This window comes from Haloferax sp. Q22 (genome assembly GCF_001482285.1).
Taxonomy (GTDB): domain Archaea; phylum Halobacteriota; class Halobacteria; order Halobacteriales; family Haloferacaceae; genus Haloferax.
Genome location: NZ_LOEP01000015.1, coordinates 1 through 50,754 on the forward strand (window position 1 = coordinate 1; position 50,754 = coordinate 50,754).

Annotated in this window: 45 protein-coding genes and 2 pseudogenes; 28 read left to right on the forward strand and 19 right to left on the reverse strand. The window is 60.0% G+C overall.

The annotated features are described in order from the left end of the window. Positions 1 to 1,051 precede the first annotated feature (1,051 nt). Entirely contained in the window at positions 1,052 to 2,431 is a 1,380-nt protein-coding gene (locus AM590_RS05115) for a Cdc6/Cdc18 family protein (RefSeq protein WP_058826536.1), read from the forward strand. 241 nt (positions 2,432 to 2,672) lie between these two features. On the opposite strand, the gene AM590_RS05120 is transcribed toward AM590_RS05115, so the two are convergent. The 3 genes from AM590_RS05120 to AM590_RS05130 all read right to left on the reverse strand — a co-directional run bounded on the left by AM590_RS05120 (position 2,673) and on the right by AM590_RS05130 (position 5,884). After that, positions 2,673 to 4,031 carry a DUF790 family protein gene (locus tag AM590_RS05120; protein WP_058826537.1) on the reverse strand — a complete coding sequence of 453 codons (1,359 nt, stop codon included), beginning with the start codon at positions 4,029 to 4,031 and terminating at the stop codon, positions 2,673 to 2,675. Then, the gene (locus tag AM590_RS05125) at positions 4,031 to 5,431 is read right to left on the reverse strand and encodes a DEAD/DEAH box helicase family protein (RefSeq protein WP_058826538.1); all 1,401 of its coding nucleotides are present in this window, start codon (positions 5,429 to 5,431) and stop codon (positions 4,031 to 4,033) included. The genes AM590_RS05120 and AM590_RS05125 overlap by 1 nt, the downstream gene beginning before the upstream one ends. Positions 5,432 to 5,587: 156 nt before the next feature. Next, complete coding sequence (locus tag AM590_RS05130; protein WP_049985488.1) at positions 5,588 to 5,884, reverse strand: hypothetical protein; 297 nt, start codon at positions 5,882 to 5,884, stop codon at positions 5,588 to 5,590. 173 nt (positions 5,885 to 6,057) lie between these two features. Between AM590_RS05130 and AM590_RS05135 the strand changes: the two genes are divergently transcribed. Next, positions 6,058 to 6,654 carry a hypothetical protein gene (locus AM590_RS05135; protein WP_058826539.1) on the forward strand — a complete coding sequence of 199 codons (597 nt, stop codon included), beginning with the start codon at positions 6,058 to 6,060 and terminating at the stop codon, positions 6,652 to 6,654. Between the two features lie 135 nt (positions 6,655 to 6,789). On the opposite strand, the gene AM590_RS05140 is transcribed toward AM590_RS05135, so the two are convergent. Both AM590_RS05140 and AM590_RS05145 read right to left on the reverse strand, forming a co-directional pair. After that, entirely contained in the window at positions 6,790 to 7,629 is an 840-nt protein-coding gene (locus AM590_RS05140) for a CPBP family intramembrane glutamic endopeptidase (protein WP_058826540.1), read from the reverse strand. Positions 7,630 to 8,004: 375 nt separating this feature from the next. Further along, positions 8,005 to 9,312, reverse strand: a complete 1,308-nt coding sequence (locus AM590_RS05145; protein ID WP_253805877.1) for a PQQ-binding-like beta-propeller repeat protein — start codon at positions 9,310 to 9,312, stop codon at positions 8,005 to 8,007. Between the two features lie 289 nt (positions 9,313 to 9,601). On the opposite strand from AM590_RS05145, the gene AM590_RS05150 reads away from it, so the two are divergent. Together AM590_RS05150 and AM590_RS05155 are read left to right on the forward strand one after the other, a co-directional pair. Then, positions 9,602 to 9,802, forward strand: coding sequence for a HalOD1 output domain-containing protein (locus tag AM590_RS05150; RefSeq protein ID WP_253805878.1), 201 nt, complete (start codon positions 9,602 to 9,604; stop codon positions 9,800 to 9,802). 294 nt (positions 9,803 to 10,096) lie between these two features. Continuing rightward, on the forward strand, positions 10,097 to 11,143 hold the full coding sequence (locus tag AM590_RS05155; protein WP_058826542.1) for an ATP-binding protein: 1,047 nt from the start codon (positions 10,097 to 10,099) through the stop codon (positions 11,141 to 11,143). Positions 11,144 to 11,899: 756 nt separating this feature from the next. Here the strand turns inward: AM590_RS05155 and AM590_RS05165 are convergent. Beyond that, positions 11,900 to 12,658: a hypothetical protein gene (locus AM590_RS05165; RefSeq protein ID WP_157575436.1), complete on the reverse strand. Its 759-nt coding sequence runs from the start codon at positions 12,656 to 12,658 to the stop codon at positions 11,900 to 11,902. Between the two features lie 645 nt (positions 12,659 to 13,303). Here AM590_RS05165 and AM590_RS05170 point away from each other — a divergent pair. The 4 genes from AM590_RS05170 (at position 13,304) to AM590_RS05180 (ending at position 16,734) form a co-directional block, all read left to right on the forward strand. Then, on the forward strand, positions 13,304 to 14,386 hold the full coding sequence (locus AM590_RS05170) for a transcription initiation factor IIB family protein (RefSeq protein ID WP_058826545.1): 1,083 nt from the start codon (positions 13,304 to 13,306) through the stop codon (positions 14,384 to 14,386). Between the two features lie 188 nt (positions 14,387 to 14,574). Then, positions 14,575 to 15,201, forward strand: a complete 627-nt coding sequence (locus AM590_RS19800; RefSeq protein WP_082677675.1) for a hypothetical protein — start codon at positions 14,575 to 14,577, stop codon at positions 15,199 to 15,201. Between the two features lie 154 nt (positions 15,202 to 15,355). Beyond that, complete coding sequence (locus AM590_RS20990) at positions 15,356 to 16,174, forward strand: hypothetical protein (protein WP_216635672.1); 819 nt, start codon at positions 15,356 to 15,358, stop codon at positions 16,172 to 16,174. 317 nt (positions 16,175 to 16,491) lie between these two features. Next, the gene (locus AM590_RS05180; RefSeq protein WP_049987403.1) at positions 16,492 to 16,734 is read left to right on the forward strand and encodes a hypothetical protein; all 243 of its coding nucleotides are present in this window, start codon (positions 16,492 to 16,494) and stop codon (positions 16,732 to 16,734) included. Positions 16,735 to 17,051: 317 nt separating this feature from the next. Here AM590_RS05180 and AM590_RS05185 read toward each other — a convergent pair whose 3' ends face one another. From AM590_RS05185 to AM590_RS05195, 3 genes are read right to left on the reverse strand one after another with little or no spacing between them, the layout of a single operon-like run. Then, positions 17,052 to 18,776, reverse strand: coding sequence for a type IV secretory system conjugative DNA transfer family protein (locus AM590_RS05185; protein WP_058826546.1), 1,725 nt, complete (start codon positions 18,774 to 18,776; stop codon positions 17,052 to 17,054). Further along, positions 18,773 to 19,339 carry a relaxase/mobilization nuclease domain-containing protein gene (locus tag AM590_RS05190; protein WP_058826547.1) on the reverse strand — a complete coding sequence of 189 codons (567 nt, stop codon included), beginning with the start codon at positions 19,337 to 19,339 and terminating at the stop codon, positions 18,773 to 18,775. Before AM590_RS05190 ends, AM590_RS05185 begins: the two co-directional genes overlap by 4 nt. Further along, positions 19,336 to 19,938, reverse strand: a complete 603-nt coding sequence (locus AM590_RS05195; RefSeq protein WP_058826548.1) for a hypothetical protein — start codon at positions 19,936 to 19,938, stop codon at positions 19,336 to 19,338. Before AM590_RS05195 ends, AM590_RS05190 begins: the two co-directional genes overlap by 4 nt. A gap of 428 nt (positions 19,939 to 20,366) precedes the next feature. On the opposite strand from AM590_RS05195, the gene AM590_RS05200 reads away from it, so the two are divergent. Beyond that, a complete protein-coding gene (locus AM590_RS05200) occupies positions 20,367 to 20,675 on the forward strand; it encodes an AbrB/MazE/SpoVT family DNA-binding domain-containing protein (RefSeq protein ID WP_058826575.1) in 309 nt (102 codons plus the stop codon). After that, on the forward strand, positions 20,672 to 21,100 hold the full coding sequence (locus AM590_RS05205; protein ID WP_049934622.1) for a PIN domain-containing protein: 429 nt from the start codon (positions 20,672 to 20,674) through the stop codon (positions 21,098 to 21,100). The genes AM590_RS05200 and AM590_RS05205 overlap by 4 nt, the downstream gene beginning before the upstream one ends. A gap of 27 nt (positions 21,101 to 21,127) precedes the next feature. Here the strand turns inward: AM590_RS05205 and AM590_RS05210 are convergent, their stop codons facing one another. Beyond that, positions 21,128 to 22,057, reverse strand: coding sequence for a metallophosphoesterase family protein (locus AM590_RS05210; protein ID WP_058826549.1), 930 nt, complete (start codon positions 22,055 to 22,057; stop codon positions 21,128 to 21,130). 154 nt (positions 22,058 to 22,211) lie between these two features. Here AM590_RS05210 and AM590_RS05215 point away from each other — a divergent pair, with 154 nt between their 5' ends. Then, a complete protein-coding gene (locus AM590_RS05215) occupies positions 22,212 to 23,657 on the forward strand; it encodes an amidase (RefSeq protein WP_058826550.1) in 1,446 nt (481 codons plus the stop codon). 77 nt (positions 23,658 to 23,734) lie between these two features. On the opposite strand, the gene AM590_RS05220 is transcribed toward AM590_RS05215, so the two are convergent. Then, positions 23,735 to 24,073, reverse strand: coding sequence for a helix-turn-helix domain-containing protein (locus AM590_RS05220; RefSeq protein ID WP_058826551.1), 339 nt, complete (start codon positions 24,071 to 24,073; stop codon positions 23,735 to 23,737). Between the two features lie 138 nt (positions 24,074 to 24,211). Between AM590_RS05220 and AM590_RS05225 the strand changes: the two genes are divergently transcribed. Next, a complete protein-coding gene (locus AM590_RS05225) occupies positions 24,212 to 24,850 on the forward strand; it encodes an NAD(P)-dependent oxidoreductase (RefSeq protein WP_058826552.1) in 639 nt (212 codons plus the stop codon). Between the two features lie 87 nt (positions 24,851 to 24,937). Here AM590_RS05225 and AM590_RS05230 read toward each other — a convergent pair whose 3' ends face one another. Both AM590_RS05230 and AM590_RS05235 read right to left on the reverse strand, forming a co-directional pair. Next, positions 24,938 to 27,280, reverse strand: a complete 2,343-nt coding sequence (locus tag AM590_RS05230; protein WP_058826553.1) for a copper-translocating P-type ATPase — start codon at positions 27,278 to 27,280, stop codon at positions 24,938 to 24,940. Between the two features lie 116 nt (positions 27,281 to 27,396). After that, entirely contained in the window at positions 27,397 to 27,594 is a 198-nt protein-coding gene (locus AM590_RS05235; protein WP_058826554.1) for a heavy-metal-associated domain-containing protein, read from the reverse strand. 56 nt (positions 27,595 to 27,650) lie between these two features. On the opposite strand from AM590_RS05235, the gene AM590_RS05240 reads away from it, so the two are divergent. Together AM590_RS05240 and AM590_RS05245 are read left to right on the forward strand one after the other, a co-directional pair. Then, the gene (locus tag AM590_RS05240; RefSeq protein WP_058826555.1) at positions 27,651 to 27,833 is read left to right on the forward strand and encodes a hypothetical protein; all 183 of its coding nucleotides are present in this window, start codon (positions 27,651 to 27,653) and stop codon (positions 27,831 to 27,833) included. A gap of 156 nt (positions 27,834 to 27,989) precedes the next feature. After that, positions 27,990 to 30,635 carry an HAD-IC family P-type ATPase gene (locus AM590_RS05245; RefSeq protein WP_058826556.1) on the forward strand — a complete coding sequence of 882 codons (2,646 nt, stop codon included), beginning with the start codon at positions 27,990 to 27,992 and terminating at the stop codon, positions 30,633 to 30,635. Positions 30,636 to 30,748: 113 nt separating this feature from the next. Here the strand turns inward: AM590_RS05245 and AM590_RS05250 are convergent, their stop codons facing one another. The 4 genes from AM590_RS05250 to AM590_RS05265 form a co-directional block, all read right to left on the reverse strand. Continuing rightward, positions 30,749 to 31,318 (reverse strand): hypothetical protein, encoded by a 570-nt coding sequence (locus AM590_RS05250; RefSeq protein ID WP_058826557.1) that lies wholly within the window; start codon positions 31,316 to 31,318, stop codon positions 30,749 to 30,751. After that, a complete protein-coding gene (locus AM590_RS05255) occupies positions 31,315 to 31,683 on the reverse strand; it encodes a hypothetical protein (protein WP_058826558.1) in 369 nt (122 codons plus the stop codon). The genes AM590_RS05250 and AM590_RS05255 overlap by 4 nt, the downstream gene beginning before the upstream one ends. Positions 31,684 to 32,422: 739 nt before the next feature. After that, entirely contained in the window at positions 32,423 to 32,842 is a 420-nt protein-coding gene (locus tag AM590_RS05260; RefSeq protein WP_058826559.1) for a hypothetical protein, read from the reverse strand. Further along, positions 32,839 to 33,444 carry a site-specific integrase gene (locus AM590_RS05265; RefSeq protein ID WP_058826560.1) on the reverse strand — a complete coding sequence of 202 codons (606 nt, stop codon included), beginning with the start codon at positions 33,442 to 33,444 and terminating at the stop codon, positions 32,839 to 32,841. Before AM590_RS05265 ends, AM590_RS05260 begins: the two co-directional genes overlap by 4 nt. Positions 33,445 to 33,692: 248 nt before the next feature. Between AM590_RS05265 and AM590_RS05270 the strand changes: the two genes are divergently transcribed. The 10 genes and pseudogenes from AM590_RS05270 to AM590_RS05310 form a co-directional block, all read left to right on the forward strand. Continuing rightward, positions 33,693 to 33,884: a hypothetical protein gene (locus tag AM590_RS05270; protein WP_058826561.1), complete on the forward strand. Its 192-nt coding sequence runs from the start codon at positions 33,693 to 33,695 to the stop codon at positions 33,882 to 33,884. A gap of 6 nt (positions 33,885 to 33,890) precedes the next feature. Then, positions 33,891 to 38,162 (forward strand): Eco57I restriction-modification methylase domain-containing protein, encoded by a 4,272-nt coding sequence (locus tag AM590_RS05275; protein ID WP_058826562.1) that lies wholly within the window; start codon positions 33,891 to 33,893, stop codon positions 38,160 to 38,162. Positions 38,163 to 38,168: 6 nt separating this feature from the next. Beyond that, positions 38,169 to 41,135, forward strand: coding sequence for a DEAD/DEAH box helicase (locus tag AM590_RS05280; RefSeq protein ID WP_058826563.1), 2,967 nt, complete (start codon positions 38,169 to 38,171; stop codon positions 41,133 to 41,135). Continuing rightward, on the forward strand, positions 41,135 to 41,683 hold the full coding sequence (locus AM590_RS05285; protein ID WP_058826564.1) for a TATA-box-binding protein: 549 nt from the start codon (positions 41,135 to 41,137) through the stop codon (positions 41,681 to 41,683). Before AM590_RS05280 ends, AM590_RS05285 begins: the two co-directional genes overlap by 1 nt. A 150-nt stretch (positions 41,684 to 41,833) precedes the next feature. Continuing rightward, positions 41,834 to 42,817 carry a hypothetical protein gene (locus AM590_RS05290; protein WP_058826565.1) on the forward strand — a complete coding sequence of 328 codons (984 nt, stop codon included), beginning with the start codon at positions 41,834 to 41,836 and terminating at the stop codon, positions 42,815 to 42,817. 188 nt (positions 42,818 to 43,005) lie between these two features. Then, on the forward strand, positions 43,006 to 43,776 hold the full coding sequence (locus AM590_RS05295; protein ID WP_058826566.1) for a ParA family protein: 771 nt from the start codon (positions 43,006 to 43,008) through the stop codon (positions 43,774 to 43,776). Beyond that, entirely contained in the window at positions 43,773 to 44,261 is a 489-nt protein-coding gene (locus AM590_RS20410; protein WP_157575437.1) for a hypothetical protein, read from the forward strand. Before AM590_RS05295 ends, AM590_RS20410 begins: the two co-directional genes overlap by 4 nt. A 290-nt stretch (positions 44,262 to 44,551) precedes the next feature. Then, positions 44,552 to 45,718: a hypothetical protein gene (locus AM590_RS05300; protein WP_058826567.1), complete on the forward strand. Its 1,167-nt coding sequence runs from the start codon at positions 44,552 to 44,554 to the stop codon at positions 45,716 to 45,718. A 183-nt stretch (positions 45,719 to 45,901) separates the two neighbouring features. Next, entirely contained in the window at positions 45,902 to 46,507 is a 606-nt protein-coding gene (locus AM590_RS05305) for a hypothetical protein (RefSeq protein WP_253805884.1), read from the forward strand. 94 nt (positions 46,508 to 46,601) lie between these two features. Continuing rightward, positions 46,602 to 46,784, forward strand: a pseudogene (locus tag AM590_RS05310) (hypothetical protein); the annotation flags it as partial. Positions 46,785 to 46,818: 34 nt separating this feature from the next. Here the strand turns inward: AM590_RS05310 and AM590_RS05315 are convergent. Further along, positions 46,819 to 47,640: an IS5 family transposase gene (locus tag AM590_RS05315; RefSeq protein ID WP_082677676.1), complete on the reverse strand. Its 822-nt coding sequence runs from the start codon at positions 47,638 to 47,640 to the stop codon at positions 46,819 to 46,821. A 93-nt stretch (positions 47,641 to 47,733) separates the two neighbouring features. On the opposite strand from AM590_RS05315, the pseudogene AM590_RS21095 reads away from it, so the two are divergent. Beyond that, positions 47,734 to 48,033, forward strand: a pseudogene (locus AM590_RS21095) (hypothetical protein); the annotation flags it as partial. Between the two features lie 165 nt (positions 48,034 to 48,198). Here AM590_RS21095 and AM590_RS05320 read toward each other — a convergent pair. Then, the gene (locus tag AM590_RS05320; RefSeq protein ID WP_058826570.1) at positions 48,199 to 49,833 is read right to left on the reverse strand and encodes a transposase; all 1,635 of its coding nucleotides are present in this window, start codon (positions 49,831 to 49,833) and stop codon (positions 48,199 to 48,201) included. An 86-nt stretch (positions 49,834 to 49,919) separates the two neighbouring features. On the opposite strand from AM590_RS05320, the gene AM590_RS05325 reads away from it, so the two are divergent. The 3 genes from AM590_RS05325 to AM590_RS05335 are packed head-to-tail and all read left to right on the forward strand — an operon-like array spanning position 49,920 to position 50,721. After that, the gene (locus AM590_RS05325; protein ID WP_058826571.1) at positions 49,920 to 50,174 is read left to right on the forward strand and encodes a hypothetical protein; all 255 of its coding nucleotides are present in this window, start codon (positions 49,920 to 49,922) and stop codon (positions 50,172 to 50,174) included. Then, complete coding sequence (locus AM590_RS05330; RefSeq protein WP_058826572.1) at positions 50,174 to 50,491, forward strand: hypothetical protein; 318 nt, start codon at positions 50,174 to 50,176, stop codon at positions 50,489 to 50,491. Before AM590_RS05325 ends, AM590_RS05330 begins: the two co-directional genes overlap by 1 nt. Further along, complete coding sequence (locus AM590_RS05335; RefSeq protein WP_058826573.1) at positions 50,488 to 50,721, forward strand: hypothetical protein; 234 nt, start codon at positions 50,488 to 50,490, stop codon at positions 50,719 to 50,721. The genes AM590_RS05330 and AM590_RS05335 overlap by 4 nt, the downstream gene beginning before the upstream one ends. Positions 50,722 to 50,754 lie beyond the last annotated feature (33 nt).

Here is a 50,754-nt window from a genome sequence, read left to right on the forward strand (position 1 = left end):
GAGTGCCTGGAGGCGTTCGTCTCGATGGACTATTCGCTGAAGTCGGAGGATGGATAATGAATTCGGACGACGACGTTCGTCAAAAAACCGGTTCAACGCACGGAATAGTACAGCAGACCAGTATTTTAGTGAATGAGTCGGTGTCGACGAAGAAGTAAGAGCACTCGACGATAGAGGTCGGATCAGCTGGCGGGCGGTGAGAATAGGCGCGGTTCAGGACCAACATCACGAACCTCGAGCAACATAGCGAGATGAGACTGCAACAATAACGACCTCGCCTGCCGGACAACACCCCCACCCCGGATTTCAAATGAAATCAGTTCCAGAGGAAGGGGTGGGTTAGTTCGGAGGGGAACTCGGTTGACTGCCAGAGAAGGACAATTGTGCGGTAGCGAGTTTGTATTGCACGATATTCAGGTTCTAGGTTTCGTGTGGAAACCAGCTTACTTATCACGTTATTATATATTTTACTATAACGGTAAAGTAGTAGTAGTAGTGAAGCTGTGAAAGACGCAGCTTCGAGAGTTAGAACAGCTATCGGTCACAGCTCGATGAATCCTAGAAGCGCGTTTATATACTCTCTACTAGAACAGCTACTCTGTTCCTCCTCGACGACTTACTTACAATACTTCTCGAATGCTTACGAGAGCAGCACCATATTTCGAATGACTTCCCATTTACAGAGCCTCTATCCCGTTATTATCCGACTTTCGCGGCACCGCTCTCTCTAACGCACTGGCTATACGGGGCTTCTACTCTTTGGGGAATTCATTTGAAATCCGGGGTGGGGGTGTACGTACTACTCTAACCGAACCAGACGATACCAAGATTTCATCTGAAATTCGGTGTGGGGGTCGGGTAGTTTCTCCAGTTGATCTGTCCACACGAGAAAATCATCTGAAATGCGGTGTTACGCAAACGTGTTCTCAGTGCTGATCGCCGAACTTGGTTCGAGAACGAACGAGAGGAACGAGGCCGGTATTCGGCCAAATCCGAGCGAACAATGGGACCGAGGGAAAGAACTAAGTCGAATTCATTTGAAATTCGGTGTATGGCTTCAAGCGAGGAGCAGACGAATACACTCGGCGATTATGCTGCCGAACACGGGGCTGTTGCCTACTCTCGCTCCAAGTCTCGCGATGATCCGCTTTCTGTCCTCGACGAGGAAGATCCGATTTTTGCCAATGAAGATCTGCTCCGTATCGACCACATCCCGGACCACGACAAAATCGTTGGTCGAAACGACCAGATCGAAACCGTTGCTCGGCGACTCAAACCGACGATCGACGGTGGCTCCGGAAAAGGCACACTTCTCTTGGGCAAGTCCGGCTCCGGCAAGACACTCGTCACTCGGTATGTCAGTCGTGAAGTCGAAGAACGAGGCGCGAGCAATGACGTTCGCATTGGACGTGCAATCATCGACTGTGCGCAACGCCGTTCGGAGGTCCAGACGATCATTCATCTCTCGAAGAGCTTGAACGACTCCGACAAAACGGGTGTGGAGATTCCACAGTCGGGCATCGCGACGGGGGCCTACTACGACCGTTTGTGGACGGTTATCGACGAACTCTACGACGCCGTTATTGTCGTTCTTGACGAAATCGACCGTCTTGCACCCCCTGACGACGCCCAAAATGTCCCTCCAGAGGAGGCGGATGATAGCAAACTCCTGATGCAGTTGTCCCGGGCCGGTGAGGAGAACGATGTTGAGGCCAGCATTACAGTCGTCGGCATCAGTAACGACCTCAAATACGGCGATCGGCTGGACACTCGCGTTGAGAGCTCGTTTGCTCCGGACGAGATCGTGTTCCCAGCGTACGATGCAAACCAGCTCGGCGACATTCTGGATCGACGTCGCGACGCCTATCATGACGGTGTCCTCTCGGACGACGTCATCCCGCTATGTTCGGCGTTTTCTGCACAGGAACACGGTGATGCACGACGTGCGATCGACCTCTTTCGACTCGCCGGCGAGATCGCTCGCGACGACGATGCCGACCACGTCCGTGAAGAACACGTTCGTGCTGCCAACGATGATGCCGAAGTGACACGGATTCAGGATCTTATCCGCGGGTGTCCGACGCAGGCGAAGGTTGCAATTGCCGCGCTCGCTGCGATGGACGAATACACGAACCAGTCTCATTTCAAAGCAACCGAAATGTATCAAGTCTATCGCGAATTCGCCGAAGCGATCGATACGAATGTCCTTGGGCAGAAGCGAATCACCGACCAGCTTCGGGAGTATGAGACGCTGAAAATCATCGATATGACCCGAACGAGTGACGGATATCGAGAGGGAACGTACCTTCAGCTCTCACTGTTGGACGAGGCGAGTCTCTTGCTTCAATCGATCGGCCTCGATGATCGGTGCTCAAAGATTCCTATTGATTCCCGAATGCGTCAACGGCTCATCGATATTGTCGGCCGCTAGATCGGGAAGGCTGGTGTCCCTCTCGATTGTTCCGTTCGATCACTGGCGCTACCTTCCGGACTATCTTGAGTCGCTAGCCGTTCCGTTCAGAGCCTGCTTAACCAACATAACCGCCTATTTCTTCCCAGCTGTTGGTTAACAACATACCACATTTCCAGTGAACACCCCTCGTTACGAGTGAGTTCGCAACCAAAGACAGCGACACGGTGCAGGGCATCGGTCGCCCAGTCACTGAACCGGCCTACTTGGAACCAGACGGTGTCTCGGACGGGACAGTAACTGTCTCGGCCAGGTCGACGACGTCATAGACGTGAATCCCGGTTTTGAACCAGAGAACGCGGTCGGCTGTCCGTCCGAACTCTTCACTCGCACAATCCAGGCGCTCCGACACAGCTAACACGAAATTGTCGGCCTCTACCTGTCGAATCTTCGTGAGCTTCGACTCCAGATACTCGGGCGTCCAGAACCCGACGATCTCGAGGATCGCCCGCCGACCGTCAGGATGCTCAATCGCAAAGTCAGGGATCATCACTTCGGCACCTAGGTCGAAGATGTCATCCTCACGGACGAGCTCCCATTCCGTATTCGAGCGCTCCCATTTCTGCGCAAGCGTTCGTTCGACGTCGCTATCGAACTGATCCCCGGTACTGTAGTGCGAATCGAGATTCTCAGTGTGGTCGAGTGTGAACACTCGCGTCTCGCCGGTCGTTTCGTCGGCGAGAACCTCGGCGGCCATCTCCCAGCGGTTACAGAGCGGCAATGCCGGTAGGAAGTTCGCCATGCGAATTCCGTACTTCTGTGATTTCGAGAACAGCGACGCCGGCCCATCCAGCACGGCTTCGTAGCCAGCGGCCTGATCCGTGCTCGCGACGCGCTCGCCCTCGGCGTCGATTGGATAAATCCGGTGCATCAACCCGAACAACTTCACGTAGCTGAAGACGGTCCCGAAGTGATCCCAGACGCGAATCCGCATCTCTGTGGCGTCGTACAGCACTGCCTGAGCAAGCGCCAGATTATACCGGGTCAACAGCCAGTCCACGGTAAGGTCGGTGTGTTCGTAGTCCGCGTCGCTACTGCCGGTCAACGCGGTCGTCGACGTCGACGAGACGCCATCAGTCGTGTACTGGTCGGCCGTTCGCGTTCCAATCCGAACGAGCCGCTTGTTGTCCTCCAGATCGGCGTACATTCCGCGATAGCACTCCTCGAGGGAGATCCCCAACTCGTCGGCCACCGCGCTGTACACCTCTAGTTTCTGTGTATCCTCACCGAGCGTGGGCTGGCGGACGATCGGATACCGCGTATTGGCTTTCTCGAACAGTCGTTGGCGGATCTCGTGGGGATCAACTGAGGCGACGACCTCGAACTCGCACTCGTCTTTCAGGAGCTTTGCGAGTCCCTGGACGATTTTGTAGTCGGTATCCGCGACAGTCAACTCGTCAATTGCGTCTTCGAGGTCGCCTTTCGGCTCATTGAGGTGGGTCTCGAACAGCTGGATGAGTTCTCGCGCCGTCTCACGATAGCGGCCATCAGTCGGATCGATGAACAACGGTCTGATTTCCTGGTCGGTCGTGCGTGACCGTGCGAGATTCGTGGTCAGCACTATGTGCTCACCCCTTCCCGGCGGCGCTGGGAGACGTACGTCTCCATCGTGTCATCCGTGATAATCTCGTAGAGGCGTGCCGGTTGGCGGCCGTCCGTGGGCCGCAGGATGCGGCCGAGTCGCTGCGCGTACTGGCGTTTCGAGGCGCTCCCCGAGAGAATGATCCCCACGTTTGCCGCCGGGACATCGATCCCCTCGTCGAGGACTTGTGAGGTCACCAGCATCGAGTAGTCGCCACTCCGAAACTGTTCGAGAATCTCGGTCCGTTCGTCGGTCTTCGTCTGATGGGTGATGCAGGGAACGATGAATTCCTGGGAGATGTCGTAGGCGAAGTCGTTGTTCGCGGTGAAGATGATCGAACGGTCGTCGTGATGGCGTTTGATGAGATTGTCGAGCGTGTCGAGCTTCTTCTCGGCGGTGCGGGCGATCCGCTCGGCGCGTTGCTTGGCGATGAGCGCCCGTCGGCCCTGTGGATCGTAGGACGTGCGCTTGAGAAACTCCGCATAGCCGTCCTCTTTCCAGAGGTCGAACTCGTGGCTGTCGACGTAGTCGCGATAGAGCTGGTACTCCTCGTCGTATGTCTCGCGCTCGTCGGCTGTGAGATCAACCGACATATGGATCGTTTCGTACTCGCTGAGGTACTCGCCGGTGAGCTCGTCGACGTCCTCGCGGTAGACGACCGGGCCGATGAGGTCCTCGAGGAGTTCGTGCTTGCCGTCGGGGCGTTCGTAGGTGGCGGTCAGCCCGAGGCGGTACGGCGCAATCGTCATCTCGGGAATCTGCCGGTAGGTCGGGGCTGGCAGGTGGTGTTCCTCGTCGACGACGAGTAGGCCGAACTGGTCGCCGTACTCGTTGATGTAGCGGTAGGCGCTGTCGTAGGTCGTAACCGTGATCGCGGTGACCTCGTGGCTGCCGCCGCCGAGGACACCAACTGGCTCCGTGAGCTGGTCGCCGAAGGCGTTGGTGAGCGTAGCGTGCCACTGGTTCATCAGATCGATCGTCGGCGTGACGATGAGCGCACTGACGCCGGCGTCAGCAATCGCCTGCAGCCCGAGGAACGTCTTCCCGCTGCCCGTCGGGAGGACGACGCTGCCCCGTCGCCCGTGGTCGATCCAGGCGTCGAGGGCGGCCTGCTGGTAGTCACGCGGTTCGATGTGGAGCGCCGGCGTGAGATCGAGGTCAGGGTAGGCCCGAGCGGTGTCTTCGAGCGCTTGCCCGAAGCCGTCTCGAAGCGTTGCCTGCTCATTGCCGTCCGACCATATACCAGCCCATTCGAGGAGCGCCTGATACCGGTAGGCTTGGGACCGGTACTCGTCGACGCGGTCATCCCACTCTGCGTACGGAACCGACTCAGGAGCGTCGCGAAGCAGAAGGGTGCCGTCGTCGAACTTGAGCTCCATCGTAGCTGTGCTATCCTTGTCGAGTGAGAGGGGAATACCTTACTGGATATTTCTCAGCGCCACACTGCTCGCGGCGTCGGTCCGATGACATCTCACCCGCCGCTTCTTGCACTCGTATTTGTCACTGTTTGGGGCGCTCATTCGGACATCGGCCACTCAACGACGAGTCGTCTCAGTAGCCGTAACCAGCTCATCGATGAATGTAGCGAACAGCGAGTCAGGCTCACGATCAGGGCCGGTCGGCGGCTCCTTCCAGAATTCGACGTCGAATGCATGCGCTGTCGTTGCCGATCCCTCTGTGGCGATCACCATGAGAATCGCCTGCTGATAGATCACGATCGTTCGCTGCTCGTCCACGTCGAGATATTCGATCCCAGCTGTCGCAAGCGCCGTGCGGAGATCCGCCGGGTCGGCCAATCTATAGTGCTCTACCGGCGTATCGTCGCCCGTCATAACGGTCACTACTGGCCGTCGGTACAAGTATGCCCGTTCCTCGTGTTCGCTTGCAGTTCTAGAGTGCGGATCGTTCTCGATAGCGATCGCGACTACAATCTCTCCACCCTCCGCGATCTTCTTGTTCTCCTCGTCCCCCGAGGAGTTACACGAGTGGCGATGGAACAACAACCATGGACCAGACACCCGAAGCGTTCCGCACTGCGCTGTCGTCGGGTGACACCGAGCGCGTGAATCAGGCTATTGATGAGGTCGAGGACATGGACCTCGAGGAGCGAGCCGCGCTGTTCAACGACTGCTTCGAGCTGTGTCGTGGGCTGTACGAGAGCGATGACGGCTATCAACGGCAGTCCGTGATTCGCTTTGCGGCCGCGCTGTACCCACGACTTGGGATTCGGACGGTTGGAGCCGATATCACCGACGAAGCGTTGCCGGGCGAGTGGACGCTCGACGACATCGCGACGCATCGTAACTGGCTTCGAGACTTCTATTTGGAGGCACTCGTCGACGACGACGGGCGCGTCCGACGAGCCGCCGCCAAGGCGCTCAAGGATCTGGCGCTGTCAGCCGAGATGATCGAGGCCGACGATGAACTTCAGACGATGGTCGAGGAGTTAGAGGCGCTTGCAGCGAAGCACGACGACGCCACACAGAAACATATCGAAGCGGCCTACGAGAACGTCGCTTTTCACGCAGAAAAGCCCGGGTCGTTGCTTCCTGACGGACTTCAAGAGGCACTTGCACAGGATCTGTCTCGCGGTGATCGGTGATTTACTCCTGGATTATGCTCTGTGGACTCGGCCTGCGCTCTCTATCGACGCTTCGGAATCGGTGGCGTGTTTGACGCAGTAGCCAATCCGCCGATGTATTAACCAACACTGGCTGCCATTCGCTGCTGTTGTTGGTTAAGGCTCCGCGCAATCGGTTTCTTGCTCCGATTCGGTGATGGGATACGCGTACCCATGGAATCCAACCGTCGTCGCGACTCGCACACGCGTCGTCTCACCCGGTTCGACGTCGGCGACGTGGAGTGTCTCGTCGGCCGGCGTAGACGCCCGATACAGGCCATCACGGTCCGGTTGCGGACATTGGTCGTCGACTGTCACGGTGTATTCTTCGCCTGGTGAGAACGAATGCTGCCAGCGCCGCCACCACTCCTCGCCGATGTCCACCGCTGTCGCCAGCAGATTGTTGCCTGCATGTACCAGGATCGCCAACCACCAGAGCCCCACCAGCCACAGATACAGGCTCAGCAACCCGCTGACGAACACCGGCAGGGTTCCCCGGCGGTAGCGGCGTGGATTCCGGGTATGGAGGAACGCCCACAGGACGGACCCAGCGACCAACAGCGGAAGTTGAGCGACACCCAAGGTTACCGCCAGCAGATATGGGCCGCCGCGAAACGTGAGTTCCTCAACCACCGGCGCGATCACGACGGCGCGGACGCCTCGTCGTGTTGTTCGACGCCACCACTTGCGTTCCCAGTCGAGTCGGTCCTTGAGATCCGCAATCGTGTACGTCTCTGTCTCTCTCAAGTCGCCTTGGTGATCGCTGTCGAGCGACGCGAACCAGCCGAACGGATGCGTGCCTGTGAGTTTGACAGTCCAGTATTTGCACCGGTGGATGGCGCGTTCGAGAACAAGGCTGGCGATAGTGAGTACGGCCCACGCTACAACGAGCCGTGCTGGGTAGACGACCTGTGTTCCCGTTATGGTCGGAGCCGAAATGCTCGGTCCGAATCCCATATCCAACATAGTGCTACCGGATCTGATAAATACAGTGACTGAACCCCTCGAAAGCCCTCGGTCGCTCGGCATCCCGCGACCACGGGAAGTCGGTCCTGCTCACTTCGTTGCGCGGGCTGCGACTTCCCTGCCTTCGTTCGCTGCGCTCACGAAGACCACGCTGCGCGCCTCGCTCCTTCGTCGCTCGGTGCTTGCGGGGTCGGGGGACGACCGAGCCGGCCTCGCCCTTTCTGAGCCCCCCAGGATAGCGGTTGGTTCCTCGAGTTTCGGAACCGGATAGACGGGTGTTTCTCGACGGCTCGCCCCGCTCGCCGCGTGCCGCCCTCCGCGTCGCTCGCGGCCGACCAGTGTCGGTGATGCTACCCAACGGTCGAATTACGGTTCACAAACCGCCAGTAGCTGGCTATCGTCATTGTGGCCGGGGTTTGTCTGGATGTACGCCGTCTCCCCGACAACGACCGGCGGGCCAATACGCGCCCCGAGTTCCAGTTGCCAGCGGCGTGTTCCATCCGCCCGTGCGACGGCTGCAAGCTCCGTTCCTTGGCTGAGATACACCGTATCCCCCGCGACAGTCGGCGACAAGACAGCCCCGACATCGGACTCGTAGGTCCAGGTGCGACTGCCGTCACTCACGTCGAGTGCGTGCAACCGGCCAGTGTCGGCATCGGGGTCCCACTCGCCAACGTAGAGCGCCCCATCCGCGTATGCCGGCGGACTGAGCGTCTTCTTTGGGAGCGTCCAGTCCCACGTAACCTCACCCGAGGCGGCGTCAAGGGCGAACAGCCGCTCCGATCCCGACCACGGTGAATCGTCCATCCCTGCCGACACGTGCGGCTTCAGCGCCGCGACGAAGACGAGGTCGGCGCCAACGACGACGTGCGCCTTGAGATACCACCCGTCGCCGACGTTCAACTCGGCGGTCCAGTCCCGATCGCCGGTCCGGCGGTTCACCGCATACACTTTTCGTGTCGCCCGATAGCTGTCGTTCATATCGAACGTGAACACCCGATCGGCGGTGACCGCCGGCTTTGCCCAGTCGGTACGCCAGGTCGGTCCATTCTCTGTCTCGACGACGTGTGGGCCGAGCGTCGCCGTCCAGTTGAGGTCTCCTGTCGTCACATCGCACACGATAATCCCTCGATTTGACCCAATATAGACGGAGTCACCGTGGACAGTCGGACTGATCGGCGGATGCTCGCCGCTGGAGGCCGTAATCCCTTCCTCCTGTACCCACACCTGGTCGCCGCTGGCGGTGTCCAACGCGTGCAGACGGACGACGTTCCCTTCTGCACGCGTAATGACGAGCAATCGGTCGTCGTGGAGGGCTGGCGCCCACCGCGTCGGCGGCAACTCCGAGGTGGACCACTGCTGTGTCCCGTCCTCAGATGCGAGTGCAAACGCGGTGCCGTCTGTCCACCCCTCGGTGCAGTAGAGCGCGTCGTCGACGACGGGTGGATAGACGGGCCGGTCACCGAGGCTCTGCCACGCGATCGTCGCGTCGTCTCGTGGACCACGGGCGTCCGGTATGTGGCGCGTGTGCTGGCTATCGTAGCCGATCTGTGGCCAGGTGCCTGCCGGAATCGTATCGTTCGTGGCGGTCTCTCCTTCGGTCGTGTTACTGGATCCACGACGTGGGGCGGACAGACAGCCGGCGAGTGCTAGGACACCGCCACCAGTTACCATTTGTTGGAGGAGTTGTCGACGCGTCAGCGGGGCCATATGCCTAGCGTCGGTATCACGTCAGCAACCTTGCCCGCTGGAGTCGTCAATGAGGGACTCGCAGTCGCGATGTCTCCGAGTGCCTTCTCATAGTCCACGTGTCCGCGGCTCGTCTCGGTGGGGGTCCTTCGCAGGGTTCCGACATCGCCAGTCACCTAGCCCCATTTTTACGGGTCGCTACCCTACTGCTCGGCCAAGGTCCAGTATGTCCCACTCCGGTTCACACAGCCCAGATAGCTCGGCGACGCTTCTCGTGGAGATTGTCGAGACGCTAGAGGCGTGCGGGCTGCCCTGGGATTCGTATCAGCTCCACGACGTCGTCGACGTAGAGGCACTCGAACAGGTACTGGCTCATTCTGACGGGGATATCGAGGTCCACGTGACGATCGAGGGGATTCGTCTTGCCGTGACCCCATCAGACGTCACCGTGCTTCTCGATGATTCCACCGAGTAATTGTGAATACCAGTCCGTGCTGGAGAGTGGAGTGACGAAAGCCCACGGCCGCTCGGCATCCCGCGACCCACTCTGCGCTCCTCGTGCCTGTGGTGCTGGCGGGGTCGGGGGACGACCGAGACGGCCGCGCCCTTTCTGAGTCCACCAGGGCAGTAGCTGATTCGTCGAGCGACGCGTCAGCTAGATACCTGTTACGTCACGGGCCGTCTCGCTCGTTGCAGCTATCTGACGAGAGTTCGGGAGAGTCGAGAGTTTCAAACCAAAATTTATCCGATGTGGGCTACAGGAAGCGGTATGAGCACTGAATCGCTGGGGAAGCGTCGTGATTTTCGGTCGCTATTTGATGAACTCGACGGCGTGGCACTCTGGACCACGTCCGAGCCCGGGGAATTCGAGTACATCAGTGCTGGCTTCGAAGAAATCTGGGGGATTCCACCCGAGGAAATCAAAGACGACATCAATAATCTAATCGAGACGATCCATCCCGACGACCGAGAGCGTGTTCGCGCAAACATCGAGGAATCAACCCGCGAACTCCGTGATACGGAGTATGAGGGACGCATCGTTCGCCCGGATGGTTCGGTCCGATGGACGCTCAACCGGCAAGTCATCCTCCGGGATGAAGCCGGGGATGTCTCGGAGATCGTCGGCATTTCCACCGATATTACGGAGCAAAAACGCCGCGAGCAAGAGTTGGAACTGTTGAATCAGATCGTTTGGCACGATATCCGCAACGATATGGCGGTCGTGCTCGGCTGGGCGGAAATGCTCGACGACCACGTCGACGACGAGGGTCGCGACTACCTGCAGAAGATCCTTGCCAGCGGGGAACACGTCGTTGAACTGACCGAGGTCGCACGTGAGTACGTGGAAACGGTCGTCTCGGATGAAGCGGTCACCGTCGAACCCGTGCCACTGCGTTCGGTCCTGGAAACCGAACTGTCGCTTCGCGAGGAGTCCTTCCCGGAGGCAGAATTCGTCTTGAAGGACTCTCCACCCGACGTGGAGGTCGCTGCCAACAGTATGCTCAGTTCGGTCTTCCGGAACCTCCTCAACAACGCTGTCCAACACAACGACGCGGAGACCCCTCGGATCGAGGTTTCGTGTACGGTCCGCGACGACGAGGTCGAGGTTCGCATCGCCGACAACGGGCCGGGAATCCCGGACGATCACAAAGATACCGTGTTCGGCAAAGGAGAGCGGGGGCTCGGAAGTCCCGGGACGGGAATCGGGCTCCATCTCGTTGACACGCTCGTCACCGAATACGGGGGCGAGATCCGGGTGGAAGACAACGAGCCGACAGGCGCTGTCTTCGTTGTCCGGCTCCCACTCGCAGCGTAACTCTACCTCCCTGACACAATCGGTCCGGCGGATTGTTCGTGGAGACGACTGAACAAGCGGCTGCGACAGCTCGTGTCAGTGCCGGCGGCGGCGCGGGATGATCGGGATTTGCTGCCGCTATCCGTTGTATCGGCTGTAGCGCTCACGGACACACAGGATATCGGCTCTATTGAAATTCTCAACGCCCACCATATTCTGCAGGAGGTCGGGTAGCAGATCTGCCGCTCTATCCTTGTTCGGCTGGCTGATCGTCTTCACTGGGAGTCCGCATCCACGCGATGCCGATTCCGACGAACATTATCACGGCAGCAATTGGTTCAATCCACGGGAGAAGCGATGACTCACCGGAAAGGAAATTGTCATAAAACACGCCGATAGTCGCACCTCCGAGGAAGACAACCCAGCCAGCTGTCCGACCCATAGTCCAGTCCTCCGTTCGTGCTTGATAGAGTACGAGAAGCCACGCAAGCGCAAATAGTCCACTAACCAGAAGCGGTACCCAGTCCATAGCCGCCGATACCGAGCGCAAAAAGAAAAAATCCGGGTGGAAAATTCGCACACCCTCCTCACGGATGTTTCAGCTGATGAATTGCCTAGCTAATAGGATTTCAACAGAGCTAGTATATTCTCACGGGTCCGTCCCGCGCGTCCCTTGCCACCTTTCGCATCGCATACTTACCGGTTCTATACGCGATTGGAATGCCATTCGCAGACTCGCATAGCCTGCTTGTAATTAGCCGTCAGTTCGGTATCTGTTCACGCGCAGGCATTTCGAATGCCCTCAGTGATTCTGACGACAGACACGTCAGATGGAGTGAGCCGGTAGACCACGTTCGTCTTCAGGCCGTCAACCGCTCCGCTGGATCCATCACAGCTGTATTCGTAGGAGTACGGCATTTTGACGCGAACGTACGAGCCGGCGTCACTCTGGTTAATCACGGTCGTTTCGATGGTCCCGTACACACCTGCAGAGCCGGTCGTGTTCGAGATGTTGGCGAGGCGAGCTTCAATCCGTTGTTGCTCCGCGCTAACTGCTCGGTCGACGGCTGACGGCTGAGTCTCTTGGGGGTTTTCACAAACCATATCGACCCCGTCAATGACCTCAATCAAGTCCGTTGCATTCGGAGAAACCTGATACCGGGCAATCGTGGTGAGTCCATCTACGGCGCCGCTCTTATTTCCACAGTAGTACTCATACGAGTACGACATTTTGACCCGGACTTCGATGCCTGAACTACTCTGATTGACAACGGTGGCGTTGGGTTCTCCGTAGATCCCAACGCTACTCCCAGAGATCGTGCTCGCGTTCCCAAGCATCTCCGTGACCCGGTTGGTTTCGGCGGTCAGTGCTCGCTGTTTCGCATCAGCTGGGGAAAACTGAGTGGGCTGGTCTGGTGTCGCTGACGCCGATGGTGTGGAGGAGGGTTCTGGTGGGGAACTACCGCCGAAGCCCGCACAGCCGGCGAAAGCGACGATGAGAACCAGCAGTAGCGGGAGACCAATTCGTGACTCCATAGAACAACCTCGCAGCAGCGCTGGCATATGCTTTCTGAAGCCTCAAATGGATGGTTTGAGAGGAGCCGAAGGGAACTCCCCGGCACGCGACCCGAAATGTCAGGACTCAAGGTGAGTGCCAACTTCGGCAAGCAAGCACGCGGAGACAATCCAATTCCTGTGGATCAAGACGGCCCGCCCCGCTCGCCGCGTTCCGCCCTCCGCGTCGCTCGCGACCGACCATTCCGGGCATGCGGCGAGCAAGCTCGCCGTTCCGGGCTAAAGTGTATGTGCCCTCGGCGCCAGCGGGTATCCCCGTCGGTTGCGCCCCTCGCGGGCTTTCGCGTTCCAGCGCTTGGTGCCGCCTGCGCTGTCGCGCGCCACACCGCGGCGCGCGTTCGCGGCGACAGTCGCGCTGGACACGGACCCGCTGTCCGGGCCGGACACGAACGGGCATACTCCGCTGGCTGCTCGCTCCGGGCGGGTCGGCGCGCGGTGCTGGATGGTCGGCCGCCTCGGGCGCGCTCTCGCTCGCGCCCACAGGGCGCTCGCGAAGGCGCGAGCGAGAGCGCGCAGACGAGTCTGTCGGGTTGTCGTCGAGGAAATCCGCGATGTAAGGGCATCGCGGTGTCGGGCGCGTGAGCGCCTTCAGGTGTTGTAACACCAATGTCGAGTACCAACGCGAGCGAAAAGACGGTTTCGGACGAACAGTCTTCAACTACCACGCTGGACGGTCTCGAAGAGACAGTCGAGCGAGAGCCAGCGGCCCGGTCGGCGTGCCCGGATTGTGAGGGTCGAATCGTAACCAAAGATGAGGAGTCGTTCTGTGCGGACTGTGGCCTGGTCGTCGCGGCCGAGTGGGTTGATCGGAGCCCGACGCTGGCCGATCTGGGGAAAGTCGGAAACGCTGAGCAGAGCATCGAGACGGTGGACCCGCTGCGGACTGACAAGGGCCTGCACACGAAGATAACGAAGAGTACTGACGGACACGGCAATCCGCTCAGTAACGAACAGTGGCAGAAGTTCCAGCGCCTCCGGAAGTGGCACAAGCGCTACCAGTTCGGCGAGGGTCGCAAGCGGACGAAGCGGCTCAACGAGGGGCTGCGCGACATCGAGATGATCGGCGGCAACCTGGGCCTGCCGGGACACGTCGTCAAGACGGCGGCACAGTACCTGCGACGCGCCTCAGAAGCGCGGTTGGCCGGCGGGCGGATGGCCTGGGAGGCACTCGCGGGCGGTGCCGTCCTCCTTGCAGCGCGCGAGTCGCGGATCGAGCGCGAAGCGATCGACGTCGACGTGGCGACCTACACGAAGGCACCCCACGAGCGGGTGTGTGCCGCGGCGCGGAAGATTCGGTGTGAACTCGGGGTCGACACTGTCCCCGTTACCCGACCGAACGCGGTGATGACGGTCGTGGACGCGCTCGATGACGACGCCATTCCGGCGAGTGCAGCCGTGCGGACGTGGCGGCTGGCACACTACCTCATGAAGCTGGGCGATCACGAGCCGGTCGGGCCGGGGACGTCGCGGCTCACCATCGCGGCAGCAGCGGTCTACGGTGCCGATCGGTTGACGCCCAAGAAGCATCTCACTCAGGGGCAGGTCGCGGAGGCAACCAGCACGGTCGTGCCGACATCGACGAGCCGGATCAGTCGGTACAACTGCGAGCTCGTCGACGCCTACGAGGCCCGACACGAAACGAAAGACCCGGGTGTCATCCTCGACCAGGAGCCGGACACCCTGCACTGAGCGGGGCACTCCCCCGTTTTTATTGGCGACCACCGCCCGTGGACGCCCCGCCTCCCCACCCACCGCTCCCGGCCTCCCTCCGGTCGGCCGGCAGCCACAACCTTGTTTTCACCACTGTCACTCGTCGGTTGAGGGATAGCGGGTGAGCGCTGGTTTGTCGTTCCCAAGGGGGACGGAGCGAGTCACTGATGTCACCAACCCCATCGTTTACGCTCGACGTTGAGACAGCAACCGCTTTTCGCGACTGGTTGTTCGAGACAGGTGTAGAGAACCACAACGACCCACAGATCGCGAATCCCCTCGCTGAACTCGCCGCTGCAATCGATGGCGAACTCCACGACAGCACGGAGTACGTCGCAATCAGCGCGTCGACGACAGCTTTCCCACCGACTGACCATTCTGCTGGTGTCGACGATTCCGGGTCAACAACACACGAGGCGTCAGCGGACCCGACACGACCAACTGACGCTATCCCTGTCGACGACACTGACAGCGACCCTGCCCGACTCTACGACAGTCTCCCTGACGACGTGTGGCACGGTTCACTCGACCAACCCGATCCAGGCCAAGCGGACCCGGAACCAGGACACAGCCAAGAGCCATCGTCGACAGCAGCGCCTCACACGCAAGGAAAAGATGGCCGAATACCGGTTCGATATCGGACCTCGTACGAGTGTTCGGTGTGTGGCAGCATCCGAGAGTTAGAGACCTCGCTGAAGGTCTGTGCGTTCGTCGACGATTGCGCTGGCTGTGGAGCCGTCGACGTCCGGTTCAGCGCGGTCGGCATCCCCGAGCCAGTCCAGGACTCGTCGTAATTCCGGCTGCATCGTTTCAAGCACCCGACCTTACCCGGTCGATTCTCAACCCAGGTGCCGCGCTTCCATTTCTCTACTCGTGTCGCTATCCACAAACTCTTACTTTGTAAGTTCGTAGAAAGTCTTATGGAGTCCAAATACATACGTAGCCTGTATGAGTAAGGAAGAGCCAGAAATGGCGACGCTCAACGAGCGTGATTACGAGGTTCTTCGGACGATGCGGGAGGGCAGGGTGAACCCCCTCCTAGTTCGCGAACGAACCGCATTAGACAAAGGGGACGTGAACACAGTTCTCGTCCGCCTCGGTCGAAGCGGGTACATCGAGCAGATCACACGTGGACTCTACGAAATCACCGACAAGGGTCGGGCGGAGCTCCGAGCGGTACGACAAAAACGGGAGTCCTGGATCTTCCATGATGAGGTGACCGAATCGGACCTCGAGAGCTTCCCCGAACAAGCCGGCAAACTCGACCAGGAGAATGAGTACTACGCGTGGCTTTTGCTGGGCGTGACGGACGATGGCCGGGCGTACTATTTCGACAAGGTTGAGGAGGAGATCGTGGAGGTAGTCTCGGACGATGACGAGCTGGTAGAAGTGGAGTCACTCGCGCTTGAGGAGGTTACTCATGGCGAATCGTTCGCCGATCGGATGATGAACTACATGCTCGTCCAGAAGGATCAGCGCGAGTGGGATCGTTGGTCCCGATACTCGCTTGCCCTTTCGTTCGCTCACGAGATGGGCGGGGTGGCTCGAAACTTCCTGACGAACGAGGAACGAATCGGGTACTCATTCAGAGTCGTTTTCGACCTTGACTTCTTCGCCGTCATGGCCTTCTTGGGACTCGGCTCAGCAACGACCGACGAGTTCAGTCGCGCCGCACTGGACAAGATGGAGAATAGCCAAGAACTCCGGGAGTGGATTGATGACTTCGGACTCCCTCGGGAAGCCGAAGAGAAGGAATCAATTAGATAAATATATTTATAATTTGACTATATGAGCTCCCGTGCTGTCGTGTTTCGAGTTGATAATACACCGGAGAGACTGATGTTTCGGTCTCGAGTTTCAACCCGTGCTGACACCGTCGCGCCCGTTTGCGGGACTTGCGCCTTGTATCTTGCACGGTAGCGAGAACACCATCTGAAACTGGTAGGAAGCTCAGCGGTCAGTTCGCATACCTACCTAATGGCTTTTTCAGTGACGAGGTTGTCGAACTAATAGGATTTCAAGGGCCTGTGTTAGTGGATTTTAATTGACTGTGACACGAAGCACTAGGCACCTGAGAACCGACGATGTGGTCAAACGAACCCCGGTCGCTGCCTGATTGGATCGAGGATGCCTACCAGATCCTCGTATCGGGGACGCCGGATCAGCAGACGGAGCTCTCGCACGACCAGGCCCAGAGCCTCCTGCTCGCCGCTGAGGAATTCCCAGCTGAACCGGCTGACGCGGAGTACGCTATCGAACGGCTGCTTGACTCCGGCTGGCTCTACGCGGTCGATGGCGAGCTGCGGATCACTGATCCAGAGCGTTAACCAACATCCTACCTATTATCCCCGCTCCTGTTGGTTAAGAGTGCTGAGGAAGGGCATCCGACCAGCTGACACAGTAGCAGGGGAGACGTCGACGCGATGGTACGACGTGATCGGTATCCAGACGGGTGGAGCTCCCCCGACTGTCGATTAGATCTCATTCTTCGAAGCTGCCCGAGACCGCCCCGCCTCCCCACCCTCCGCTCCCGGCCTCCCTCCGGTCGGCCGGCAGCCACAACCTCGGGGACGATATCTGAATGACTGTTGTACGCCCTGTTCAGGAGATTGAGATTTTGAGTCCAGTACCCCTCTACTTCGGATTACTCCGTCCCACGCTTCAGTGCTCGCTCAAGTTCGGTTTGCACAGTCTCAAAGCGGGCGATCAGGCCGCGCAGCCAGCCGTCGGGGACGACGACGATCGCCTCGCCGTCGTTGAGCCGTTCGAGGTCGCTTTCGACGATCGGATGGGTTTCGTCCTGGAGTTCCTGGCGGCCAACCGAGCGGCCGTCGCGGTCGTGGACGGGGACGGACCGGCGCTGTTCCTCGCGGCCGATCTGTGACTGGGCGTACTCGACGCTCGCCGAATCGCCAACGCGCATGATGACTGATTGGACAAGACCACTCAACAGCGCGTTCGCCCGGTCTTTTCCATAGGTGTCGTGGAGTTGTGCGACCGACTGCACACCGAGCAAGAGTTGGGTGTTTCGGCCCCGGCCCGCGTTGATCAGGTCGCCAATCTTCCGGAGGCCGGGAAGGCGCGCGAACTCGTCGAGGACGAAGTACGTGTCTTGATCGTCTGCGAGTGCAAACCGTGCCGCCCAGTCGATGAAGAACCGAAACGCGGGTTGGACTGCGTCGCCCTCCGTAATCGGGAAATCCAACAGCAACGTCCGTCCCTGGGGATCCTGCATATACTCTCGGATCGAGAACTCACCTGCCTCGGCGAAGTCGCCGCGGAACAGGTCAGCGATGACTTGCTGGAAGTTCGCGTAGACGCCAGCCGCCTGTCGTTCCGAATCCGGATCGATTGCCGATGCCGCCGCGGTGAGATCCGAATGGTCTGTGAGCCGCTCGTGCATCTCTTGCTTATCCGTCGACTGGACGAACGCGACGAGGTCGGCGTTCGTCGGTGTCGTATCGCTTGCCTGGGCTTCTCGATGAAGATACGTCACGACGGCAACGAACAGCTGGCGGCCAGCTTGGCTGAAGAACTCCGCGCCATCTGTCTGGGGGAAGAGTGCGCGGCCGATTTCGTCGATATCGGCTTCCCGTTCGATTTCGGCGAAGAGATTCCAGTATTCGGTTGCGTCCGTCGACGAGAGGTAGATCATGTCCTCGTGCTCGTGGTCGTGTTCGAAGCTCTCCTGATATTCGCCTTTGTAGTCGAAGACGACGAACGGATCGTCAGTTCCAGCCTGCATCTGGTGGGTGAGGAGCTTGATCGTCTCCGTCTTCCCGGCGCCCGTTTCCCCGAGGACGAGAATCGACCGGTCCTTGCGGAGCGGAACAAATCGCGAGAGACTCATACGATCACTCGCTGCAGAGAGGCTTCGAAACGGGAGGACATAGTTCCCGTCATCGATAATTCGACGGAATTCACGCTCCGTATCCCAGGTCCGCAGTCGCTGGCCTGCATACACTGCGCTCCCGAGTGCGACGACGAAGCCACCCACACGGAGCGGCGTGAACTGCTCGATGAGCGGCAGCGACATGGCGGTCAGATAGCCGGCCTGATGCAGGAAGACTTCAGCGATCTGTGCGAGCAGCAGGACGTGAAACGCCCAGAACAGCTGGAGGTGCGCTGGAAACAGTAGGACAGTGCCGACTGCGGCCACCAGATAGAACAGAGGGACGAGCCAGAGTGCGCGACTCCGATGTAACCCATCGAATTTGAAGTCGTGGAAATTCGCGCGCTCGAGGATGGCATACACCCAGGGCAACAGCAGTGCAGCCGTCATCACGGCCGCGATCTGGAAGAAGATCTCAACCTCGTCTTCTTGCCGGTAGTCCTTGCTCTGGGACTCGGAATCAGTATGTCTGCTCACGATTCAGGCCCCTGTGCTTGTGCCTGATCGGGTTCTGGGTCGGGATCTTGGTCGTGGTCCATGTCCCGATCAGATTCAGCTTCCAGTTCGTGTGTGGCGTCGTGCTGCAACGTCTGTTCGAACTGGTGGGAGAGATCCCTGGTGAGTTCGCGATGCTGGTCGTGGAACTGCTCTTGGGCGCGCTCGCGGAGCTGTTCGCAGTCCTCTTTGTCCATCCAGAGGTCGCGTTTCGTCCCCGTCAGTGCAACTTGGGCGTGTGGATGATCAGTATCGCGATGGATTGCATAACAGTACGTCGCTGTATTGCGGTCCTTGCAAAACTCGCTCATCACCTGCCGAGTGTACAGACTGAATTGGTCGTCGGAGAGGTCGGTGCCGTTTTCGGGTGAGATGATGACCTCTCGCTCGAACTCGTATTCCTCGGACTTCTCGATGAACGCCTCGATCTCCTCGTCGGACATCTCCTCGCCAGCGCGGTTCTCAAGCCCCTTCTCCTTATCCAGATACTCGACGAGGTTCCGCGCACCGTGCTCGCGATAGTTGGTGTCCGTGAAGACCTTCATCCGCGATCACTCCGAAGCTTATCGAAGAGATCGCTGCCATCGTCCTCATCGCTTTCAGCATCGCCGGAGCCGTCTGTCGTCTCGTCGACGTCGTCCGGCGTGTCGTCGGTGGCCGCGTCAGGCGAGTCGGGCTCTTCATCGTTGGTGGGATGCTGCGTTGTGGACGACTCGGTCGTGGTTTCAGCACTCGCCTTCGTGGCCGACGTGTCCTCACCCACTTCTTGGATACTCGTCTCGAGATCTTGGCGCATCCGGCGAGCCCCAGTATCGAGTGCCTCTTGCCGGACGTGATCTGACCGATCCTGTTTCATCAGCTCGAAGTTGGCGATTGTGTAGGCGCCGAACTTCGCATTCATATCGCGGATTTCCTTGGCGGTCTCGACCATTTGCTCGGTGCCGACTGAGATGAGTTCTTGAATGCGTTCTTCAGCGCGCGCTTCTGAGGCAATCGCGTCTTGGGCGTCCTGCTGGAGCTGGCGGTCGATCATGTCGTTGATGACCCCGGACATGGAGGTGTCTTCCTCAGCGGCGCGCTGTTTGAGTTCGGCCTTGCGTTCGTCAGTGACGTACACCGTGATCTGCGTGTCGCGCCCACCCATTTCAGACGCTCCGAGCGAGACTCGCCGTGGTTGGTGTGAGCGATGCGATGGGGAAATCGGCAGTCGGTGGATGCGGAAGGCCGGTGTGTGGCGGTAGAGGGCAAGCCAAAGCTGCACATTGGTCTGTGAAAAATCGCTGGACGGCAGTTTGTGGAGACCACATTGGCTGTATCTACTCCCACATTGGATTCCACCTTAATTATTATGCCCACAGTCGAGCTGCGAATAACACGGATACTGTAGCTCGAGTGCTCCGAATACAATCTGAATGTGAATCGATTAACCAACAAACAGCCGATACAATCGGACTCGTTGGTTAAGGCGGTGCTCCGAGTGGTGTCGACTGTAATGACCAGCTTGATTCGCTAACTACCGAACCCAACGCTAGTCTTTTGTATGACTGTACCAAAGTAATGATAGAGGATAGTATGAGTAAGACAGAGTCTGAAAAAGTGGTGTCTGTATCGTCGCGCGGGCAAGCCACCATCCCGAAGGAGTTCCGCGAGGAGTTGGGTATCGACACGCCCGGCCGTGTGAAGTTCATTCGGACCGAAGAGGGTGACATCGTTGTTCGCCCCATCCACTCGGTTACAGACCTGCGTGGGGTTCTGGAAGGGAAAACCGACGAGCAGGGGCGCTCGGCAACCGAGCGCCTACGGAAGGAACGTGCAGCGGACAAAGCCAGTGAAGAGGAGTTGCGGCAGCGCTACGCCGGTGACGACGAGGCTGACGCATGACGGACGGGGCTGAGATTCCCGAAACGATCGTCTTCGACGCCGAACCACTCATCGCCTATTTCTGCAACGAACCGGGGAGCGACACCGTCGAAACGTACGTTGACGCCGTTGAAGGCGCAGCAGACGGCTACATCTCGGCGATCAATCTCGCTGAGGTCCACTACATCGTCCGGGCGATTGACGGCGAGGAGCGCGCTGATGCTGTCGTCGACGTCCTCGAGGAAAGCGGCATCCGTCGGGTCGACACCGAACAGACCTGGGCGTCAGCAGCCGACTTCAAATTCCGCTACTCGCCAGCACTCGGTGATGCCTTTGCACTCGGGACTGCAGCGCACGTCGACGGGATGCTCCTGGTCGGTGCGGACGACGACTACGACGACGTCACCGACGTCCCAATCACTCGGTTCCGGACCGAACCGGCATAGATCCTGGATCTCGTCCCATAGTGGCCGCTACGAGTGCTCCTCTGTCCGCTCTTCGAGAAATTCTCGCAGTTTCGATTTGAAAGACGGTGGAGTAGCCCCGAACGTTGACGCTGCAGATTCGACCACTTCATCAGTCTCGGCTTCCTCTTGTATCGTTCCCAGTCCGTAGAGCACTGTGCGGACGACCTCACTGTAGAACTCCTCTTCGTCGTAGCAGAATTGACAGTCGTTTCGCCAGTAGTCGGGGACGAACTGCACACGACCGGTGTGTATATGACCAGAGAAGTATGCCTTCCCCGCGAAGTGTTCCAGCAGTTCGGGGTGCCAGTAGTGATTCACGAGGATTGTCTCGTCTTCGACTAGCTCGGGATTTTGCGTGAATGTCTCTCCAGCAACGGTGATACTGTCATCTTCGGGGATGAACGTCCCCGGGAGGTCGTAGTCCTGGAATGGCTGTTCCGGACCGATTGCTCCGTCTCGATTCCCCCAGATGTAGAGAAATTCTCCGCGCTCGTGGAGCGTCTCGAAACACGGGGAGACCGCATCGAGCTGTTCTCGACCTTCGTCGACGCCATCGAACCACGCATTCGTGATATCGCCGACGTGAATTACGAAGTCGAATTCTTCGCCTTCAGTTCCGTCGACGACCCGTTCCAGAGAGTCAACGTCCCCGTGGTTGTCTCCCATACAGAGAAGTGTCGCTGCGTCCGCGAGCGTGAGTTTCCCGTCTTTCCGAGCCCCGGTGAACAGGACGTCACGCTCCTGTGCCCGGCTCGCCCCGGAAACCGACGGGAGCACCCCGAGTGCGGCCGTCGCTCCGACCGCGACGCCGCCGCGCAGGAACCCTCTGCGAGAGTGTCCCGACTCCCCGCCTGCGCCCGATGATTTGCCGCCTGCCTGTTCGTCGGTTTCCTGATCTCCAACCCATTCCCAGTCTGTGGTGTCTGGCGCGTCCATTGTTGACAGTGACCCCGTTCGTTGATTCGCAGGGTTTGCTGTCAGCTACAATTTCATAATTGCATCCCCGGCTATTTGTGGTAATTTATCCATCACGCCCAGGGAGGTCGGCGCTGACACAGGTCTTTATCTCGGAACGTGAGGTTGAACGGGTATGACGGAACTCGATGGGCGGTCGGCTCGTACCCTCGCTGCAGCGGTCCGAGAAGGCACGCTGTCCTCCCTGGACCTCGTCGAGGCGGCGCTGCAGCGCATCGAAGCGACCGACGAGCTAAACGCGTTCATCACGGTCATCGCGGACTCGGCCCGCGACCGCGCTCGGGCGGCCGACCGGGCAGCCGATCGCGGCGAGAATCTCGGTCCCCTCCACGGCGTTCCCGTTGCCATCAAGGACCTCCGGACGCGGAAGGCAGGCGTGCGGCATACGATGGGCCTCACATCGCTGGCGGACAACGTGGCCGACGCGGACTCCGTCATGGTGGAGCGATTGGAAGCCGCTGGCGCGGTGATCGTCGGCACCACCAGTACACCAGCCCTCGGCCACACCATCAAGACGGAGAACCGCCTCGTTGGCGCAACACCGACGCCGTTCGACCACGACCGCTCCGCCGGGGGTTCCTCCGGCGGTTCCGCGGCGGCGCTCGCGGCGGGGGCAGTCCCGCTCGCGACCGGGTCGGAAATCGGCGGGTCGCTCCGGGTGCCAGCGTCCTGCTGTAGTGTTATCGGCCTGAAACCGACGTTCGGACTCGTTCCCGAGCGCGTCCCTGCGGACGGGTTCAGTCCTCACTCGCCGTTTTTCGTCGGCGGTCCGATGGCCCGGACGGCCGAGGATATCGCCCTGCTCCTCGACGTTCTCGCGGGGCCGGACAGTCGCGACCCGTTCAGCGTCCCCCGCGGTGAGACAGCGTACGTGGAATCGACTACTCGACCAACAGCCGACCTCTCGGTGGGATACTCGCCGACCCTGGGTCTCCAACCCGTCGCACCGACAGTACGTGAGACGGTCGCGGCCGCCGTCGATGACCTCGCGGCCGCTGGGGCGACGGTCGATACCGTGGATGTCTCGCTCCCGCCCTACGCAGACCTGTCGATGGCGTACGTCGAACAGGTCGGGGTCTTCTTCAGCGCGTTCGCCCGGCAACTCGCTGACCGATACGATATCGACTTCGAGACGGCGGACATCGAAGAGACTGTCCGTTCGACCATCGCACTTGGGGAGGATACTGAAGCGGTCAGCGAACGGCTTCGAAACGTCCCCCGTACCGCCGCATACGACGGGATTCAAGACTCACTCGCCGGGTACGATGCGCTCGTGACGCCCACGCTCACCGTCCCACCGTACAGCAAGTATCTCGCCGACGGCTATCCAACGGAGATAGATGGGCAGTCGGTCCGGGGCGTTCCGACCGACGCGATGCTGACCTGGGTGTGCAACCTGACAGGCCATCCAGCGGCGTCAGTCCCCGCCGGATTCACCGACGACGGTCTCCCCGTCGGCCTACAGGTCATCGGCAACCGGTTTGGCGAGGAAGCGATACTGAGTGTCACGGCGGCGCTCGAACGAGTCCGCCCATGGTCGAGCCAGTATCCTACCTACTGAATGTACGTTCTCGAGGCTCCGTCGAACCCATATTGTCACGGAAGAGGGTGCGACCGATTGGTCTCACCGTCCGTCGGTCATCGGTTTTCACCAGTGAGCCACTTCTCCCCCCAGTCGTGGATTTCGTCGAACGCCGAGAGAAGTTCGTCACCCTTCGGAGTCAGAGAGTAATATACGGCAACCGGACTCCCCGCTTCGACTCGGCGCTCGACGTATTCTTTCTCCACCAGGTCATCGAGCACGCGGGACAACGTCTGTGAGTTCGCATCTGTCGCTCGCTTGAGTTCGTTAAAGCGGAGTTCTCCCTCCCGGAGGACGTGGATAACGGTCATCCGCCAACGGGACCCTATCTCTTCGAGGGTTTTGATTACCGGACAGCCTTCGTATTTCGCTTCGAGCGTAGCATCCGATGACATCAGTGTGACTTGGTCAACCCGACGTTCGCGGGACTATTTAACAGTCACGTCCCATGACCAAGTATGGAAATGTGACCGGGCTTGCGGGACTCCGTCACCGGCATCGTGTGACAGCTAGCAGCGAACTCGACACCCACAATGAACGTACTACTACTCGGTGCGAGCGGACGAATCGGACAGCGAACTGCCACTGAACTCCTCGACCGTGGCCACACCGTGACGGGCGTCTCCCGGAGCGGGACAGTCGATGGAATCGACGACAACGAGTTCGTCGCCGTCGTCGGAGATGCGACCGACCCCGATCACGTGGCGATGCTCGCCGCGGGTCACGACGCCGTGGTGTCGACACTCGGCCCGAGTGACGATGAGTCGGCCGGACGCCTCACGGAGATGGTGGAAGCCGTGATCGAGGGATTGCGCCGCGCGGACGTCGACCGGCTCGTCTGGACCGGTGGCGCCGGTGGGCTGATGGTCGGCCCGGAGACGATGCTCGTCGAAACGGACGACTTCCCTGAGGAGTGGGACGCGATTGCGCGGGCCGCCATCGACGCATACGACCGCCTCAGTGAGGCGAGCGGCCTGGCGTGGTCGTACGTCGCGCCAGCGGCGCTGATCGAACCGGGTGAGCGAACCGGCGAGTACCGGACTGCCGAACGCGAACTCGTGACCGACGAGGAGGGAGACAGCTACATCTCGATGGAGGACTTCGCCGTGGCCCTCGTAGACGAACTCGAAGAGGAAAACGCGGTTCACACCTACCTCGGAACCGGGTACTGACCGCAGCCTCCCCGTGTTCCGTCGAGACCGCCCTGCTCGCTCAGATCGGCGGGTGTGAGGTCGAGTCCCTCTCGACCATCGGCGTCGTCAAGCCGAAAGATCGACCCCCCTGAGCCGGCGGGCGTTAATGGCGACGATGATCGTCGACAGCGACATGAACACCGCGCCAATCGCTGGCGACAGGAGGATGCCGATGGGGGCGAGAATCCCGGCCGCGAGCGGCAGGGCGATCACGTTGTAGCCGGTCGCCCAGACGAGATTCTCCTGCATCTTCCGATAGCTCGCCTTCGAGAGTCGGACGAGGCGGACGACGTCGAGCGGGTTGTTGTCGACGAGGATGATGTCGCCCGACTCGATGGCGACGTCGGTCCCCGAGCCGATGGCGATACCGACGTCCGCTCGGGTCAGGGCGGGGGCGTCGTTGACGCCGTCGCCGACCATCGCGACGAGCTTCCCTTCCGACTGGAGCGATTCGACCGTGGTGTCTTTCTCCTCGGGCAGCACCTCCGCAAAGTACTGGTCGATGCCGAGTTCCTCGGCAACCGCCTTCGCGACGTCCTCGGAGTCGCCCGTCAGCATCGCCACCTCGATGTCCATCCCGTGGAGTGCCTCGATGGCTCGTCGGCTCTCCTCGCGGATCACGTCCGCGAGCGCGAACGCCGCCACGACCTCGGACTCCGCACGAGTGAGGTAGATGACGGTCTGGGCGTTCGCGCCCGCCTCGTCGGCGAAGGAGACGATCTCGTCGGCGGGCTCGATACCGAGTCTCTCTATCAGGTTCGGCCCGCCGAGATGGACCGTGTCGCCGTCGACTGTGGCCCGGACGCCCAGGCCGCGGAGGTTCTCGAAGTTCGAGACGCTGTCTCGCTGGACACCGTGTTCCTCGGCGGCGGTCCGGATGGCACGCGCGATCATGTGCTCTGAGTCGGCTTCGACGCCCGCGGCGACCTCGAACGCGCGTTCTTCGCCCCAGTTGCCCGCCGTCTCGACGCCGACGACGCCCTGTTCACCCTTGGTGAGCGTCCCGGTCTTGTCGAACATCACCGTATCGAGGTTCCGGGCTTCCTCCATGGCGATACGGTCGCGGATGAGCATCCCGTTCCGGGCAGCCGTAGACGTGTTGATAGCGACGACGAGCGGGACCGCGAGACCGAGCGCGTGCGGGCAGGCGATGACGAGGACCGTGACGATCCGTTCGAGAACGCCGATGTTGAATCCCGCCGCGACGACCCACGCGACGGCCGTGAGTGCGGCGACGCTCAGTGCGATGTAGAACAGCCACCCAGCCGCACGGTCGGCGAGCAACTGCGTGCGGGACTTCGACTGCTGGGCCTCGTCGACAAGGCGCATGATGCCCGCGAGGGTCGTCTCGTCTCCGGTCTTGGTCACCCGAACGCGGAGGCTGCCGTCCTGGTTGACCGTCCCGGCGACCACTTCGGACCCGGGGTCCTTGTCGACCGGCCGGGACTCACCCGTAATCATCGACTCGTCGACCGAGGACTCGCCCTCGGCAACCTCGCCGTCGGCGGGAACCGAGGCCCCGGGCCGGACGAGTACGACGTCGTCCTCCGCGAGTTCGGAGACGGGGACTTCTTCGGTATCCCCACTTTCGGTGACGCGCTCGGCGGTGTCGGGCATCAGCTTCGCGAGTTCGTCGAGCGCGCCGGAAGCCTGGCGGACCGAGCGCATCTCCATCCAGTGGCCGAGCAGCATGATATCGATCAGCGTGACCAGTTCCCAGAAGAACGGCGTCGTCCCTTCGAGGAACAGGCTGGCGATGGAGTAGACGAACGCGACGGTGATCGCCAGCGAGATGAGCATCATCATCCCCGGCTCGCGGTTCTCCAGTTCGGTGCACGCCATCGAGAGGAACGGCACGCCGCCGTACGCGAAGACGATCACCGAGAGGACAGGCGTAATCCAGACGCTTCCGGGGAACGTCGGTGCCGTGTAGCCGAAGACGTCCTGAATGAATTCGCTGAAGAAGATGACTGGAATCGAGAGGACGAGCGACACCCAGAACCGCCGCCGGAACATCTGCTCGTGGCCCGAGTGGTCGGTGTGGGCCTTGTGGTCCCCGCCCCCGCCTTCGTGACCGTGCCCGCCGTGGTCGTCTGCGTCAGGGTCGTCTCTGTCGGGGTCGTTTGCGTCGGGGTGGTGTGCAGCCCCGCCCGTGTGGTCGTGTTCGGTTTCGGCGTGGTTGTGTCCGGACCCGGCCTCGCGCTCGTGGTGTGCGTGTGCGTCCGATCGTTCAGACCTCGGGGCGGTCCCGCCGGCCTGGTCGGTGGCCGTATCTTCGGATGGCCGAGTTGGCGCTCGCCGTCCACCGTCTGCTTCTAACTGGCAGACACGGCAGCAGTAGACCGCCGCCTCCGAACGGGAGTCCGGGGGCGATCCATCGGGATGGTCGTGGTTTGGATGGTTGCTCATTGGATGAATGTTGGTACCGTCCCCCATTATTCTGTCCGGCGCTCCGATTCGGCGCTTCGGGGTACCGGCCACAGAAGCGGACGGCGGGGTACTCGTTTGCGAGCGGCTGGGCGCTCTCAGGCGTGGGCGGTGTAGCCCGCGTCCTCGACGGCCTGGACGAGGGCTGCGGCGTCGGTATCCCCGGCAACGCTCGCCTGCTCGGCCTTCCGATCGGCGGTCGCGTCGGTCACACCTGCGACGTCCCGAAGCGCTTCTTCGACCGTCTGTTCACAGTGACCGCAGCTCATGCCCTCGACGGAGATGGTTGTCGTCATTCAGGAGTAACTACGCGCCCCTCTTTTATGCGAATTATCACTAAGAGTGTTTGGTAATGAGAGCGCTCGACTTTCGAATCAAAGAGCGTTTCGTCGTGGTGCTTTCGGTATCGGAGAGGCGTTGTGGCAGTGCGTACGACATCGACGAGGCTGGCCTCGAAATCCGACAGCTACGGACGGCAAACGCCCGGCGACTCGCATCGACGGGGCCTGTACCAGTTCTGCTGCCCATCGTGTGAGGCCCGCTTCGCGGGGAAATCCGACCAGGTGCATTAGGTCGCAGAGTAAAGCAAGCTGCTCACCCCACATGGCCTTGGGTTCGAAACTATCGGACGACAGCCGCTGAATACCTGAAAGGGCAAATCGGTTTAATGAGGGGTCCGTATATCTACCTAATGAATCAGCAGAAAAGCCACATGGATATTCAGGGGATGAGCTGCGCGAACTGTTCGCAAACCATCGCCGACGCGGTCGGCTCGCTCGACGGCGTCTCGGAGGTGAACATCAACTTCGCCACCGACGAGGGGAGCGTGAAGTATGATCCCGACCAGGTGTCCCTGAGAGAGATTTACGACGCCATCGAGGACGCGGGCTACTCGCCGGTGACCGACTCGGTGACGGTCGCCATCACCGACATGTCGTGTGCGAACTGCTCGGAGACGGTCCAGGGCGCGCTCGAACGGACGCCCGGCGTCGTCGAGGCGGACGTCAACTTCGCCACCGACGAGGCACAGGTCACGTACAACCCGGGCGAGGCGAGCCTCGCGGACTTCTACGACGCCATCGAAGACGCCGGCTACTCGCCCGTCCGGGAGGGCGGCGAACGCGACGGCGGTTCGGAGGGCGATGCCAGAGAGGCTGCCCGACAGGAGGAGATCCGCCGACAGCTCCGATTGACCCTGTTCGGCGCGGCGCTCGCGGCCCCGCTGTTGTTCTTTCTCGCCGAGAAGTTCCTCCTCGGCGGCGATGTCCTGCCGGAGGCGATCCTCGGCATCGAGTTCGGGTGGATCGAGTTCCTGCTGGCGACGCCCGTCCAACTGGTGCTCGGCTGGCCGTTCTACAGGAATTCCTACAAGGCGCTCGTAAAGAACGGCCGCGCCAATATGGACGTGCTGATCGCACTGGGTTCGACCACTGCGTACGTCTACTCCGTGGCCGTGTTACTCGATGTGATCGCTGGCGGGCTGTACTTCGACACCGCGGCGCTCATCCTGGTGTTCATCACGCTCGGCAACTACCTCGAAGCCCGCTCGAAGGGGCAGGCTGGTGAAGCCCTCCGGAAGCTCTTGGAGATGGAAGCCGAGACGGCTACTGTCATCGACGAGGACGGGAACGAGGCAGAGATCCCCCTCGAAGACGTCGAAGTCGGCGACCGGATGAAGGTCCGCCCCGGCGAGCAGATTCCGACTGACGGCGCCGTCGTCGACGGCCAGTCGGCGGTCGACGAGTCGATGGTGACCGGCGAGTCCGTCCCCGTCGAGAAGCGTGAGGGCGACGAGGTGGTCGGCTCGACCATCAACGAGAACGGCGTCCTCGTCGTCGAGGCGACGAGAGTCGGGAAGGACACGGCGCTCCAACAGATCGTCCAGACCGTCAAGGAAGCCCAGTCGCGCCAGCCCGACATTCAGAACGTCGCCGACCGCATCTCGGCGTACTTCGTGCCCGCAGTCATCGCGAACGCCGTGCTGTGGGGCGTCGTCTGGTTCCTCTTTCCCGAGGCGCTGGCCGGGTTCGTCGACTGGCTCCCGCTGTGGGGCCTCGTCGCGGGCGGCCCCGCAGTCGCCGGCGGGACCGTCACCGTCTTCGAGTTCGCAATCGTCGTGTTCGCCTCCGCGGTCCTCATCGCGTGTCCCTGTGCGCTGGGCCTCGCGACGCCCGCCGCCACGATGGTCGGGACGACTATCGGCGCGCAAAACGGCGTCCTGTTCAAAGGCGGGGACATCCTCGAACGAGCCAAAGACGTCGACACGGTGGTCTTCGACAAGACCGGCACGCTCACGAAAGGCGAGATGGAGCTGACCGACGTCGTCGTCTTCGACAGCGGTGCGTCGGAGGCGAAACGGACGGACGGCTCCGGCGACAGCCAACCGACCGCGGACGGCGGAGAGCCGACTGCCGATGGTGGCCAGATGGCCGCTCGTGACCGGCTCAGCGAGGCAGACGTGTTGGGGCTCGCGGCCATGGCTGAAAGCGGGAGCGAACACCCGCTCGCCCGCGCCATCGTGGCGGGTGCGACGGACCGTGGCATCGACGTGACCGACCCCGAGGAGTTCGAGAACGTCCCCGGCCACGGCATCAAAGCAACCGTGGATGGCAGCGAAGTCCTGGTCGGCAATCGGAAGCTCATCCGCGACAATGGCATCGACCCCGGCCCCGCGCAAGACACGATGGAGCGCCTCGAGAACGAGGGGAAGACGGCGATGCTCGTCGCCTACGAGGGCACCCTCGCGGGCGTGGTCGCCAACGCCGACACGGTCAAAGAAAGCGCGAAGGACGCCGTGAGCCAACTACAGGAGCGCGGCGTCGACGTGATGATGATCACCGGCGACAACGAGCGCACCGCCCGCGCGGTCGCCGAGCAGGTCGGCATCGACCCCGAGAACGTCCGGGCCGGGGTCCTCCCCGAGGACAAGTCCGACGCCGTCGAATCCATCCAGGACGAGGGGCGGAAGGCGATGATGGTCGGCGACGGCGTCAACGACGCGCCCGCGCTCGCCGTCGCGTACGTCGGCACGGCCATCGGGTCCGGAACGGACGTCGCCATCGAAGCGGCCGACGTCACGCTGATGCGCGACGACCCGCTGGACGTGGTGAAAGCCATCCGCATCTCAGATGCGACGCTCGCGAAGATCAAGCAGAATCTCGTGTGGGCGCTCGGCTATAACACGGCGATGATCCCGCTGGCGTCGCTCGGCCTGCTCCAGCCCGTGCTCGCTGCCGGCGCGATGGCGTTCTCGAGCGTGTCGGTGCTGTCGAACAGCCTGCTGTTTCGCCGGTACGCCCCCGACCACGACTACAAGCTCCTCGGTCGCCTCCGCTGACACCCGCGCGCCTGATTTCCAGTATTGCTCGCCAACCGGGGACGCCTTTCTCGTCGAGACTGGAGGTGAACGTGTCGAGTGTGTCCGACATCGCCGCATGGCGGAGTGAGGGCTTACTCGAGGCGGGCCTGTAGCTGGGCAACGTAGGGGCTGTTTCCCCAGCTCCGGTGTGCACTAATCGTTGCCAACAGTGTCCGGGCGTCCTCGTGGGTCATGTGGTCGTTCCGGGCGTAGTCACAGATGAGCCGTGGTGTCGGGACGATCCTGGCGCCCTGTAACACCGCGTGAATCAACGCGAAATTCGTGCCACCGAACTCGTCGGTGAGGAAGCCGTCGACGTGGAAGGCGTTCGCGAGCACGATTCCGTCGGTTTCGCCGTCGTCGAGGCCGAACGTCGGTCGTGAGTCCGGGGTGTCGGCTTGTTCGTAGGGATCATCGACGGTGTAATAGTCGCGAGCCGCGAGGACATTCGTCGCTGCGGCGCCGTGGATGTCCTGGTACTGGGCCATCTCACGGAGCTCTGCAACCACCTCTGGAGGGACGGAGACGTCACACGAGGTGAGGAGGTACTGCAGCGGATCCGGGGCGGTCTCGGTGTCGGAGTCCGCATCGGCGCGTGGGGCGGCGAGACTGACCAGCGCACTCGTGTCGGCGACGGCCGTTCGCAGCCGCGGCCTGCTCATCGCTCGTCGCCGTCACTGGTCTCGGCCGTCGTCGCGTCGTCGCCGTAGATGTCGACGTCAGCAGGCGCTGGGAGATCGAGCGGTTCGTCTTCAAGATCAGCTTTGAGGAGACGGAGCCGCTGGGCGGTTTCGGCGCCGACTAGCTGTTTGACCGTCCCGAAGTCGAGCTGGTCGTCGTAGTACTTCGTCGCCACCAGTTCCTGGAACGTCTCGCTGTCGGCCGTCTGGTCGATGTACTCACGGATCGCCTCGACGAGGACGGCCGTCCGGTCTTTGTCGAAGAGGTCCGCAATCGCGTCGAGGCGCTCGACGAGGTACTCCGGGGACTGGAAGTGGACCCGTCGGGGTTCGTCACTCGCGCTCATTCTATGTGCAAGTTCTGCACACGGCCAGAAAACGGTTTCGGTGATGCACATGGCTTGCACACAAACGCGATGGCCTGTTGCAACGGGCTGAGCGGCGGCTATTGCGGCGTTGTCTTACGACCGAGATGCTCGACTTTGCGTCATGGTCAACGGAACTCTCCCGCTTCAACTCCTTTGATTTAGCGGCCTACCTCGCTGCCGTATGGCGATTCAACACAGCCCACTCAGGTGTATAGAAGACCATGTTCACCGTCAAGGAGATATCTCATAACAGTCTCTCACTGCTATTCTTGCTAGTCCTTCTCTCCTTAGTGCGAAGCCCTTCCCTGGTTCTTCTGCAAGATACATACAGTAAATGGGGGCTCGGTAGACGCCAGCCGACTCCAGTACATCTTCACGGTGCCCCGCCTCGAGCTGGTGCAAAGCCTGGTGGATGAGCCGGCCAATTCCCCATTTCACCGATTTTCGCTACGCGTGATCAGTGAACCACTTAATGTGAACCCAAGAAGATGTGCCACTTCTACCCACTGATCGTCGGACTCGGCTTGGAACGCTTGGAGGAAATGGACGTCACAGAAGTCACAGAACGGTTGGAAAGCAAGGATTCGGAATAATCGCAGAGGGCGGATACCAGCGTTGTTCACTCATCACAACCCCATCTTCCCGGCTTGAACCCTCACCCTCACGTCCCGGAAACCGGTTCCCTCGTCGTCCTATCTCGCGTTTTCGCCCATTCTCGCTACGCGTGGTCAGTAAACCACTCGGGCGCGCCCGTGTACTCTGCCCAGCAGTGCTTGTGGCACGGCTCTCCACGAGGGTTCGGAATCGCTCGTTCGAGATCGACCTGCTCGCCGCACAGGTCACACTCGGCGCTGTGGCCGTGCATCCGGGCGTCGTTTGAGAGGTCCTTCACCTCAATGTAGAGTTCGTGGAGCGAGCGCGGCGTCAGCCGAACGAGGACTTTCTCGCGGTCGTCTTCATCTCGCTGCTCCGGCGTGTACGTCAGCACCCAGTCTTGCCCTTCCTCGCCGTCGCCGCCCGGTCCGAGCGAGATCGTCTGCGCGAGTTCGTCCGGAACGTAGTGCCACTCATTACCTCTAAACCGGGGATAGTGCCCGTTTGGTCGCGGGTTCTCGGGGTCGACGTCGTCTTCGGTCATGCGAGCCCGGCCTCCTCGAAGGCGTCGTTGACGACGTCGGCCGTCGGGGCATTGAGATATGGTTCAATAGCCTGGAAGCTATCCCAACCGCCGACGGCCATCACGACGCGAGGATTCATCTGGCGGTCGACGAGGAGGCGTTGCGCGAAGCGGCGGCGGAGATCGTGAGAACTCACGTACTGGTAGTCATCGTCGCCGGTTTCGGCGGCCGCACGCTCGGCCGTGCGCTTCACGACGTCGCGGATACCGCGCTCGGTGAGATCAATCAATAAATCGTCTGGCGCTATATCTTCGGCAGTCTGGTAGCGGTGAACGTCCCCCTCGACGTCCGCGGGGAGGTAGGCATCACGGGGCTTGCCGCCGTTCCCGGTCGTGTCCTTTCCCTCTGGTACCCGGAGTCGGTAGTGATCGCCGTCCGGCGTGCGTTTCACGTGCTCCGGGCGGATTTGCGGGATTTCGAAGGCTCGGAGGCCGACGTAGCCACCGAGCTGAATGATGAGATCGTCGCGATGGTTCGCAGCGGCCCGCCGCAGCTCCTCGAGTTCGGCGTCGGTCATCCAGACCTTGTATTCGTCCTGCTTTGCGGTCGCTTCCAGTCGCATAGGAGCTTCTATAACAAGCTTACACTAAATATCTGTCGAGCATCAGAAACGGTGGTGTGTCATCCCCCGATTAGGCCGCTTGAGCGGAGAAGAGCAGTGTTCCAGTGACGACTTCTATGATAAACCGGAACTCCGAACCCTGACGGCTTCTGGGGGTGGTCCGATCCGTCCCACTGCTCGATGTTTGATTCCCGGACTAGTCTAAGTAAAGACTATATAATATCAGTGAATCTGCCCTGTTATCGCGAATGACTCGTAAGTCGATCGCCCGTAACTCCGGCAACTCGGGGCGGGTGAACATTTCCGGCTCCGAACTCGAAACGCTCGGAGCGGAGATCGGCGATGACGTCGAAGTCGACGTCGCCGACGCAAACGAAGTCGCACACGCCCTCATCGACAGCAAAGACGCTGACCGTTTCCTCATCGTTACTCCTCGCTAATCAGCTATGCAAACGGCACTCACCTACCGCACGAATCGCGACCTGTTCTCCAACTACTACCTTGACGAGCACCTCCCCGAGACGGAAGCGTGGGATGAACTCAGCGAGGCCGACCTTCGCGACGCCAAGGCGGACATCATGGACCTCTGGGAGCGCGAGAAGGACACGGCCTCGAAGCGCAACGAATCCCAGCTCGAGGAGAAGTTCATCCGACCGATGTTCCGGAAGCTGGGCATCCCCTTCGAGGTCGAGGAGAGCACCAGTCGGACCCAGCGACGCCCTGACTACGGGTTCTTCGAATCCGAGGATGCCGCCCGTGGTGCGTTCGAGCGCCGCGAGGAAGGAGGCGATTTCTACAAGGACGCCGTCGCCGTCGCGGACGCCAAGCGCTGGGGTCGGCCACTCGACACCCGAGGGAGTGGGGAACACGAGCGGGACTTCGAGAACCCGAGCTACCAGATTCACGTCTACCTGCAGGAGACGCCGGCGCGGTGGGCCGTGCTCACCGACGGGAAGAAGTGGCGGCTCTATTACGGTCCGACGAGCCACCGCCTCGACTCCTACTACGAGATCGACCTGCCGACCGTTCTCGAAAAGGGCGATCTTGAGGACTTCAAATACTTCTACCTCTTCTTCAGGCACGGCGCATTCCTCGAGGACTCCAGCGGCGAGTGCTTCCTCGACGAGGTCTACGACGAGTCCAACGTCTTCGCCCAGGAGTTGGGAGCGGACCTCCAAGACAACATCTACGAGGCGATCAAGGTGCTCTCGGAGGGGTTCATGCAATACCCCGACAACGACCTCTCCGAGGACGATCTCGACCTCATTCACGACAGTTCGCTCATCTACCTCTACCGGCTCATCTTCGTGCTCTATGCCGAGAGTGAGGGCCGTGACCTGCTCGATACGAACAACGAGATCTACGAGGGGTCCTACAGTCTGAATACGCTCAAGCAGGACGTCGCTGAAGAACTCGACAGCCCGAATCCGAAGTATCGGGACTGGCAAGACAACCTCTGGGACCGACTGGACGAGCTGTTCAAGCTCATCGATCAGGGCAGCAAGTCGCGGGGTATCCCGGAGGAGGACCTCTATATTCCGGCGTACAACGGTGGGCTGTTCAGAACTGACCCGGACGAGGACGACAGCGGCGAAGCCCGGTTCCTCGCGAACCACCAGGTCGGGGACGCCTACCTCGCTGAGGTCATCGAACTGCTCACCCGGAGTCAGAACGGCAACGGCGGTGGGAAGATCTTCGTCGACTACTCGTCGCTGGACGTCCGCCACCTCGGAAGCATCTACGAAGGGCTTCTCGAGTACCAGCTCGACGTCGCCGACGAACCGCTCGCACTGGAAGATGGTGAGTACGTCCCCGCCGGCGAGGATGACGAGGTGATTGTCGAGGAGGGAGAAGTCCACCTTTCGACTGGCTCTGGTGAGCGGAAAGCGACGGGGTCGTACTACACGCCGGAGTACGTTGTGGAGTACATTGTGGAGGAGACGCTCGAACCCCTCGTCACGGACATCCGGAACGACCTCATGGCACAGAGTGCCCGGGGAGAGCGTGGATTTGCAGCGGAATTCGCAGATCGAATATTCGATTTGAAAATTCTCGATCCGGCAATGGGGAGTGGTCACTTCCTCACTAGTGCAATCGACTACTTGGCTCGCGAGATCATAGACGCCCAAGAAAAGCAGGCCGCACAGCAGGGGATTGAGACCGTCGACGAAGATCACGACATCAACTGGGCCCGTCGGCAGGTCGCTCAGCGCTGTATCTACGGCGTCGACCTGAACCCATTGGCCGTCGAGCTCGCGAAGGTGTCGCTCTGGCTCCGGACCCTCGCAGCCGAACAACCGCTCGCCTTCTTGGATCACCACCTGAAGACAGGAAATTCGCTTGTTGGGAGTGATATTGAGGAGATTGAGGAATTAGAATCGGAAGGTGGGGGCGATGGTCAAAATGCATCGCTGGCCGATTTCGGTGTTGCCCGGAAAGGTACAATTGAGCAACTGATGCGAATATATGAGGACTTCATCGCAATTGAGAACCAGGATCTTGCTGATGTCAAGGAGATGGAATCAAAATATGACGAGTTCGAACGGAACAAACTACGGCAGCGTCTTGAGGCTATGGCCAATGTTCGAACTGCACGTGACTTTGGCTTAGATAATCTTCCTGATGACGTATTTGAGGATATGGCTGCTGCATTGGAAGACGATAGAAAATGGGGGGAGATTGCAGAAACCGACTGGTTCAAAGCAGCCCAAAAATGGGCCGGTGACTCTCAGTATTTCCACTGGAAATTAGAATTCCCTGAGGTGTTCTATACTATCGGCGGCGATCAGAAAAGTCAGGGTGGCTTTGACGCGATAATAGGAAATCCTCCATATATTATATTCAAGATGCTTTCTGATGACATTCGTGATTATTATAGAGATAACTTTGACACTTTCAAAATGAAGGGCGATGTCTACGTTCTATTTATGGAACTTGCATCCGATCTTCTACGTGATAACGGCTTTACTGGGTATATTGTTCAAAATAAGTTCACAAAGGCAAAGTATGGTTCAAATCTCAGAGATAAATTGTCCTCTCGAGAGACTGTAAGAGAGATCATTGATTTCCACGATTCTCCGGTGTTTGAAATTACTGCGTATCCAATGATTGTCCTCCGTCAGAAAGCAGATCCACCTGCTGATCACAAATTCACATGGCGAGATATTCGAGAGTCTGAGCAAAAGTCTATTGAGCGCTCTCTCAAGTCTGACGAAACTGGCTGGGAAATCACCCAATCCGATCTTGGAACGGATGTCTGGCACCCATTCGTTTCTGATGATGTTGTAGCTGCAGACACTGTTCCTGTTGAGGAATTTGCTGACCAAATTGGTCAGGGGGCGATTCCTGGAAATACAGAAGTGTATATTGTTGATGAGGAAACTGTAGAGGAGTATGATCTTGAACAGGAATATGTAAAGCGAGTTCTCAGAGGGGGGGACGTGAAGCAATTCGTTATGGAATCACCCGAGAATCTCTCACAGCTTATCTATCCATATGATGTCATAAATGGCGAGCCGGAACTGGCGGATCCTGAACAGATACCGAATATTATCTCCTATCTTGAGAATTTCAAATCAGATCTTGTTGAGAGGAAAAACTATGGCGAAAGGTTAGTTGATCAGGGGTATGAATGGTATGAACTGCGATATGAAGCCCCGGGAATGCTTAATGAAAAGATCGCATTCCCAGATATCTCCCCAGAAAATAGATTTGCCTTCGATCAAAATGGGGAATTTGCGTGTTTAGACACAGTCTATTATGCTGTTAGAGGTAATTCTCTCCCGTCATATGATAGCCGCTACCTTACGGCGGTACTCAACAGTAATCTATTGGATTATCTCTTTGATCGGATGTCGCCGAAAGTTCGGGGAGGATATAGGCGATATAAGACTCAGTACGTCGAGAGCCTTCCAATACCCGCGATTGACTTCACCGACCGGCATCAAGATACTACAGATTCTACTGACCAAATCGAGACTGTCTGTAAAGAAGTCTATGAAGGAGATCTAGGAGCAGAAGATGCGCTAAAACAGATCTCCTCGGATAGAGAAAACAAATTCGTACTCCATGATACTCTGTGTCATCTTGCAGATTTAATCTCCAATCTTAAGAAAGAGAGGCGGAACTATAATCTCAATCTTCTTGACTATCTGGGGTCTTATGATGACGGAGAGAAGCTTCGGGAATTCTCTGGATATCAACCGGCTAGTGGGGTTTCTGAAACGATTCTTTCGGAAACAACTGAAACAAGAGATAATCTCAGAATTGGAGGTGTCAAGATATCCCGGTCAAACCTCAAAGTGACAATAGAGGCTTCTGCACGATACAAACCTGAGGATCCAGAAGATTATGAGACAGATCGTTGGGGCTATACTGAGACTGACCATTATCCGGTTATGGAATTTGTTGGAATTGATGAATTACAGTCTGATTTGTTGGTTGAATTTGTAGATTATGCAACGAATGAGGGTGATGGTTTTGCTGGGTTCCGAGAGACAGCCACCAAAAGGAACTCTCTGGTTGATAGACTGGGTGAGATAATCATGCCCTCTCTACAAGATGTTGAATCTGATCTTGAAATATATCTTGACCAGAAAGAAAGTGTAAGAGAATTAGACGCGAGGCATGACCGCCTTTTCAAATTCCTAAACCGGATCGTCTATGAGCTATACGAGCTTGAAGAGGAGAAAATCGAAATGGTGGAAAGCACCCGATAGCAGTCGATGAGTGGTTACAAAGTCGGCGACCACATCAAGTTCGCCGGCGGGCGTGGAGAAATCACTAAAATCGAGGAACGGCCCAACGGCGGGCACCTCCTCCACGTCTACACCTCGGAGGGCCAGCTCCGCAAACTCCCCAGCGGCCTCCCTCACATCGAGAAACTCGATTCGCTTGTCGACCGGCTCGCAGCCGGCCAATCCGACGCCCCGCTCCATTACGATCTTCGGGAGCGGGCGATCCGACTCGATCTCGCCTACAAGTACGACCGATTCCTCTCGCTGACCAGCAACCGCATCGAGATCGAACCCTATCAAGTCCAAGCCGCCTACGAGATCCTCAACTCCTACGACCACCGCTACCTCATCGGCGACGAAGTTGGCCTCGGGAAGACCATCGAAGCTGGCATCGTCATCGAGGAGCTCATCGCACGCGACCGGGCCGACCGGGTGCTCATCGTTGCGCCGGCGCCGCTGACCGTCCAGTGGCAGGAGGAAATGCGCGAGAAGTTCGACCGCAACTTCGTCATCTACGACCGCGAAACCGTCCGGACCCACCGGAAATCCCACCCCAACCAGAACGTCTGGAAACAGGAAGACCTCATCATCACCTCCATCGATTTCGCGAAGCAGACGACGGACGACCCCGAGTCGGACCGCGTTTCCGTCCTCGATGCCCTCCAGAATCTCGACGAGGAGTGGGACGTCGCGGTCTTCGACGAGGCTCACCACCTTACGGCCAGACGGTCGAGTGACGACTCCATCGAACGAACACAGCGATACCAGGTCGGCGAGGCGGTCGCCGACAACTCCGATTCGCTCCTGCTGCTCACCGGGACCCCACACAAGGGGAAATCAGACCAGTTCTACTTCCTCGTGAGTCTGCTCGATCCGTACCGCTTCAGCCACGAATCACAGATCAGCCCTGACGCGCTTGAGGACCTGATGATCCGGCGGCTGAAGGATGATATGTACGAGACCGACGGGACCCGAATGTTCCCCGAGAAGAACATCGAGGCACTCCCAGTCGAGATGACTCGCGAGGAGCGGAAGCTGTACGACGATGTCACCGAGTACATCCGCGAGTACTACAACCTCGCCCAGCAGGAGGAGAACCAGGCGGCGGGGTTCACGATGGTCATCTACCAGAAGCGGCTGGTCTCGAGTATCTACGCGATCCGGAAGTCCCTTGAAAACCGGATGCGGGCGATTCAGAACGACGCCGTCGCAGAAGACCTCCCTGACGAGGTTCAGGACCTCATTCCGCGGTATAGTACCGAACCCGAGACGCTCACCGACGCAGAACGCGCTCGGGTCGAGGAGGCGCTTGAGACGGTCACGATTACGCTCAATCAGTCGCAAGTCCAGCAGGAACTGGACCGCGTCAAACAGCTCTGGCAGCAAGCTAAGAACATCGAGACCGACTCGAAAGCCCGACTGCTTCGCCAGTTCGTCGATCGCATTCTCTCCGATGACCCCGACGAGAAGATCCTGATCTTCACCGAGTACACGGACACGCTGGAGTACCTGCGTGACGAGGTGTTCCCCGAGCACGATATCGCGCAGGTGTACGGCGATCTCGACCAGGATCGTCGACGAGAGGAGATGGAGAAGTTCGAACAGGAGGCGAACCTGATGCTCGCGACCGACGCCGCCCAGGAGGGGCTCAACCTCCAGTTCGCTCACATCATGGTGAACTACGACCTGCCGTGGAATCCCATCCGCATCGACCAGCGAATGGGGCGACTCCACCGCTACGGCCAAGAACATACCGTCGAGATCCGCAACCTCTTCTTCGCCAACACCCGCGAGAGCGAGATTTTGAATCTCCTCATCGAGAAGACCAACCAGATCGAGTCTGACCTCGGGATGCGCTCGGACGTGCTCGGTCGCGTGTTGGAAGACGTCGACCTCGATAAAACCATCATGGCGGCCATTGCCGAGGGCCAGCCGACCGAGGAGGTCGTTGCCGACGTTGAGGCGACGATCGAAGAGCGCAAGGAAGCGATCCAGACCGTCGAAGACGACTTCCTCATCCGAGACAGGTTCGACCTCTCGGGCGAAGACGACGAGATTCTGGACGTCATCGAGCGGAGCCAACACGGCGAGGTGTCCGAGAACGATATCGAGACGCTCGTTCGGGTGTTCTTCGACGAGTTCGGTGGTTTGATCACGGGCGTCCGCCCCGGTCCCGCACGGACGGACGGCGACGTGTTCCAACTCGACGTCCCCGATGTACTGAATGGCAGTCATGTCCACCGCCGCTACGAACGGGCAACGTTCACCAAAGAGATCGCCATTGTGGAGGACGACATCGAGTTTATCTCGCTCGATCATCCACTCGTCCAATCACTCATTGAGTTTTGCCTGGACTCGGAGCGAGTCCAAGGCCAGGTAGCAACGAAAGTGGCTGCGAGCGCTGATCGTGCGCCGGGCATCCTCTTCAATTACCGACTCGGCTACGTCTCAGGGGCCGGAGACGTAGTGACCGAAAAGTTCGTTCCACTCTATGCCACGCTAGACGAGTCAATTATGACGGAGGTTCCGGAGTTCGTGGAGACGATGCCACCGGAAGATGCAGCGTCCCATCCGGATTGTGAACAGCTCGCTGCAGTGGTTGACGACCTCCATCAGGCGGCCGAGATGGAGGCCTGGACGCAGGTAGAATCATTTGCTCAGGAAGCTCGCTGCGAGCGTGAACGCGAAATCGAGATCAAGCGTGAACACGCCGAGCGTTACTTCGCCGAGCAAATCGAGGAATGGGAGGAGCGCCTCGAAACGTACCAGCAGCGTGCAGAGCAGGGGCGGGACATGTCCGCCCCGATTGGGAATGCAAAACAGAAACTCGAGAGTCTCCGTCGTGAGCGCGAAGCGGAGCTTGCGCAACTCGACGAGGAGCAACACGTCACGCCGGAAGAGCCCGACCTGGTGACCGCAGCGTTTGTCGTTCCATCGCCGCAGGTGGGCAACTGATGGTAGAAGTCGTCAACGTCGTCGCGTCGGGAGCCCTCGATGTGGAACTCGATCTTGAGGCAGTCGCCCGAGACCTTGACGACGTCGTCGACTACGATCCCGAGAAATACCCTGGTGCCTACGTTCGATTCGGTGGCGACGAGCCGCTGGTCACGCTCTACCGCACCGGGAAGTACATCATCACCGGAGCGTCATCCGAAGCCGAGGCTGGACAGCTCCGAGAGAAGTTCCTGACCCTCCTGCATCGCCACGGGATTGTCTCGGCTGCCGAGGATGCCTGGTTCACCGTCCAGAACTACGTGTGTATGGCAGATATGGAGCGGTCGGTTAATCTGTCAGCCCTTGCGATCGGCTTAGGGCTTGAGGTGACGGAGTACGAGCCTGAGCAGTTCCCCGGCTTGGTGTACCGACCTCACGACCACGCGTGCGTACTACTGGTATTTGCTACCGGGAAGGTGGTGATCACTGGCGCGCAAGAGACTGAGTCAGCTGAAGCAGCTTTCGCAGCGTTCCGTGACTCAATCGAAACACTGCTTGCAGACGAGTGATCCGCTGAATCGCGGCCCTGTTAACCAACAGAATCTGTGTATCGCGATTATTGTTGGTTAACTGCCGCCAGTTAGCCGAAGCGTTGCAGGAGGTCAATTTCGAGAAGGGCTGAGCCGAGAGGTTTTCCCGCGATACGACCAAGGACTACCATGCCCTTTACCGCGAGCTGGCGGACGCTCCTCGACGAGTGTGAGGAGCTCGCCGCGGATGCGACGCTCATCACGCCTCTCTCGGAGACGCGATTCCGCATCACCGACACCCAGGAGCACCGCATCAATATCGAGTTCGTCGATTCGGGTGACCCGCAACCACTGCAACGCGAGCAGTTCGAAACGCTGGCCGAACGAATCACTGACGCTGGCGGCACCTTCGAACTCCAGCGACTCCCACCGGACGCCGAACCGTACGCGGCAGTACTCAGCCTGCATCCCCGCTACGAGATCGACGACCGCGAGGGTACGCTCACAGAAACCGACGAGCCGACGACATCCCAACTAATCAAAGGAGCCACTACCCAGTCCGCCGACGACCAGGATGACGCCGCAGACCGCACCGAGCCAGATCTCGATGTCTACGCTGATATGCTGTTGCTGATCGACGCCCTCGAACGCCACGATCCAACCGCACTCGAGGACTGTGAGACGCCCGTGCTCATCAATCTCTATACGTTGCTGTCGGACGTCCAGCGCAACGCTGGCGACCTTCGCCAGGACGTGCGTGAGGTACTCCTTGGGCGGCTCCACCATGACCAGCCGGTCCACGGTCAGTACGGCTCCGTCCAGCGGACGAGTCGGCGCAATCGCTCGCTGAAAGACGACGACGAAGTCATCGGTGTGCTCGAAGATGCGGGCATCCCTCGCGAGCGGATCATGGCCGTCGACCGCGAGAAGGTCGACGACGCCTTGGACGTGACCGACCTCTCCGAATCGGCTGTCTACGAGATCGAAGCAAGTGAGTACGTCCGGAAGGCCGACGTCGACGAGGAGCACAAGGAAACGCGGCTCCAAGGGCTGAAAGATCAGCTTGCGCTGAGCGACGATCCCGATGCCGAGAAGCTTCGTCAGGAAGTCGACGAGCTTGAGCAGCGTATCGAGGAGCTGACCGAGTTCAAACCTGGCACCGATATCAGGTGACCACACGAACTGATTTTTCTGATCCGGATTAACCAACAAACCGGACGGAGCGGGAAGATGTTGGTTAATCGCCTTGCTCAGAAGACGTGCAGAGTCAAAGCGCGTAGATGAGATACAATGTAGTCAATGAGATCATTGACGTCGTTGAGAGAGTATAGTTTATATGACCTCATTGAATTCATTGAGATATGTCTACATCGACGAAACACGTCGCAGTGTCGAACCAGAAGGGTGGAGTCGGCAAAACCATGGTTGCCATCAATCTCGCTGGTGCACTTAACCAGCGAGGCCATACCGTCCTCTTCGTCGACGTCGACCCACAAGGAAACGCCACTGAAGGCCTTGGCCTCTCCGAGGTCTATGAAGAGCCTGAACCGAACCTCCGATCAGTACTCGTCTCACAAGACACAGCGTTATCCGAGATCATCGAGACACATCCCGAGATGGATCTCGTTCCTTCAAATATCGATCTGTTCAAAGGCGAAGCCGAACTCGTCACCGAGATGCAAGGACGCAAACGGCTCCAGCGGGCCGTCGCCGATGTCGGCGGGGGCTACGACTTCGTCATTTATGACTGTCCCCCCTCACTCCTCGTCTTGACTGACAGCGCGCTCCTTGCTGCACAGAACGTTCTCATTCCCGCCCTTGCAGAATCTACGTCAACCCGCGCGCTCGATATTCTCTTTGATCAAATCGACACGCTCGAGGCCGAGTATGAGACATCAATCACCGAGCAGGCGATCGTTGCGAACCGTGTCGAACCCGATGGCGAAGCCGAAGAGATGATGACGTGGTTTCAGGAAACCTTTGAGCCGGGGCTACCCATCTTCGAGATACGGAAGCGTGTCGTCCTCAAGCGGGCGTGGAGTAATGGAGTCTCAGTGTTCGAACATACCGAAGACTGTGATATGGAAGGCGAGTTCGACCAGCTCGCTGCCCATCTGGAGGACGCCCTATGACTGACGATAAGAAGACGGATCGGCAAAACCGTATGAGTGAACGCTTCGGTAGCAGAGCCGAGCAGAGTGAGTCCGTAGAGGATGAAGAGACAGAGACTGAGGAGGTACTCAACAACGACAACGAAGTCAATGACGTGAATGAGATCAATGAGACAGTTGAATCAGACAAATCTACAACGTCCTCAACGACATCAAAAACATCATCTACCTCAACGACATCATCAGAGTCAATGGATTCATCGACATCATCTGATTCAAAGACAGTTCGTGAGACGAAGGCACGGACATTCTACCTTGGAACGGATCGTTTGAAGCGGTTAGACCGGCTCTACAAAGAGATGTCGTTAGAGTACGAAATCGAGTTTGAAGAAGATCTCCCGAAAAATGATGCGTTCTACGGTGCAGTAATCGACGCCGTCTGTAACCGGACGACAATAGAAGAGGAGCTCGGACTGACAGACGACACAGAAGAAGAATCGACGTAGCTTGCACAGTACCTCGCGGATACGTGTGGATGGTCGGAGTTCGAGTTGCGTATCCGGCTCAAGCATTTTGAAGGGTGGGAGGATCTTGATCAGGAATAGCGTGCGTTGCAGTACAGCGATTTTCCGGCGTCGCCATCCCGTGAGAATCGAATCAAGCCTTATCCGTCGCATCCGCGAACTCCCACTTGTATGTCACCGAGAAAACAAGTCTGTCATCATCGTTCACGCCGCTCGGCTGTGACCGGCGCGACGACCCACGAGCACCGTCTCGGTACCGGGGGTGAGCGCCCGTGGTGATAGTCGAGTCGCTCGTCGGCAACGGGCTGTTCGTCCTGTTCCTCGCGGTGCTCGTCGGGATGGGACTCGGCAAAATCAGCGTCCGCGGCGTCAAGTTCGGCGTCGCGGGCCCGCTCTTTGCGGGGCTGGTGCTCGGCCACTTCGGCTTCACCGTCCCCGACGCGTACAGCGGGCTCACGCTGGCGCTTTTCGTCGCCGCCGTCGGCCTCATCGCGGCCCACGAAATCGAGGGGACCGTCAAGGCGTACGGCCTCAACTTCGTCGCCGTCGCGGTGCTGATGCCGACCGTCGCGCTGGCGCTCACCTACGTCTGGACGCAGTTCGTCTTCCCCAACGCGTCGACGCCGCTCATCATGGGTTCGTTCTCGGGCGCGCTGACGAGCAGTCCGGGGCTGGGGTCGGCCATCGAGGCCCTCCCCGCGGCCGCCCGGCAGGACTACCAGATCGGCCACTCCGTCGGCTACGTCGTCGGCGTGCTCGTCATCGTCGTCTTCCAGCAGTTGTACCCCGTCATCGCCCGGTTGGACCTCGATGAGGAAAAACGCCGCTTCGACGAGGCTATCGGCGGCACCGACGACGACGAATCGGGCTCGTCGGTCACCGAGGTGACGTTCAGCGTGATGGGCTACGCGCTCGTCATCGTCGCCGGCGCGGTCATCGGGTCGATTCCGATTCCGATGGGACCGTTCGGCACGCCCTCGCTCGGCACGACCGGCGGCGTCCTCGTCGCGGCGCTCGTCTTCGGCTACTTCGGCCGGGTCGGCCCCGTCCCGACGCGCATGGACACCGGCATCCTCTCCGAGATTCGGGCGTTCACGCTCGCGATGTTCCTCGCGGTCGTCGGCATCGGTGCCGGCGGCGGCTTCCTCGCGACCATCGCCGAGTACGGCCTCCAAATCGTGGCGGCCTCGGCGCTGACGAGCTTTATCGCCATCCTCGCCGGGCTCGCGCTCACGCGATACGTCTGGGGCATGGACTGGATTAGCGCCGCCGGCGGCATCACCGGCGGTCACACCGACACGAAGGGACTCGCGGCCGCCGTCGACGCCACCGGGGCCGACGAAGTCGCGGCGGGCTACGGCAACACCTACCCCTTCGCGCTCCTGTTCATGGTCGTCTACGCGAAGCTCCTCGTCCTCGTCATCCCGCTCGCCGCGTAGCGCTGAGGATGTCGCTGTACGGGGCGACCCGGCCGCAAACCCACCGCAGTCGGGCGCTCTCTCTCTCGCGTCGCGTCCGCACTCGACCCCCGGTCTGGGTCGCCGACGACCCGGCGGGGGCTGGCTCCCGCACGGTGACAATCGAACCGCCGATTGATGCGCTCACGGCGCGTCTTCTCGCGCATGAGCGTGCACGCGAACACCGGTCCCGACCGCACCCGACGACGCGAGCCCTTCCCGGCGTACGGGCCCGTGGACGCGGCGCTCGGGTTCGCCGTCTTCTTCCTGTTCGTCGAGCGCGCCACGCCGACCATCGTCGAAATCGCGACGAGCGTCTTCCCCGAGCTCTCGGCCTCGACGGTCGGCTTCGGGCTCGCGGCGATGCTGTGGTTCGTCTTCGCGCTGACGACGCTCGACCAACTCCGCCGGCAACTCGCGGCGCTCGGGGTCGTAACGGGCGACAGCGGCCGAACCGACGGCGCGTGGTCGGGTCGGGCTGTCCCGTCCGTCCCGTGGCTCCTCGTCTCCGCTGTCGTCGCCGTCGTCGGCGGGTTCATCGCCTCGGTCACGTTCGACCGCGCCGTCGACGCGGGCATCGCACTTATCCGACTCGTCGCGGGCCTCGGCGTCGGCGCGTTTCCGGCCGGCACATCTCCGGTTGGCGCGTTCCCGCTCGTCGAGTTCCTCGCGATGGTCGTCTTCTTCGTCGCGTTCGGCGCGGCATCGCGCTCGCTCGACAGGCTCGTCGTCGGGAGCGTCAGGGTCGCGTTCCGAGTGGTCCTCCCGTAGGACGCGTCAGGAGACGAGATTTTCTTTCCCGCGAGACGTATCGAACCACAAGACTGTTATCCTAGTTTTCTGATTGACAGAGACGAGAGTCCCCATGAAGCGTCGCACGTTCCTCCGACTGACCGGCCTCGGGGCCGCCGGCGGACTCGCCGGCTGTCTCGGTTCGAACTCCCCTCCCCCGCGGAAATCGAGCGTCGTCTCCGACTTCGAGGCGTCCGACGGCTCGCTCGTCGTCGACCTCGCCGACCAGACGTGGGTGATGTCACGCTACGAAGCCACGGCTCTGTAGTTTCGACACACTGCGGTTGATTTCACGGATATCTCACGCTCCGGCGGAGGTTGTAGACGGTGGCTTTCAGCAGCATTTCACGGAACTCAAGCCACCAGCTTCGCGCACGCACGGCTGCGCCGAGCGTGCGCTTGATTGACGAGAAGACAGTTTCTGACATGGAACGCTGGTGGTATCGATCACCGTCCATGCGGGCGTTATGGGCGTGATCGAGCGGGTTCATAATCCTGTGCTTGATCAGCGGTCTGATGCCGTTGTCGCGGAGTTCGTCGCGGAAGGCTTTGGCGTCATAGCCTCGGTCGGCGGCGAGGCTCCGCAGGTCGCCGGCGTTGCGCCGGGCGACCTGCGGGCCGATCTTCGCATCGTGTTTCTTCGAGGTCGTCGAATGGATGTCGGTGATGTACAGCGTTTCGACATCCACGAGAGCAGTGACTTTCAGCGCCCGGACGCGGTAGTGTGTACGATTAGCGTAGTGCCGGCTGGGCTGGTCGCGGTCGAAGCCTGTCGAATCGATAGCAGCGTGGCCAGTGCGTTTCTCGGCTGACGCGCCGAGAAACGCACGCCACGTCTTCGTCGGAATCCGCGCAAACCACGTGCGGAGAACGGTGTAGTGAGGCAATCGCGTGAGACCGATCTCGTCGAGGACGCCGGGCATCTCACTGAGCAAATCCACCGCGACGCGGTAGGATTTGCCCAGCTCGATGCGGAGTGCATGCAGCGTGAGCATCGCCCACTCGGCGAACCCGCCACCCCCTTCGGGGTCGGCGGGTTCGTCTGGATTAGCGACAACAGATTTAGCCTTAGCCACCGTAACACGCGTGAGGAGACGGAATTCCGATACCACAACACTCCGTCTCTTCGCTTTCTACGGCAATAACGCAGTCGCGGCGTCTCCGTCTAGCGAAACTACAGAGCCGAAGCCACAGACCAGTCGTCGCTGTCGGGATTCGACCCCCAGTCACTGGCCGCGCTCAGCCCCGTCGGGGTCGCGAGCGCGAAAGGCAAGAGCGGCGGCGGTGGCGGCCGCGGTGCGACCGGCCGCGGCACGGGCGGCTACGCCTCCGCCCCGCGGACGGTCCACGGCCACGCGTGGTACCACGGCGGCGACTACGCCGACGACTGGTACGAGAACAACGCCGGGAAAGTGAGCCGATTCCCCGTCGGCGTCGCCGCGCTCGGCGTCGCCTACCTCGGGTCGACCGCGGCGATGAAGTACGTTGAACTTCGAACCGGGCCGAGCGCCGATTCGGCCCGAACCGGCGACGATCTCGGCGCGGTCCGGGGTCAGTCACCGCGCTCGACGAGCGAGAAGCTCCGCAACTGCCAACCGAACGAGAAAAAGCGAGGGCGTCAGACGGTGATGTCTCTCACGAGTTGCGAGCTCGGAGAGGAAACTCAGGCGCTACCCGTAGTCAACGCGGAGGATCTTCTTGATGAACGTGGTGAGCTCCACCGCGCCCCGGTCCTTCGGTCGGTGGTCCGGGAAGTCGTCACGGAGGAACTTCCGGGTGAGCATCCAACCGTTGTACAGGAGTGTGCTGAGCCAGAAGAGGAAGACGCGGACGCCGTGGTCACGCGACCCGGTACGCGCCATCAGCTTCGTCTTCTTCTCAGCGTAGGCGTTCTCAACGCGCCAGCGCTGTTTCTGCCGGCGGATGATGCGCTTCGGACTGTCCTCGTAGTTGAAGGTGCCGTACGGTCGGCGGGCCTTCCAGAGGATGTCCGGAACGTCCTCAACGTCCAGAACGTCCGGTTCGTCCCCGTCCGTGAAGGCATCGAGGCTCTGCTGGCTGTTGCTGATGACGGCGTCGAAGTCGGACTTGTTGGCGTTGTTCCAGTCGGGCTCCGCGACGACGCGGACCTTCTCGGTCAGGTTGTGCTCGGACGACGTGACGGGGTAGTCCTCGTAGTCGTCGAATCGCCCGCTCATAGCCGCGAGCGCGCCTTTGAGTTCGTCGCCCCGACGCTTCAGCCGGACGGACGGCGTGATGTCGCGCTCTCGGCACAGCTTCAGGATGCGCGCCGACTCGAAGCCCGAGTCCAGGCGGAGCGTGTCGATGGAGACGTACTCGTCGGCCTGTTCGAGCAGGCGCTGAACGAGGTCGTGCGGGCCGATGTCCTGCGTATACGGTTCGACCGCGACCGCGACGTCCTTGTCGTGCTCCTGGTCGTGTGCGACCAGCGTGGCGAAGTGGAAGCCGTAGGTCGTTCCGTTCTTCGGCTCACCCTGTCGGTGACCCTCAGCGGGGTCGTCGGTCTGCGGCCAGTATGGGATGACCGTGACGTCGATGTAGGCGTCCAGGTCGCCCTGGAGCATCCCCGCGCCGGTCGCGGCCTCCAGGACGCGGCCGTTGACGCGCTGGAACTCCTCGTGCCACCCCTCAGCGTCGCGCTGTTTGACGGCGTTGAAGGCCGTCTTGATGGCGAAGTCGTGGTCGTTGTCGCTGATAACGTTCGCGGGACAGTCGGCTTCCTGAGCGGCTTCGAGGAACGGTGTGAGGATGCCCCCGGCCTCGTAACTGACGTTGCTGGCACGGTCGAAGTCGGTCTCTTCGAGCATGATCGCCCGGACGTGACGGATCTTCTCGTCCTTCGCGGCCTCGGGGATCTCCGGCAACGGCTCGGAGTCGTCCTCGGCGTCCACCTCGACGAGGTGCGGCTCGGTAAGGCTGTTCGGGAACCCGGCTTCGATTCGCTCGCGGACGTAGTCGGCGTAACTCTCGAAGAACGTCTCCATGTCCTCGAACTGCTCGCGCATCGAGTAGGAGAACGAGGAGTGATCGAGGTTGTCTTCGAGGCCGAGCGACTCCCGAATCGTCGGGTAGCGGTCGAAGTGACGCTCCAACTCGAAGAACGAGCGTCCGGTCAGAATCCGGTAGATGTGGGCCTGAGCGACGGACTGCGGGTGTTCACGCCCACCACCATCGAGCCCGTCCTCACGGTCCGTCGTGAGGGGGCCGGGCTCGTCTGCGACAGCCTGCGCGATGGCCTGCTCGCCAAGAGCGGGTTCGGCCTCCGCGCGGGTGCCGCCGGTCATACACGTAAAAGTCCGAGAACGATTGATAAATCTTCCCCGTCCCATGTCCCGAATTCCACGGCTTCAGCAACTGGTGAGGTGGTAGCGTGACACAAAAATCCGAGCGATACGGCGACTGGAAGAGTCAGATTAGGTCAGAATTAGAGGCATTCGAAGGTGAAGGCCCGCCGTCCATCGAGGAGCTGTGGTCCGTCGCACAGCACGAATCCGAGTCGGCGGCCTCGTGGATTCACGACATGCCGTGTACCGAGCAGGAAATCCAAACGGCGAAGGGAGACGTACTGAAGGCGCTCGTTGCGCTCGAAATGGCAGAGGATCGGCTTAATGAGGTGTCTGACTGATGATTAAAAACCACAATGGAATAGCGGAACTGTCTGTCCACAGGGACGGCACCAAAACCGCTGTCGTGTATCGGACTGTGAACGACGAAGTGATCGTTGCAAGGGGAAGCGGGATGAGCGAAGCGCTTGCGATGATGGCTAATGAGGTGGGTGGCTTCCCCCTTCGATTTGACTACCCTGACGAGCTGAACTTGGAGCCGGCAGTAGCGGAGAAAGGCACCACATCAATCGAGCGTTTCGAAGAACCCGCCAGTCCCGAACTGGATTTCGATGCGCCAGCAACCCCACCTCACATAGATGGAGGTGGGTCGGCGTGAAAGAGTGCTTCAAGTGCGGTGCCGAAATGCGCCCGCACAACTCCGCCTACCAGCCGTGGGATGAAGAGATAATGGTCCTGTGGAAGCCGGCGTCGGACGATGGCGACCACGTCGAAGTGACCGACTCTGGTGGGAAGCATCCGAACACCACCAGTCGGAGGTTCTGTTCCGTGGAGTGCCTGGAGGCGTTCGTCTCGATGGACTATTCGCTGAAGTCGGAGGATGGATAATGAATTCGGACGACGACGTTCGTCAAAAAACCG

Coding starts and splice junctions, on each gene's coding strand:
- AM590_RS05115 (WP_058826536.1), top strand. CDS start 1,052: ATGGCTTCAAGCGAGGAGCAGACGAATACACTCGGCGATTATGCTGCC.
- AM590_RS05125 (WP_058826538.1), bottom strand. CDS start 5,431: ATGGAGCTCAAGTTCGACGACGGCACCCTTCTGCTTCGCGACGCTCCT.
- AM590_RS05130 (WP_049985488.1), bottom strand. CDS start 5,884: ATGACGGGCGACGATACGCCGGTAGAGCACTATAGATTGGCCGACCCG.
- AM590_RS05135 (WP_058826539.1), top strand. CDS start 6,058: ATGGACCAGACACCCGAAGCGTTCCGCACTGCGCTGTCGTCGGGTGAC.
- AM590_RS05140 (WP_058826540.1), bottom strand. CDS start 7,629: ATGGGATTCGGACCGAGCATTTCGGCTCCGACCATAACGGGAACACAG.
- AM590_RS05145 (WP_253805877.1), bottom strand. CDS start 9,312: ATGGTAACTGGTGGCGGTGTCCTAGCACTCGCCGGCTGTCTGTCCGCC.
- AM590_RS05155 (WP_058826542.1), top strand. CDS start 10,097: ATGAGCACTGAATCGCTGGGGAAGCGTCGTGATTTTCGGTCGCTATTT.
- AM590_RS05165 (WP_157575436.1), bottom strand. CDS start 12,658: ATGGAGTCACGAATTGGTCTCCCGCTACTGCTGGTTCTCATCGTCGCT.
- AM590_RS05170 (WP_058826545.1), top strand. CDS start 13,304: ATGTCGAGTACCAACGCGAGCGAAAAGACGGTTTCGGACGAACAGTCT.
- AM590_RS19800 (WP_082677675.1), top strand. CDS start 14,575: ATGTCACCAACCCCATCGTTTACGCTCGACGTTGAGACAGCAACCGCT.
- AM590_RS20990 (WP_216635672.1), top strand. CDS start 15,356: ATGAGTAAGGAAGAGCCAGAAATGGCGACGCTCAACGAGCGTGATTAC.
- AM590_RS05180 (WP_049987403.1), top strand. CDS start 16,492: ATGTGGTCAAACGAACCCCGGTCGCTGCCTGATTGGATCGAGGATGCC.
- AM590_RS05190 (WP_058826547.1), bottom strand. CDS start 19,339: ATGAAGGTCTTCACGGACACCAACTATCGCGAGCACGGTGCGCGGAAC.
- AM590_RS05195 (WP_058826548.1), bottom strand. CDS start 19,938: ATGGGTGGGCGCGACACGCAGATCACGGTGTACGTCACTGACGAACGC.
- AM590_RS05200 (WP_058826575.1), top strand. CDS start 20,367: ATGAGTAAGACAGAGTCTGAAAAAGTGGTGTCTGTATCGTCGCGCGGG.
- AM590_RS05205 (WP_049934622.1), top strand. CDS start 20,672: ATGACGGACGGGGCTGAGATTCCCGAAACGATCGTCTTCGACGCCGAA.
- AM590_RS05210 (WP_058826549.1), bottom strand. CDS start 22,057: ATGGACGCGCCAGACACCACAGACTGGGAATGGGTTGGAGATCAGGAA.
- AM590_RS05215 (WP_058826550.1), top strand. CDS start 22,212: ATGACGGAACTCGATGGGCGGTCGGCTCGTACCCTCGCTGCAGCGGTC.
- AM590_RS05220 (WP_058826551.1), bottom strand. CDS start 24,073: ATGTCATCGGATGCTACGCTCGAAGCGAAATACGAAGGCTGTCCGGTA.
- AM590_RS05225 (WP_058826552.1), top strand. CDS start 24,212: ATGAACGTACTACTACTCGGTGCGAGCGGACGAATCGGACAGCGAACT.
- AM590_RS05230 (WP_058826553.1), bottom strand. CDS start 27,280: ATGAGCAACCATCCAAACCACGACCATCCCGATGGATCGCCCCCGGAC.
- AM590_RS05235 (WP_058826554.1), bottom strand. CDS start 27,594: ATGACGACAACCATCTCCGTCGAGGGCATGAGCTGCGGTCACTGTGAA.
- AM590_RS05240 (WP_058826555.1), top strand. CDS start 27,651: ATGAGAGCGCTCGACTTTCGAATCAAAGAGCGTTTCGTCGTGGTGCTT.
- AM590_RS05245 (WP_058826556.1), top strand. CDS start 27,990: ATGAATCAGCAGAAAAGCCACATGGATATTCAGGGGATGAGCTGCGCG.
- AM590_RS05250 (WP_058826557.1), bottom strand. CDS start 31,318: ATGAGCAGGCCGCGGCTGCGAACGGCCGTCGCCGACACGAGTGCGCTG.
- AM590_RS05255 (WP_058826558.1), bottom strand. CDS start 31,683: ATGAGCGCGAGTGACGAACCCCGACGGGTCCACTTCCAGTCCCCGGAG.
- AM590_RS05260 (WP_058826559.1), bottom strand. CDS start 32,842: ATGACCGAAGACGACGTCGACCCCGAGAACCCGCGACCAAACGGGCAC.
- AM590_RS05265 (WP_058826560.1), bottom strand. CDS start 33,444: ATGCGACTGGAAGCGACCGCAAAGCAGGACGAATACAAGGTCTGGATG.
- AM590_RS05270 (WP_058826561.1), top strand. CDS start 33,693: ATGACTCGTAAGTCGATCGCCCGTAACTCCGGCAACTCGGGGCGGGTG.
- AM590_RS05275 (WP_058826562.1), top strand. CDS start 33,891: ATGCAAACGGCACTCACCTACCGCACGAATCGCGACCTGTTCTCCAAC.
- AM590_RS05280 (WP_058826563.1), top strand. CDS start 38,169: ATGAGTGGTTACAAAGTCGGCGACCACATCAAGTTCGCCGGCGGGCGT.
- AM590_RS05285 (WP_058826564.1), top strand. CDS start 41,135: ATGGTAGAAGTCGTCAACGTCGTCGCGTCGGGAGCCCTCGATGTGGAA.
- AM590_RS05290 (WP_058826565.1), top strand. CDS start 41,834: ATGCCCTTTACCGCGAGCTGGCGGACGCTCCTCGACGAGTGTGAGGAG.
- AM590_RS05295 (WP_058826566.1), top strand. CDS start 43,006: ATGTCTACATCGACGAAACACGTCGCAGTGTCGAACCAGAAGGGTGGA.
- AM590_RS20410 (WP_157575437.1), top strand. CDS start 43,773: ATGACTGACGATAAGAAGACGGATCGGCAAAACCGTATGAGTGAACGC.
- AM590_RS05305 (WP_253805884.1), top strand. CDS start 45,902: ATGAGCGTGCACGCGAACACCGGTCCCGACCGCACCCGACGACGCGAG.
- AM590_RS05320 (WP_058826570.1), bottom strand. CDS start 49,833: ATGACCGGCGGCACCCGCGCGGAGGCCGAACCCGCTCTTGGCGAGCAG.
- AM590_RS05330 (WP_058826572.1), top strand. CDS start 50,174: ATGATTAAAAACCACAATGGAATAGCGGAACTGTCTGTCCACAGGGAC.